Below are 48243 nucleotides of genomic sequence, written 5' to 3'. Positions count from 1 at the left end.
CCCCGTTGGGAATGCTGACGGTGTTGAAGACGGTGCTGGGGTCCTTCACCGCCAGGGCGGAACCTGTGCTGAGCTGGCCGGCGGACTCCCCTTCGTCGGGGATGAACGCGTCGACGTAGACGAGCGACTTCACGTTGGTGACGCCGACCGCGGCATTGCTGATGACCATGCCGCCGTAGGAGTGGCCGACCAGCACGATCGGACCGGTGATCGTCTCCAGGAACGCGTGCAGGTTGGCCGAGTCGGTCGCCACACCGCGCAGAGTGTCAGGCACGACATCCACCGTGTAGCCCTCGTCCTGCAACCGTGCGGTCACACCCGCCCAACTCGACCCGTCCGCCCACGCACCATGCACAAGGACAACCGTCGGCTTGTCGCCCGGCACCGGCGATGCCCCTGCGGACGGTGCCGCGGCGGCGAGGCCGACGGCACCGGCAACCGCTGCCGAGGCGACCGCGATCTTTGCCTTGGTGTTCATTTTCCTCTTTCAGTTGATATTTTCGGATTGCTACAGCGTGATGAGCACTGCGCTTTCAGAGACCGCGATCCTTCAGCCATTGCAGGCTGAGGGAGGCCACGTCCGGCCACCCCTTGTCGATCGTGAGGGAATGGCCGCGATCGGCGAACTCCTCGACATCGGTTACCGCCGAGGAGTGGCGGTACTGCTTGAGGGTCGCTTTGGTGATCTTCTCCGGCACCGTGTGGTCCTGGCCGCCCATGATCAGAAGCAGCGGCCCGCGTTCCTCGTTGCCGGTGTCGACCTTGAGGGGCGAATGGGGGGCGAAGTTCATCACCGAGGCTTCGAACAGGGGCTTGGCCGGTCCCGGGATGCTCCAGAGCTCGTGAAGTTCGTCGGATTCCTCCGGCGGCAGCGCGTTGCCGAAGGCGTAGCGGAACTGCTCGGCGGTGAGGCTCACCGCCTTGTTGAGGTTCGCCGGGTTCTTCAGTGCGGGAAATGCGCTGCGCAGTGCGGCAATAGGGACAGGAAGTACGCCCTTGATCTGAGCCGCGTCGATCGCGACCGCCGCCCTGGCCAGGTTCATGCCGAGAAGCTTCTCCGCCACCGTTCCGCCGAACGAGTGTCCTACCAGAATCGGCTTGGTGTCGAGCTTCTCGATGATTTGCCGATAGTGCTCGACAACATCATCGAAGCCTTTGCCTGCCTGATTTTCCGGCGTCGCCCGCGTCTCGTCGACGCTTTCGGCGTCCCCGGGCCAGCCCGGCGCAACGGGTGCGTACCCGGCGTCCTCGAACATGGTCATCCAGGGCGCCCACGACGAGGCGTGGACCCACAGCCCGTGGATGAACACGACGGGAGCTCGCGAACTCTCCATGATTTTTTTCATCTTCTTTCGTTGCTTATCGGTTTCGTGCCCTGACCCGGCGCACCGTCCATAAAGTCAGGGCTTCACTAATGGGTGCCGGCCTCTGTCGGTGGAACCACCTGATCGACAAGGCCCGTGGCCACGTCGTACACCAGTCCGGTGACGAAGTAACGGCTGCGCTTGATCTCGTGAAGTGCCACACCGACGTCGACCTGTACCGATTTGAAAGGATCGTCGACCGACTTATCGCGGAGATCCTCCGGGGCGATTTCGAAATACTTGGCCAGGAGGTTCGGATAGGCGGAAAGATCGGTCATCCCGCAGTCTGTGTGGTGAAGAACGACGAGGTTCCAGTCACCGGGCGACTGTCCTGTGCTGTTGGCTTCTCCGACCTTTTTCAGCATGGCCAGAGAACTCAGGGTTGCCGGTGTGATGCGGCCCCCGACGTTTCGGATGACCGCGGCCTCACCTTGCTCCAAACCCAGGATGCAGGCGGGGTCGACCCGCGGATCAACGCAGCCGATGACCATGAGGTTGCCGGACGGGTTGATCCCCAGGTCGGCCCTGAAACGGTCGGTGGCAAAGGAAGTGTTCCGTTCTATCAGCTCACTTATGGATGTCACGACGTCCCCTCTGGTTGAACGACAAGGTCCCGCACCACTTCGCCCCAGCCGTTTGACGGCCGAGCCCGAATTCACGGGGCCACAACTGTCTCCACCTTGCCGGTGCTGACGTCGTACACGAGTCCGGAGACGCGGACTCCTGTCAAGTCCGTGTTCGAGCGGAGCTTTTCGACGTCCTTTGTGACGGCAGCGTGCGGATCGCTCACGTACTCTTCAGCCAGGTCCGTTTGGTCAACCCCGAAGTATTCAGAGAGCGCCTCGGGCGCGCCCTCCAGCTTCGTGATTCCACACTGCGTGTGATGGAGAACGATGAATTCCCACCCTGGGCCGATGTCACCGCCGAACGCCTGGGTCACTTTCCGGAGCATGGCCAGCTCGCCCATCACGCCCGGCGTGACGCGGCCCCCGACATTACGGATTGTCGCGACTTCACCGAGGTCTGTTCCGAGCACGGCCTCCGGGTCGACGCGTGGGTCGACACAGCCGATGACAATGGTCTTCAACGAAGGCATCAGCCGCAGTCCGGGCGCGAAGCTGGAGGCGGCGAAATCTGCGTTTCGTTCTGTCAGGGCTTCCACTACGTTCATTTTTGCTCCCAGTCAATTTTCTTCGGATGTCGGGCGACTGATCTTCAGTTCGCTTCCACTCCTGTGTCCTGCGGCGAATCGGGCGGTTGCGGCGACTATCGCCAGGATGATCGCTGTCGCAATACCGAGTGCGATCCACGAGACCACCTTCCAGCCGGAAAATCCTGCGTACTGACACCAGCGGATCGCGTAGTTCGCGGAGACAGCTACGGGAAACGAGAATGTCCAGAACTCGAGCCCAAAAGCCAGCTTGAAATATCTGGGCAGGATAAATACCTGAACCATGAGCATGGTCAGGAAAATCCCCAGGAAGGCCGTTTGCAGTACCCCGACGTGCCCCTGAAAGGCCGCAAACGTCGCGATTCCACCCGTAGCCGGAGGGGCCAGCAGGACGGAGAGTGCGGGAATCGTGGGCGTGGGCAGCGGCCCGGCTGTGATCAACCGCGCGGTGACAACGCCGCCGATGACAACCCAGAAGAAGAGGCCGGCACCTAGGGCGGCCCGTGCCGCGGTGGGCACTCCCACGACTGACAGCCCGATGCTGGCGATGAAGGGGCCGGCGACCAGGGGGAGGAAGAAGCCGGGGTGCAGTTGGGCGAAGTTGGTCTGCCCTGTCAGCCAGTGGGCGAAGAGTTGACCAGCCACCACTGCCAGTGCGAACACCAGAGCCCAGCACACCGCTCGTGCGGCATCGATGGACACGTAGCGAGCGAAGTGTGTGACGAGCAGGATTCCCACGACAGGCAGGAAGGCAGCCGTCGCCCCTTCGACCGGGTGCTCTCGATCAGCTCGGAATGCTCCCCGCTGCTTGAAACGCTCTCCGATGTAAAGGATCGCCAGAGCTATCCAGCCCAGGCCACTGAGGGAGAACAGGAGATCCTCGACCCATTCAGGGGCGTTCAGAGCTGCCGCCGCCGCTGTCCACGCTCCACCCAGTCCGGCCAAACCCAGGGGGACAGCAAAATAATTCAGACTAATCCGATAGTCAGACTGAGTTCTTGGTGTCTCGCTCATAATACCCGACCAAAATGGAATCTCTGAAAGTGACTCAACGCAGCCTGCCTTGGCGGACCGAACTAGCGGTGCAAGTGACAGGGAGGTGGCGTCGTGTCGCACGGCACTGACCGGCGCGGGTACCGCGCACGGGTTAACGGCTGACGTCCCTGCTCGGCCGACTCAAGGAAGTAGCCAGTGAAAACCTCGGCTCGGGCCGACACGCCGAGCCACCGCCCACCGGCCTCTCGCCGCGCATGGTCTCCATGGCGCGCGTCACGGAACACGCTCCCACCTCCTTCGGTTCGGTGTCCGATGATCAACGTCGAGATCATTGTTTCCACCGCCTGGGCTGTGAGGAAATCCCCGCCGCGCCGTCGTGCACGCCACGCACAGAACGATGCACAATTTGAGCATTGGCAAGCTGGATCAAAAAAGGCCATGTGCGTGGAGTCGACGCCACTCGCGTGGCGTCATGCCGTAGGAACGTCTGAAGGCTCGGCTGAAGCTGGACATGTCCGTGAAGCCCCACCGCCTGGCAATGGATTCGATGGTGTCCGCCTGCGCGCTCGGCCGACTGAGGTCCGTCCGGCAAGCCTCCAGACGATGGGTTCGAATCCAGTCCGCCAGCGATACATCGCCGGCGGCCAGTACCTTGTAGAGGTGGCGCACCGAGATATGGTGATGCGCCGCCACGCTGCTGGCGCTTAGCCCAGGGTCGCCCAGTTCGTTACGCAGATGCTCCATAACTCTCCACAGAAGCGTCTCGTGAAGGCGCTCTTCCCTTGGCTTCCGCTGGCCGGCATGTGTCGTGATCACTGCGCGAAGGAGGTCGATGCTGGGTTGCGCAACGGCATCGGCGCCGCGTCCCTCAAACGTAGCGTGCCCGGCAGCCAGGCGTCGCAGGTGCCTCGACGTCAATTCGGAGATGGGATCACCGGGTGCAAGACGCACCGAGGAACTTGCGGCAATCATGTCGTGAGTCAGCGCAAGCCTGGCCAATGGAATCCGCAGAAAGTGCTGTTTTATCCCGGCTTCGTCCGCGACTGTATAAGGCGCAGAGGAATCGAAAATCACGAGATCACCAGGTCGTACTGCTTGCTGCCGGTCACGCTGAACCACCGTGCAGCTACCTCGGACTTGTAGACCCAGAAAAATGCCAGGCTCCATCTCGTCTGCGAAAAGCCGCACTGTTCTCTCCACAGTCTTGGCATTGGAGTGCACGGTCGCCACCGTGAGCGCTCCTAGTTGGGAAGTGACACCACTCGCCTGAACTTCCGTCCGACTGGCGAACGTGATGTTCACTCGGCCCGTCATGTTCGCGATGATGCTGTGGGCCGCATCGCTGCGGTCGACCGACGCGACCTGACGAACATCCCATTCTCGTGCCATGACTCCTGTGCCCTTTGTCACGTAGGGGTGGTGGTAAAGTGGATCGGGAGAGGATTACTATTGTTTTCTAGACGCTCGCGGCTGCGAACAACTGAAGATTGCCGCGGACAAAGTCGCCCACTGACGTCGGCTGAATGCGACCAATCGACTCGACCGAGTCGCTCACTCCTTTGAATCGGCCTTCCCGGTAGTCCCGGACTACGTTGGTCAGATGCTGAATCAAGTGCGGGGATCGCCCTTGTGATTCCAGAGCGTGTGCAAAATCTGCGTCGCTCATGGGCGAGTAGGTGATTACACGTCCCAGCGCGTCGGACATGATTTCAGCGATCTCGGTGTGGTCCAGTTCGACGGGGCCGGTCAACGTGTACGTCTTCCCCCCGTAGCCCTGTGGGTTCTCAAGTATGGCTGCCACCACGTGGGCGATATCGATGGCGGCTATCGGTGCGTGACGCCCGTTGCCCATCGGTAGCCGCAGTACTCCCTGATCGGCCACCGAGCGTGGCTCGATGGTCAACCATTCTGCGAAGAGAGTCGGGCGTAGATGCGTGACTGGCACCGGCGACCAGTCCAGGACTCTCTCGGAAATCCAGTGATCGCGCATCGCGTTGCTCACCGCGTCGCGTCGCGCAGGCATCTGCGACATGTTCACCACGCCCTCGACGCCTGCTTCGGCTGCGGCCAAGGCGAACAAGGAAGTCGCCTGGACCAAGCCCATTTCGACGGGGTACACGAAGTAGGCAGACCGGACACCGCTCAACGCCGCGCCCGTCGACTGGAGGTCCTGCAGATCGCCGACGAGCACTTCCGCACCGGCATTGGCGAGGTCACGAGAGCGTGCGTCCTCTGTGTGGACGAGGGCGCGCACGTGATGCCCTCTCTCCAGCAGGAGCTGCGCTGTCGGGCGCCCGCTCTGACCAGTGGCGCCTGTAATCAAGATCGGACCGCTGGCTGGCATGGCGTCCCCCTGGCGGGCGAGGCTGTGTTTCCCCGAGCTTGGGCGCGAAGAGATGCAAAAGGCTGTGCGGACGGTTTGATTTTCAGGACGTGACCGACGTTACCCCGCAACGGTTTGATCGGCAAACCGAAGCGCGGTAGCGTCGAGGCATGGTGCGTAGTGGGACAACTCCGGGACGACCGTGCTCCGTGGCAGCCACTCTTGAACTGGTGGGTGACCGTTGGTCCTTGCTCGCGCTGCGCGAGATCCTCTTCGGGAATCACAGATTCACCCAGATCGCGCGCAACACCGGGGCTCCACGCGACAGGTTGGCGGCTCGACTCAAGTCTTTGGTGGACGACGGCCTCCTGGAGAAGCGGGAGTACCAGGTCTCTCGCTCCGAGTACCACTTCACCGAGGCTGGCCGGGAGCTCTTCAAGGTCCTGCTCGCGCTCATGACGTGGGGCGACAAGTGGGCCGTCGATGATCCGCCCCTGGTCCTTGAGCACCACGGGCATCAGGTCGTTCCGGTCACCCTGTGCGATGTGTGTCGGCAGGAGATCAAGGCCGAGGACCTTCATCTGGTGTCGTGCGCACCGGGCTGGTCGATGAGTGGGCCTGAGCAGGTGGAGGCCAGCCCGGCGGAGCAGGCACTGTGAGCGGATGGACCCTGAGGGTTCCAGCAGGGTCCGACTAATTACTCGGCCGCGGAAGTGTCGCTCTGCTCCTGGGAGCGTGCGCCGTGGCTCGCGGTGAACTTGTCGCACTAACGGTGGTCGGGCCCCCGTCCACCTGGTCGGCGCCATCTTGTCCGCCTGGGGCACGCTGATTCCTGAGTGCGTTTCAGCGCGCCTGTCGGGCTACGTGTGTTCCGGTGGGCTGCGGCCCGACCGTCAACACTCCGGGTCGGAGGGAAAACCGACGTGGCATTCGGCGGGGACGAATTCGATGCTCGCCTTCGAGACCTGTGCCCCGCATCCGTCGCATGTCAGCCTGACAGCGACGTCGTGACCGCATGAGTGCCTTGCCTGTACCGATGGCGTGCCCGCGACCCACTTGACGCCCCACTGGAACAGGCCGAGAAGCGTTGGGTGAAGGTCCCTGCCGGCCGCGGTGAGGTGGTACTCGAACCGCGGCGGATGTTCGCTGTACTGGCGACGCTCAACAACCCCGGCCGCCTCGAGCTTGCGCAGCCGCTCAGCGAGGATGTCCCGCGACGCGCCCGTGTTGGCGACGATCTGGCCGAAGCGATGAACTCCGTAGGTCATCTCCCGTATCGCCAGTAGTGACCACCGCTCGCCCAGCACTTCCAGAGCGGATGCGATCGGACACGGGCGCTGTGGTGCCTGCTGACTGGCCATGTTCAGGTCCTCTCCGTACTCCCGAGCAGTGTCCATGCACGCAGCGTACGCGGTTTGACTTTCAAACTGTCCCTGCTACCTTCGAGTAAGTCGCACTTCACAACTCACTAGGAGCAGCGCATGGAGACCAACGCGGAACGAGCGTCCGCCTCAGGTGACGGGACCGTGTCGGTCGGCGACGAGGGCGATCCACAGGCTGGAGGCACCGGCGAGGCAGCACACGCCCGATGGGTACTGATCCTCGGTAGCCTCGGTGCCTTCATGGTCTTTCTCGACACCACGATCGTGAACGTGGCCTTCGAGACCATCAGCCGCAGCTTCCACACCACGACCGGCCACCTCGCCTGGGTGCTCAACGCCTACAGCCTGGTGTTCGCCGCCATGCTCATTCCCGCCGGCCGAGTCGCTGATCGCTACGGCCGGAAGCGGATCTTCACCGTAGGTATCGCGGGCTTCGCCCTGATGAGTGCACTCTGCGGGCTCGCCCCGAACGCGTCGATGCTGATCGGCGCCCGTGCACTCCAGGCAGTCTTCGCGGCGCTTGTCGTACCGTCCTCGCTCGCGCTTGTTCTTCACGAGTTCCACGCAGCCCGCAGGCACGTCGCCATCGGGGTCTGGGGAGCCATGGCCGCCGCGGCCGCCGCCGTGGGTCCCACCGGCGGTGCTCTCCTGACTCAATACGCGTCCTGGCGCTGGATCTTCCTGGTCAACGTTCCGATCGCGGTGATCATCCTCGCCTTCGGAAAGCAGTTTCTCCGCGAGTCGCGTGACCCCCAAGCCTCCGGTGTTCCGGACCCGCTGGGTACCGTCCTCGTCGCGCTCGTGCCGGCGCTCCTGAGCTACTCAATCATCGAAGGCCCCACCCGTGGGTGGTCCGACCCGTGGGTCGTGGCCGGCTTCATAGGCGCGACTCTCGCGTTCCCGGCCTTCCTGTGGCGCACGCTGAAGACCGCCCGTCCCGTCATGGACCTCGCCCTCTTCAAAGAGCGCCAGTTCCGGGACATCAACATCGCGACACTGCTGTTCTCCACCGCTTTCTTCGGGCTGCTATTGGCCAACCTCATCTTCCTCCAGTCCGTTTGGCACTACTCGGTCCTGCGTGCCGCGCTCGCCAGTGCCGCCGGCCCCGTCGTGGTCACGATCATCGCCCGCTCCACGACGAAACTCGCCTCCGTCATCGGGCACCGCATCGTCCTCCTGGCCGGAGCTGCCACATGGACTGCGGGCTGCCTCGGCTTCGCCTTGTCCGTGCAGGCCTCGCCGAACTGGACCACACACTGGCTTCCCTGGACTCTGCTCACCGGACTGGGCATCGGACTGACCTTGCCCGTTCAGTCGGCGGCCGCAGTCGAGAAACTCCCTCCCGCGCAGTTCGCCATCGGCTCGGCAATCAACGCCAGCTTCCGGCAACTCGGCGCAGTGCTGGGGATCAGCATCTTCGTCGCCATCCTGGGAAGCCCGAGCCGGGCGACGATAGTCGGTACCTTCCATCACATCTGGTGGGTCTTCGCCCTCCTCGGTCTCGCCGCAGGCATCGTCCAGGCCGTCCCCCGGCTGAAGGCCGAGGCGATACCCCAGAACAGTTGAGAGCGCGGGCGCCGGACAAGCACGGTGACCGCCGTGAGCTCTCCGCGACGCCGGGCAGGCCCTCGGGCGCAACCTCCCGTGTGGTCCGAGCAATTGATGAAGATAGTCGGGACGGCGTGACGATCTGCGGAACCCCAAAGTCGCGATCTCGTCGGCGATGGCAATGGCAGCGTGAGCAAACGGAGAAGGCACCGAAAGTGATGTACTCAGTGCTGATCTATCAAGATGCGTCCACAGGCGCAGAGGTCGACTGGATCAACGTGGGAAGGGACTATCGCGACTACGTCGCAGCGCTTACGGAAGCAGGGGTGCTGCGGTCGGGATACCAGTTGGCATCACCTGAGACGGCAACCACCGTTGCCGTACGCAACGGTGAGCGAACAGTCACGCATTCAGGTGGGTCGGACAACCCCGACCAGCTCGGCGGATTCTTTGTGCTGGAATGCGTCGATCTGGCCGAAGCCGTGGAATGGGCCGCACGCTGCCCCGGGGCGAACCACGGCAAGGTCGTCATCCGTGCAGTTGTCCCCAACGCAATGGACCGTCCCATCGATGTCGGCGTCTGAGGCGGTGGACCGGCCCAACGGCTCGTGACACTCGCCGCATCCCGCAGCAATCAGTCTGGTGATCAAACCTGCTGGTGCGGGTGGCGATACCTATTGAAGGGAAACTAAGCGTGACCGTCGTAAAGGCTGCTGCTGTTCAGATCAGCCCCGTGCTCTACAGTCGAGCAGGCACGGTGGAAAAGGTTGTCCAGAAGATTCGCGACCTCGCGACGCAGGGCGTCCAGTACGCTGTTTTTCCTGAGACCGTCGTCCCCTACTACCCATACTTCTCCTTCCTGCAGGCTCCTTACGCCATGGGCAAGGAGCCTCTGAGGCTGCTCGAGGAATCGGTGACGGTCCCTTCGCCGGAAACAGACGCCATCGCGCAGGCCGCGCGCGAAGCTCACATGGTTGTCTCGATCGGCGTCAATGAGCGCGACGGCGGCACCATTTACAACACTCAGTTGCTGTTCGACGCAGACGGCACCCTGATCCAGCGCCGCCGCAAAATAACGCCGACATACCACGAGCGGCTCGTATGGGGTCAAGGTGATGCCTCTGGGCTGCGCGCGGTGGACAGCGCGGTCGGCCGCATCGGGCAGCTCGCCTGCTGGGAGCACTACCAACCGCTGGCCCGCTACGCTCTCATAGCAGACGGCGAGCAAATCCACGCTGCTATGTACCCCGGTGCCTTCGGTGGCCCTCTCTTCGCCGAGCAGATCCAGGTGAATATTCGTCAGCATGCCCTGGAGTCGGCGTGCTTCGTCGTATGCGCCACCGCCTGGCTCGACGATGACCAGGTGGGACGCATCGCCGCGGACACCCGTGGCCCGTCACTCACCGGTGGGTTCTTCACCGCCATCGTCGACCCCGAGGGGCGCGTCATGGGGGACCCCCTGACTTCCGGCGAGGGCGAGGTCATCGTGGACCTGGACTTCGGCCTGATCGACCAGCGGAAGCGGCTGATGGATGCGCGGGGTCACTACAGCCGACCGGAGCTTCTGAGCCTGCAGATCGACCGCACGCCCGCAGCCCACATCCACGACCGAGCGGCTGAAACAGCAGTTGACGTCTTTCGCGCGAAGGAGAGCGACATCGAAGCGGACTGAAGGTCGCCGCGTTCCGGCAGGACGATCCGCGTGAGGCAGTGATGGCGACGTCCGATACCTGGCCGGCCTCCGCGGCTCAGGTTGCGTGAGACAGCCTGAGCCGCTGAGGACGCTATCGACGCTTCAACGAATGGCGCGCGGCACTCACGATCACGTCAGCCACTGCCTGGGGGTGGGAGATGAGGGACACGTGGGACGAGTTGATCTCGGTGACGTGAGCATGGGCTGTACGGGCCATGGCCCGTTGTTCGGCGGCGGGGATGATTCGGTCCTGCCGTCCGATCAGGGCCCAGGATGGAATGGTCTTCCAGGCGGGAGCACCGGACGGCTCGTTGAGGGCGGACGCAGTGACAGGGCGCTGGGTGGCGATGAGCTGATTTTGCTTCAGGAACGGAACGTCCTGAGCGAAGGCCGTGCGGACCAGCTTGGGCTTGAGGTACAGATCGGCGTCTCCGGCGGGGGCGCCCGGGTAGGGGACCAGGTTGAAGACGGTGGTGGGGTCCGATACGGCCAGCGCTGAACCAGGCTTGGCACCGGTGATCTCAACGACTGTCTGGCCCTGCGCAGGGATGTAGGCGTCGTCGTAGACAAGTGCCTTGACGTTGCGGTTGCCCAACGCGGCATTGGTGATCACCATGCCGCCGTAGGAGTGCCCGACCAGAACGAGGGGGCCCTTGAGGGTGCTGAGGTAATCCGCCAGGTAGGCGGCGTCACTGCTGACTCCACGCAACGGGTCGGGCGGGGCCACGACCGAGTAGCCCATGTGCTCCAGGCGGGTGATGACCCCGTCCCAGCTGGACCCGTCCGCCCAGGCGCCGTGCACCAGAACAATGGTGGGCTTATGGTCCATGTGGTCGGACTTGGTTGCTGCTGTGGCGGGACAGGCCGACGCTGATGCGGACGAGGGCAACACCGCTGCGGTAGCCGCAACGACTGCTGCGGCGGCGAGCATACGGATGGTGAGCCGATGACGCCCGGCGCGGGTGGCGTGGATCATGGCGACCTTTCGTTTTGAGTTAGCGGGGACCGTTGCTGCGGGCGGAAGGACGCCGCCCGCAGTTCACGAACTCGGTGGCCTTACAGCCCCATGTCGGGGACCACTCGCGACATGCAGGTGATATCGCGGGCTGTTGGAGTGCGCCGGGGAATCACCGGCTGAAACGAGTTCAACTGCTGAGTCAGGTCTTGGGCCCGAACCACGAGGCTGAGGCCGACATCTGTGCCGCCAGCGGCCGTATGGAGCACACGAGCGGCAGTTCGGCTTGGCCGATAGGTTCTGTGCGTTGGCCCAGGCATGCCCGAGGGTGGTTGCGCCCTGTCGGCGTGCGCCGACGGATGACTCCATTCGGGGGTTCCAGCTCAGGCGAAGTGGGTCTTGTACGGCGGGCCGTCGCCGCTGGTCTCGAGTCCACGTATCCACTGCCGCGTTGCACGCACGTCGAGGCCCTTCCACGCGAGCGGAGTGTCCCTGCCTGATTGGTGAGAGGATCGCATTAAATCATCTCAAAGTAGACGCATCTGACAACGACAGGCGGCGATCTGCATCGGCCTGCGCCCGGTGATCGTGTCCGTTGCGGCCCCTGGACTTTGACGCCATTCAGGTCAACCACCACCGGCATGGCTGGCCTGGGGGTCGCGGGACTCTGGTGACACCCCTTCGGCACGGCAAGGTGTCTGAGTGAACGAATCGGAGGTGTGGTCAACCTGTGGTCAACCTGGGCGCCATGTGCCTGTGTTGACGCTCAATTTCGCAGGTCAAACACACTCCGCCAGCGCGTGCCTGACTGGTCTTGAAAGCCGTTGTGCCCGCGCACCGTTGTTTCGTCCGGGGATCTGCCCAACGTGATCGGCATACCCCGCCACGTTCCGTCCCCGCACTGGACCGCCCCGCCTACGGATTGGCCACAAGCGAACGCTCGGCGATGATCCCAAGCCGCTCCTCGAACCGCTTCGCGGCGTGCGGCGTGAGGGTGGCGAGCAGCACCATGCCGGAAAGGATCACGTCGCACACCTCGGCCTCCGCGTCCTCCCACGTGTGGCTCTTGCCCTTCCGCGGGTTCGCGCCGAGCGCGCCCATCGTGGCCTGGGCCGCTTCACCGATCTCCTCCTGGAGCTTGAGGAGCCGCATCACCGGTGCCATTTCCAGCGCGAGCCCGTCATTGTCGTCGAGCCACTGCTTCAGCCGTTCGACTGTTTCCCAAGTGCTGTCGTCCGTCATGGGGTTGCTCCTTGCGTCGGTAGTTGCTTCGGGACCTTAGCCGCCCCGAAGACCCGTCCTGCTATCAACGCGGCGACGGCATCTGGTGCCGACGTGCCCGTGTCGATCGTCAGGACGGGGACGTTCATGGACCACAGCATCTCCACGGCCTCCGCATAGAGGGCGGTCTCGCGGTCCGGGGCGCTGGGGTCTCGGTTGAACCGGTGCGTCGCGCCGCGCTCGGCGACTCGGCCGGCGATCGTCCGCGGGTCCGCGGTCAGTACAACGGCGAGGTCGGGCATGCGGATACCGGCGTTGAGGTCCAAGAGGTACTGCTTCGGCACCCCGTCGAGGCGCTGCAGGACGAGCGTTGAGGCGACGTACCGGTCACACACAACGGTGACGCCGGCCTCCAGCCGGGGCACGATCTCCTGGGCGACGTGCTGATGCCGGTCGGCGACGACCAGGCACGCCAGCGTCGGGCCGTTGAAGTCATCGGCGTTCTCCCGGATGAACTGGCCCAGCCGGGAGCGGGATGGCTCCGTGGTCGCGTGGACGTGCTCCCCGCGCTCCTGGAGGAGCGCCACGAGGGCGGCCGTCGTGGAGGACTTCCCAACTCCGCCGGGGCCGTCGATGGTGACGAACCGGCCGGGTCGGGGGCCCGTCATGCCGCCACCCCCGCACCCCGCTGGTGCTGTTCCCGGGCGATCCGGGCCAGGGCGGTCCGTAGCTCGGGGAGCGGTGTCCCGGCGAACTGGATGCCCACGGAGAACGCGAACTCGTCGCGCTGCCGCATCGCCTCATCCGCACCCTGGGCGGTCAGGTCCACGTCGGCGTACCGGCTCATCGCGTCAGGTTCGTGTCCCTCGGCGACGAGGGTGTTCCAGATCGGGGAGCCCGGGTAAGGGCGGAACTCGAACGCCGACGCCCGGAACCCGCCGGGGAGCCGGTCGGAGAGGTCCCAGAGCTTGTGGACGTGCGCGAGGGTGGCCGCCAAGTCCTCGGGCTCCTCGCCGGGGTAGCCGAGGATGAAGTACCCCTTCACGCTCACCCCGCGGGTCATAAGCCGTTCCGCGACGGAGAGCGTCATGTCGGCGGTGATCCGTTTGTCCATGGCGGCGAGGACCCGGTCGCTACCTGACTCGATCCCGAGCGCGACCTCCCGCATGCCGGCCGACACGAGGGTGTCGAGCATGGAGTCCGGCTCGCGGTGGAGGACGTTGATCCGGCCGGTGGCGTCCCACACCCACCGCTCCCCGACCCGGTCGGCGGTGAACGCGTCCATCATCGGGTGGATGATCCGGCGGGCGCCGAGGAAGAGGTCATCCACGAACCGGAGGGCGGTCACGCCGTGCTCGGCGGCGACCTGGTGCATCTCGGTGAGGATGTTGTCCGCGGTCCTGGTCCTGATCGTCACGTCCGGGTTCACGGAGGCGGCGGCGCCGCAGAACGTGCACTCGTACGGGCAGCCGCGGGCGCCGACCATGTTGGCCTCGCGGCGGCCGTCCCCGGCGAGGTAGGGGTCTTGCGGGAGGTACCGGCGGTCCACGAACGGCAGGCCGTTGATGTCTGGGCTCAGCCACTCCCGGCGCCGGGCCGAGTCCAGCTCGATGCCCTCGGCCGTGGTGCCGAGGAGGCGGTCTCGCCAGCGGACGCCGGGGAGTTGGGATCGCCGGCCGAGTCCGCCGAGGAGGGCGGTGACGCGGGTCTCTGCCTCGCCGATGACCAGGGCGGCCAGGCGGCTCATCCGCGGATCGTTGAGGACCGTGTCCGGGGTGGCCTTCGCGTGGTGCCCGCCGACCATCAGATCGATGCCGTGGTCCAGGCCCGCCGCGATCCGCGCGGCCATGTCGTAGGTGGGGGCGAGGAGGTTCATGCCGACCCAGCGGGGCCTGGCGGCGTTCGCGATCTGGATCGTGGTGTCCACGCCCAAGCCGTGCGCTTCGGCGTCCAGCACGGCGACGTTGTACCCGGCCTGCGCGGCGTAGGTGGCGATGTACCCCATGCCGATGACGGGGAGCGTGTAGTCGGTCAGCCGCGGGCGCAACGCGTAGTCACGTAGCGGGGTGTTGACGAGGAGCAGGTCCAGGGCGCGTGTCGGATCGGCCCCGGCGATGACGTCAGGGAGTAACGGCAGGCGGTCGGGCATGAATCCCCCAGGCGAGTGTGTGGGTGGTCAGGGCGTGGAGCGTGTGCCGGTCAGGCGCCCACCGGCCCCACTGGGCCTCGAACGCCTTCGGGTCATCGGTGTGCGGGGTGGACGGCGCGGCCTTCGCGGCCCAGGTGCGCACAGCGAGGTCGCCGTGCGGATAGACGGAGTAGTCCCCGGTGAAGTCCGCCGCGGCGCACGCCGCGGTCCACGGGCCGATCCCGGAGACCTCCTGAAGTGCTTTCACGAGGTCGTCGGCCGACAGCTCCGCCCACAGGTCGCGGTGCTCGAGGTAGGCGGTCGCCGCGGCCGGGAGTGCCCTGCGGTGGAGGAGCGCGCCGACGGCGCGGAACTCCTCGTCACCTAGGGCCAGCACGACGTCAGGTCCGGGGACGGTGTGCATGGTCCCGGCCGGGGTCGTGAAAGCCGGGCCGTAGGCGCTCGCCCACTGGTGATAGAGGGCCTTCGCCTGCTCTGCGCGGATGATCCGCCGCAAGAGGCCGCTCGTGATGGCTTCCCAGAGAGTCGGGCTCGGCATCCGGTGCACCGTGCCGAGGGCGGCCAGCGCGGTCGTGAGGCCACCGGGCGCCCGCTGAGGGAGGTCTGTGGCCGAGGTGGTGCGCACCGCCGGGGCGGTCTCCCCGGGGCCGTCCAGGAGCGTCAGGGCGACGGCGGCGCCGTCCCATGCGGCGTACCAGGTCCCGGACTCGGCGGCCGCCAGGCGGCCGGTTGTGCCGTCAGGCTGCACCGTCCACGCCGGGTGGTCGGTGAGCAGGGTGGTGGTCATCGTGGTGCCTTCCCTCAGTGGTGCGCGGCCGGGTCCGGCCGGGCGTACACGGAAGTCTGGCCGCTCGCAGGCGCCTTCGTGGCGGGACACCGCGATCACCACCGCACGGGGTACGGGGCCGGGCGGGCCGGGGCCGGTATCACCTGGAACACCCGCAGGGGCCGCCCGTTGGTCACCAGGACGGGGGCGTGCCCGTGGAACTCCACCACCCGGCTACTGGCCGCGGCCTGGCGCATGTTGATGATGCGGTAGGCCCGGCCGTCCACGTAGGCCCACTGGCCGAGCTGGAGCGCGGACGGCGGCTGCGGCTCCGGGTTAGTGAGCTGGGAACCGTCCGGCAGCACGCGCCACGGGCGCGATGTGGGCGTTGTGGACATCGGGTGTTCTCCTCCAGGCGGGTGGGTGGTCGTGGAGTGGCCCCGGCTCCTCCAGCCCGCGGGGGGCTCGGGAGGCCGGAGGGGCCGGGGGCCGTTGCGGTCCGCGAGGCGCGGCGCCCTCGTGCGGTGAGCGCCTTTCCTCTTGGGCGCGCCCCGCAGACCTCATCCCCGGGGGCCGGCCACCGGCCCGGCCCTCCGGGGGTAACCCGCGTCCGTGTCGGGCCGGACGCGGGAGCCTCATGCGTGTACCGGGAGCTGATCCGCATACGCGGCGACCAGCTCCTCCAGGCGTCGTATGCACCCCTGGCACGCCTGGAACGGGCCGGAGCCGATGACGGTCTGCACCGGCCCGAGCCACAGCACCAACACCTCGGGCGCTTCGCAGCGCCAGCACGTGCCGATGACCCACTGCCGGACATCCATGCCAGTCCCCTCCCTGGGGTGATCAGTTGTGCGTGACGCCGAGCGCCAGCGCACCGAGGAGCGCGACGACGGCCATGACGGTGAGCAGTTGCTCTGTGCGCTGGTTCACCGGGCCACCCGCCGAACCGTGTGGAGGGGCCGTGCCCCTCCGCCGACGGTGTCCCGGAAGCAGGACGGGCACGCGTAGGTGTCCCGGCCCGGCCCACTGAGGGACTGGAACGAGTCGATGAGGACGCCGCAGCGGATGGGCGCGGCGCAGTACCGGCACACCGTCACCGGTCCGAGCGCGACCGCTTCCCCCAACGGCCCGAGAATGAACTCCACCGCGTCGCGGAGGAGGGCGGCGTGCGTGAACCACCGGCCGGACGTCGGCTGACGCACCCAGGCAACACCGTTATGCCCGATCGAGCCGGGGACCAGGACCATGTCCCCGGGGCCGTGCCGCATGACCCCGACCGGGGTCAGATCCGGCCAGTCACCCGCCCCGCCCGGGGCTACGGGCCAGAGCCAGTGGGTGAGGCCCGGGTCCGTCCACACCGGCCCGCTGAGCCCGCCGAGAATCGCCAGGACAATCGGCGCCCACTCGGCCGGCAGCGACACTGCGGCCCAGACGTCGTCCACGGTCACCAGACCGACGCGCTCATGATCCGGCCAGTACGGGGGCGACGGTGCCGTCACGGGAGCCTCACCACCTCGGCCCACACGCGTTTCCCCCACGAGAGCCGGTCAACGTCCCACCGGTCGGCGAGGCCGGCGACCATGCGCAGCCCGCGGCCGTTCTCATCCTCCGGCCCGGCGGCGCGCAGGGCGGGGAGGTGGTGGGGGTCCATGTCGATGACGGCCAGGCGCATGCGCGATGCCGAGACGCGGGAGATCGTGACGCGGATGGACACGCCTCGGGTGGCATGCTCCGCGGCGTTGGACACCAGTTCGTTCAGGATCAGCCCGGCGTCGGCGGTCAGCTCCTCCGGCATGCTCCAGACGGTGAGGACCGCGGTGGCCACCCGCCGGGCGAGCGCGGCGGACGCGGCCTCGCGCGGCAGGGTCCGCGTGTAGACCGACGCCCCGTCACGCAGTAGCGGGGCGAGGCTCATCCCCTCGTCAAGCACGGCGCGCACCTCCGTCACTGACCTGCCTCGCCGCCCTGGCCTGCGCGGAACGCGCGTCGGTCAGGAACCGCGTCAGGGCCGTGGTGCCGACGAGAGCCCCGGGGCGGCGCAGCGGCACGAGCCAGTAGGCGTGGAGCCCTTCGGGCTCGATGCGCTCGGGAGATGGCACCCCGAGGTACGTGCCTCCGCCCAGGGCCTCCGCGCCGCCGTCGTCCTTCCAGCGGCGCGTGGCGGCCGGGGAGATCAGTGCGTAGAGATGGCGGCTCCGCGGGTGCGCCAGGACGGGGCCGCCGCCAAGCTCACGCCGCATGTAGTCCCCAACGTCCGGCCACTCCGCGGTTCCGGCCGCGGCGTGGAGGAGGTCCACATCCAGACGCACGGCGCCGAAGAGATCACCGCAGGGCATCAGCGCCACCTGACCGGCCGCCCAGTGCTCCCGGGTGCGGGCCGGGCTGGTGACCGCGGTCAGGAGCCACCGCACGGCCGCATCCCGCTGGTCCGGTGGTGGGCTCGGCCGGGTCACCGGTTGCCCGCCTCAGTACGGCACGCGAACCAAAGGTGCCGGCCGACGTCGTTGCCGTGTAAGAGCGGCACCTCCACGTCCGTCCGCTCGAACCACGGAGGCGTGTCCCACGCCAGGCTGCGGGTGGGGGGAAGGGCGATCCACGCGTCAGGACCGGTGCGGACATCGACGCAGTGCTCCACGCCCTCCACGGCGTCATGACCGGTACCCAGGAGCACGAGGAGAACGGCGCGATCCCCGCTCGGGTTGACGATGCACGGCACGGGTGCCAGGCGCTCCAACTCCAGGATGGCGCGCATAGCGAACTCGTGGCGCATGACCAGCGCGTCGAACCCCACGGTGGGCGCGATGAGCGCGGCGCCGGGCTCGGCTTCCAGCTGGTCCAGTAACTCCCCCGCCGAGCGGGGGTAGGTGAGGGGGCCGGGCCGGGGGTGTGCGCCGGGCGTCGCACAGCCGGCCCGCTGGCACGTGCAGCCGAGGCCCGGCCGGGTTGAGTGGCCGAGCGTGAGCGGCCACTCCAGGGCGCCCAGGTACGCGCTCGCCGCCCGGGAAGCGGTGCTGGCGCTCAGGGGCACCTCGGCGCCGGCAAAAGCTGAATCAACTACCCCGCGTGCGTTACCCACTTGGGTACCGTTGTGCATGGCGACTCCTAGCCGTCGTCACGCCCCGGATGTGCAGCGACGACTGCCTCCGGGGCCTTGACTGCCAGGGTGGAATTCCGGCGAGCAGCACGCGTCCACACACCGGGTATCCCCATGATGGGTACGCACCCGCTGCGTCAGGGACGCACGCTTAGGCATGCAGGAAGAGACGCGATGATCCAGCCACCCACAGCGCTACCACCGGAACTCCTCAACGCCGAGGACCTCCGGGCCGCGTTGCTCGCCCACGACTTCGGGACCGTGTTCCGGGCCGCCCGGGAGAGGGCCGGAATCAGCTACTCGAAGATCGCCGCCGAGTGCGACATCAAGCCCGAACGAGTGGGCACCCTGGCACGCGGCCACGGCCGCATCACGACCTTCGAGAAGATCGTGCAGATCACGGACGCCTTACGCGTTCCCGGTCACATGGTCGGTCTCGCTCCCCGACCGTGGGAGGCCCACCGTGCTCCTGCCGGATCACCGAGCATGCAGAACGGACCGAACGTGCACCGCCGTACCGTCCTCCAGGCGGCCACCGCCACCGGCCTGGCCGCCGCCATCCCAACCCTCCAGCACGAGGAGCCCTCTCCGAAGCGCATCACCGAGACGTACGTCGGACGGCTCCGTGAACGCACCGCGCGACTGCGCCGCCTGGACGACATCCTCGGCGGCGGTGACACCTACCGCGTCTACACCGGCGAGGTCCAGGCCACGAAGGCCCTCCTGCGCGGCGGCTCCTTCACTGACAGCTCCCGCCGCCAGCTCACATCACTCCTGGCGGAGCAGGCCCAGCAGGCCGGTTGGGCCGCCTTCGACGGCGGCCGGGCCCGTGAGGCCGCCTCCCTCTACGAGGAGAGCCGGGCATTCGCGCGGGAGGCCGAGGACGGCGACCTCTACGGCAATAGCCTGGCGTTCCTCGCGTACGGGGCGCTCGCTCATGACCGGCGTACCGCCGTGCGGTTTGCGCAGGAGTCCTGCACGACGATCACCGCGGCGACCCCGGCGACCGTCCGCGCCCTCCTCTACGAACGCCTCGCGTGGGCCTGCGCGGTCGACGGGCAGCCGGCCGGAACGGACGCCGCGCTCCAGGCTGCCAGCCAGGCGCTTGACGAGGCCCCCGACGGGGAGCCGCAACCCGGCTGGTCCTCATGGGTGGATCACACGGAGCTGGACATCATGACCGGGCGGTGCTGGACGACGCTCCAGCGCCCGCTCCGGTCCGTGCCCGTCCTCTACGCCGCGCTGTCCCGGTTCCCCGATGAGCACGCCCGCGACAAAGCCCTCTACTTCTCGTGGCTCGCCGAGGCGTACATCGCGGCCGGTGAAGTGGAGCAGGCCGCGGTGACGACCGGGCGCGCCCTGGAGCTGGCGAGCGGCCTCGCATCCGTCCGGCCGCGGCAGCGTATCAACGCCGTCCTGGACTACCTCCGCCCGCACACGGCCGTGCCCGAGGTCCGTGACGTGCTGGAGCTGTCCGGGGCCTAACGCTCCCCGGACACGGAGTCCGAGATCCAGGTGAGGCAGCGCTCAGCGCCCGCCACGATCGGGACGGCGCACAGCTCCGGGTTGTCCCAAGGGTGATGCTCCAGGAGGTACGCCTCCAGCTCCGCATACCGCTCCCCCGTCGTCTTGAGCAGGAGCTGCCACTCCTCGCCGGTGCCGTACTCCCCGAGGTGCCAGAACACCGATGTGACGGGGCCGACGATCTGCGCCCCGGCGGCCAGCCGCTTCTGCACTGCCGGCCCCGCCAGCGCGACAGCCTGCTCCCTAGTCTCCGTGGCGGTCGAAACCTGCACGTACTCATTCGTCATGCCAGGAGCCTACGAGCGACGGTGACCGCCTGTCAGGACCGCGCCATACCGTGGAGAGGACATGCCCGCCACCCCGGCCTCCCGGTCGTGGCGCCGCCCTGCCCGTGGGATGCGACGCGCACGGCATGCGCGGGTGGCAGCAGCTCGGGAGCACTGGTCAGCGCTCCGGCTACACCGTGATGGAGGCAGCCGACCCTTGGTCCGTGCTGACGGAAGCCGGCTGGAGCGTCGAATTCACCACCGTGCAGGGCGGTCCCCCGCCGGAGGACGGCTTCGACCAGGCCCCCATGCCCCTGGTTCCGGCGTTCCGCGCGGACGAGGGGGTGCAGCACAAGCTGGAGCACGCGCCGAAGCCCGAGGACGTCGACCCCGACTCCTTCGACCTGGTTTTCTACGTGGGCGGCCACGGCGCCATGTGGGACTTCCCCCGGAACGCCGACCTCGAACGGATCGGCGCGCGTGTCTACGAGAACGGCGGCATCGTGGCCGCGGTCTGCCACGGGCCGGCGGTCTTCGTGAATCTCAGGCTGTCGGACGGAACTCCGCTGGTGGCAGGGAAGAACATGACCGGCTTCAGCAACCTCGAAGAGCGCACCATCCACCGCGAGACCATCGTTCCCTTCCTCCTGCAGACCACCCTGGAGGGTCTGGGAGCCCACTACTCGTCAGCCGGGTTCATGGAGCCGCACGTCGTCTCCGATGACCGGCTCGTCACGGGCCAGAACCCGGTGAGCGCTCTGGGGGTGGCCAGGGCGGCGGTGAGCCACTACGAGAACCCCCGCTGATCCTGGCGCCGTACCCGAGTCCGGTGTGCGCGCAGGAGACTTGTTCGGCAGGTTGTCGAGGCCCGGTCACGCTGCCTGCCGAGCCGGGCTCCCGTGGCACGTGAGCCGCTCGCCCCGCGGCCACCTTCCGACGGACGACGGTTCGGCGCCGGGGCGGACGGGGGCAGACGGTGTCCGCGGAAGACGCTCACACATGTGCTCCGCCTCTCGGGGTCCGCGTTGACGGCCCAGGCCCTCGCGGATCTCCCCGACTGCGGCAGCGCCTCAGAGAGCCACCAGTCGGGACTATGGCGGAACGTCAGCAGCAGGCCCGCGGACCGTACATCCGCACCCGACCCGTGTGCGGTACTGCAAGCGCTCGCCCGCAGGACGTACGCCGTTGGCCGCCAGGAGGCGTGGGTCCACAAAGCGGACGACCGGCAGGCCGGCCAGGAGAGGCTGGGACAGGGGCGCTAGAAGGTCAACCGGAGCGTGTGCGGCAGGACCCAGCACACGAGGACCAGGATGCCGACTGTTCCCACGACAAGAACCACCGCGCGGCAGTTCAGGCCGATGTCCACCGCGGGTTTCGGATCTTCCGGTAGATGAGAGCCGTGAGGATCGTCCGGCCATCCCTGTACTCGGGCCATACTCCGATCGTGCCACCTGTCGTCCGACACGCTGTGCGCTGCGTGCCGGTGGGTGCAGGCGCCGCTCATCGGTCGCGGCACCCTTGGCTGCGCATCGATTCCTTCGTCCGGCGACACTGCCACGAGACCTCGCTGACCCCGGCCGCCATCGCCCGCCGCCCATCACGTCTCTCCCGGTCACCTTCACCGCCCGTTCGCTCCTCACGGTCTCGGGGTCTCGGGGTTGCGCGGTCGCGACCTGGATCCGCGACCGGCACCTGGGATTCCCGCTGGTCCGGTTGTCGGGGGCGCGGCCGGGGCTGCCGCCTCTCGCGCGCGGCAAAACCCCGCCCCCACCCCTCAGAAGCGCGTGATCGACCTCGTGAGCCGACAGCCCACCGTGAGGCCAGCGCCGACCGGCACGACGCCTCAAGCCCGGACCCGCACCCCCCGCAGGACAAGACGCCCTGTCAGTAGACCTCCATGCCGTACCAGCTGAGGGCTTCGTTCACAGGCTGGTAGAAGGAGAAGCAGTTGTCGGTGGACGCGGTGCCGGACAGCAGCCCGAGCGCGGCAGTGTCGTCGTACAGTGGGCCGCCGCTGTCGCCTTCGGTACGACAGATACCGTCGACTTCGTCGAGGCCGAACACCTTTCCAGCGGGATAGTCCGCGGTCCAGGCGTTCTGCACCACTGTGCCGCATCCATAATGACTGTAGGCCCCGAACGAACACACGTACTCGCCGATTTTGGCGTCGCGGGAGTAGGTGATGTCCTGAACGCCACCAGTAATTCCGTCGTTGACGTTTCCGACGTAGCTGACCGATCCTCTGCTGTTCACCAGGCCGAAGTCGTTTCCGGGGAAGAAGCCGCCCGTGGTGTCGCCCAGGTAATTGCCTGAGGAGTTGTACCACGCCGAGGCCCCGTCATTCGTGGCATCGACGGTGCAGTGTCCTGCGGTGAGGAATCCCTTGACGCTGGGGTCGGTCTTCTTCTCCACGCTGAATCCGTAGGTGCAGCCCCATCCGCCCGATGTGATGAAGTCGCCGCCGTTGATGACGGTGGCCGCCGTCTGGAGCTTGCCCGGGTCCCGCTGGAGATGGACCGCGTTGCCGTACCGGGCGATGGCCCGGCTCAGTGCCTGATAGTCGGCTTCGCTGACGGTCTGGTCGGCGTGCACCTCAATCCGGCCTGCCTGCGCGTCGATCCCCCAGTTGGTGCCGGGAGTGTTCAGGGTCGAGTTCAGCGTTTGCTGAATCGACACCAGATGGGCGGAATCGTACCGGGTTGCCGCCTGGGCCTGTCCCCCCGGGCCGATCAGCAGCGCGCCCAGCACCAGTGCGGTCCCCGTCAGTGATCTGGCGGCGACCCTGATTCTTGTCCGCATCCCCATTGTGCGCGTATCCTCCCCATTGTCCGGGCAGCCGAGATTTCGGCCGCCCGAAGGAGATCACGCTGGATTGAACTCACGGCACAGGAAGCATGAATTCCGTGTTCGCGGCCGCCCGTGGTTGCCGAACCCTGCGCCACTTTCCTGCTTTGGCGGACCGTCATACCGGGTACCGTCCCACCTCCACTCCCGACTTCACCCGGGCCGCCGGCCCTCGCGGGGTTTGGTGTCTTCGCCGCTCGGGGGAGTGTGCCGGGCTGGTGGGTCGTCAGCGGGGTGGTGCGCGAGGTGCGTACCGTTGGTACGGCGCGGTGATTCTCGTCATCGGGCGGCCGGTCACCTCGGTGGCGGCGGCGATGTCTGACAAATCCGTTGTCGATCACTGAGCGTTTTCAGCGTTGCCTCTCCAGGGTGAGGACAGCTTTGGTGATGACGGTCATGCGGTTGGGGCTGATCCGGCATCTGCGGAAGGTCTGCCAGGACTTCAGCCGTGCCATGCCGCGTTCGACTGGTGCTCTCGCCGCGGCCAGGGCCCGGTTGACGGTGCGCTGGGTGAGGGTGAGTTCACCACCCGGTGGCCGTTTGAGTCCGGTCGCAACCCAGGGGCCGGCACCTTGGTAGGCGCGGTCGGCGAGGATCGGGACGCCCTGGCGTTCGCAGATCCGGATGATGCGGTGGGTGCGGGCTGCGGTCAGGTCGTGGGTGCGGCCCGGCAGCGCGGGTGAGATCCACACGAGGACGGCCGTACTTTCGCCGCCGTACGTGTCCGCGACCGCCTCCGCAACAGCGTGATCCTCCGTCGTCACCCGCCACGTCGGTTGAACAACCGGCTTCCCCGAGCGATGAACGTCATGGGCCACCCGAATTCTCGCCGACGGACCTGCTCACGGCACGCTCCCGGCGGGCGGTTCGGCCAGCTCGACCCGGGCCAGGGCGTGGACGCCGGGCGCCCGGTCCGGTGTCGCTCCGTAAGACACGTCCACGAAGACCACCCCGCAGACGCGGCATGCGTGACCCCGAGTCGGTCGTCGGTCACCGTGCGATGCGACGGTGGAAAGGCGCTGGCGGAGGCGCTCCCGGCTGCCGGCATCATCAGTGCTGAGTTCACAAGGCCCGGAATGTCACGCACACTTTTCCAGGCTGTCCGCCGCTCGTCCGTCAAGGCGGCGAAAGTGTGGCCGGTGGGCCTCAGGGGACATCGGACGCCACGAGAGGAGCCGCCCGCGCGCGCGTGGGATCAGCGTGGGCGCTTGCCGGTCAGGTGCTCCCATCGTTCGCAGGAGGCCTGCACTTCCTTGCGCGCCGCATCGAGCCGGGTGTCACGGCTCTGGCGTTCCTCGACTTCGGCGATGCGAGCGTGCGCCTCGTCCTGGGCGCTGGTGTCATCGCGTACCTGCGCGAGCTCTTCCTCCGCCTGCTGGAGATCCGCGGCCGTGCGGATGCGGAAGGCGTTCTCGTCGGCCACCGCGTTCTCCAGCCGCACGACGAACTGGCGGACGCTCTCCTCGTCGTACTCGGTGCGCAGGTACTTCTTGACGTGGCTCCGACCGTTCGGCTTCGTCAGGTACAGGAAGTGCTGGTGTTGTGCATGGTCGAGGCGGACGGTCAGGCCTGCCAGCGGAATCTCCACGGTGCCGGCCAGGACGCTGTGTTCGTGGATCGTCACCTCGCCGAGCGTGGCGATCGTGCCCCCGCGCCCGGGCCGGCGCAGTGCGGAGATCCTCCGGTCGATGGCACGCACCCGGTCCTTGTGGAGTCGTCGCTCGCGATCCAGTTGCGACTGGGCGGCGTCGCGTTCCTTCTTCAACTCCCGCTCCAACGTGCGCGCATGCCGGCGAGCGGCGTCGAGATCGTCACGCGCCTCGGAGTGTTCGGGGCTGAAAGCGTAGGCCCAGCCGCCCGGATACCGGAAGCGACGCCATCCGACGTACGCAGCCGCTGCCACGACAACCACGACCAGCAGGCGAACCACATCACTCAACGTCCCTCCCCGGCAGTCCCTCGACAGGAGGTCTAGCGTGCCGCGGCTGTGTGCGGAAGTCCCTTGCGGCAACCGGCCCCTTGGCACGGCGCCCGTACGGCTCAGGGGTGATCCCGGCCCGGCACGGAGGTGGCGTGCGGGATCCGCTTCCGGGACGCGTTGGCGTGGGGATCCCGGCGGGTGCTCCGTGTGGGCGTCAGGTCACGGCGGCTGTCCATGGGAACGGGCCGTCCGGGGCCACGGCCTGGCCCTGGTCAGAGCCTCACCGGCTTGTCTCCTCCGCAAGAGATCACTGCGCAGCAGGCCGGACTGCTCGCGGGCCGCAGGACGTCGGGCACCGCCCGCCAGTCCGCGCGGGCACGATCCGGGCCGACGCGTCAGCGAACACCACCGCGGCGTCAATACCGTCGGCGCGGATGCGTCCGGCTCGACGCGTCATGGCCGACCCGTGCCGGCACGCGGTGGCGCTCGTCTGCCCTCACTTGCCGCTGTAGACGGGGAAAACGCTGTGCTCGCCGTAGTCCACGTCGCGCAGGTCCCGCAGGACGTCCATGTCATCGCCGGAGATCTCGAAGTCGACCTCGGCGTTGGACCGCATGTGTTCGGGGTTCGCCGTCTTGGGCAGCGATACGGCGTCCAGCTGCAGGGTGTAGCGGATGCACAGCTGGGGGACTGACACGCCGTACTTCTCTGCCATCGCCTGGACTTCGGCGTTCTTCAGGATCGCGCCGTGGGCGATGGGCGAGTACGCCTCGACGAGGATCTGCTTGCTCGCGCAGTAGGCCAGGAGCTCCGAGGGGGTGTTGCCGGCGTGCACGAGCAGCTGGTTGACGTGCGGGACGACGGTCGCGCCCTGAAGGATGTTGTCCAGGTCCTGCTGCTGGAAGTTGGAGACGCCGATGGATCGGATCTTGCCGGCCTGGTGGGCTTCTTCGAGGGCACGCCAGGCTTCGCGGTTGCCCTCGGCGTAGTCGCCGCCGCCGAAGTCGTCCCACGGCTGCGGGCTGTGGATCAGCATCAGGTCGATACGGTCCAGGCCCAGCTTCGCGAGAGAGCCGTCGATCGCGTCGACCGCCTGGTCGTAGTCCTTGATCTCCGCGGCGAGTTTGGTCGAGACGAACAGCTCGTCGCGGGGAACTCCCGATGTGCGCACACCCTCGCCGACGCCGCGTTCGTTGCCGTACGCCTGAGCGGTGTCGATGTTGCGGTAGCCGATCTCCGCGGCTGCGCGGACCGCGGCGGCTGCCTTGTCGTCGTCGATGAACCAGGTGCCGAGCCCCAGCTTGGGGATCTCGACGCCGTTGGACAACGTGTAGGTCTCGTCCAGGATGGTCATGCGTTCGCTCCGTTCTTCGCCAGCTCGCCGTACACCTCGTCGGTGACGGGCTCGAGCCATTCGTTGCTGACGCCCTCGCCGGGGGTGATGAAGGCGACGTGAGAGAACCACGAGTCGGCCTTCGCGCCGTGCCAGTGCTTGGTGCCGGCCGGGACACGGACCACCGTTCCCGGCTCCATGCTCACGGGATCCTCGCCCTCGGCCTGGAACCAGCCGCTGCCCGCCGTGCACAGCAGAATCTGGTCCCCGCCGCCGGCGGTGCCGTGGTGGATGTGCCAGTTGTTGCGGCAGCCCGGCTCGAAGGAGACGTTGCTGACGGGAACACTCCCCGGGGCGAGCGGGGCCAGGTAGCTCTGGCCGGTGAAGTACTGCGCGTAGGCGTCGTTCTTTTCCCCGAGGGGGAAGATCTGATCAAATCCGTTGGCAGTCATGTCGTTCTTTCCCTCTGGTTCAGCACGCCCACCGGCTGTGCTGGGTGTCGTTGCGCTGCACGCGCCGGTGGTCAGGCGGAGCGCTCGTCGGCGATCTTCTTCAGCTGGGTGATCGCGGTCATGGCGTTGGGCCAGCCGGCGTAGAAGGCCAGGTGCGTGATGGCCTCCGACAGTTCCTCGACACTCAGCCCGTTCTCCAGGGCCCTGCCCAGGTGGTAGGGCAGTTGCTCGGTGCGGTACAGCGCCGCCAGCACGCTGACCGTGATCAGGCTCCGGTCACGGGGCGACAGCTCGGGCCGCTCCCACACGTCTGCGAACAGCACCTCATTGGTGACCTCGACCAGCTTCGGCGCGATGCCGGCCAGCTCCTGGGGCGCGGACTGCTTCGCCATTGAATGACTCCCTGCGACGATACGGGCACGAATAGCCGTTGATGGTCATCGACGTGGTCTGCACTTCACGGTCGGTCACCGCCGGCCCGACGGCATCTTCAGCACCACCGCCCTTCGGTGGTCCGCGGGCCGCATGCACGGCCAATATCGAGAAAACCGCAGCTCACAGCCCCGGGAAAGGCACTGCTGTTCCAGGTACTGACAGGACCCCCCACCGCTGCTCCGCCCCGCCTAGCCTGGACGGCATGGACACCGCCCACGAGATCCGCGAGTTCCTGGCCACCCGCCGCGCGAAGATCACTCCGCGGCTGGCCGGCCTGCCCGCCTTCGGCGGTGGAAACCGCAGAGTGCCCGGGCTGCGCCGTGAGGAAGTCGCCCTCCTGGCCGGGGTCAGCATCGACTACTACGCCCGCCTGGAGCGCGGCCGGCTCGCCGGTGCATCCGAAGAAGTCCTCGACGCCCTCTGCCGCGCCCTCCAGCTCGACGACGCCGAACGCTCCCACCTGCACGACCTCGCCGCCGCTCAGCGTCAGCGCCCGGCCCGCCGCGCCACCCGCCGGGCCAAGGCCGCCGTCCCCGCCAGCCTCATGCACGTCCTGGACTCCATGACCGGGTCACCGGCGTTCGTCCGCAACGGCCGACTCGACATCCTCGCCATCAACGACCTCGGCCGCGCCCTGTACGCCCCCCTGTTCACCGCGACGGCCCCCGCCCCCGCCCCGGTGAACATCGCCCGCTTCCAATTCCTCGACCCCACCAGCCGCAACTTCTTCCCCGACTGGAACGCTTCGGTCAACACCACCGTCTCCCTGCTGCGCACCGAAGCCGGACGCGCGCCGGGAGACAGCGAACTCACCGGCCTGATCGGCGAACTCGTCACCCGCAGCGACGAGTTCCGCGCAGCATGGGCCAAGCACAACGTGCGCCTGCACCACACCGGACGCAAGCCCTTCCGCCACCCGGCCGTCGGAGAGATCACCCTCGACTTCGACGCCATGCAACTGCCGGGCCACCCCGGACTGACCCTCACCGCCTACAGCGCCGAACCCGGCACCCCCGACCACGACACCCTCATGCTGCTCGCCTCCTGGGCCGCCACCGACCAGGAACGAGTCGACACCGGATCCTGACCGCCCTGCCCGCTCCACGCCGAGCCGACGGTCACGGGCCGACGGGTGTCGGCCCAGTCGGAGAGCAACTGCACCCGTCGCGCCGATTCACTGCCCGGATCCGGAGTCAGGACCGACAGCGTCAGGTCCGGCCGACCCGGCAGCGTCGCGTCTCGAACGGCACACTCAAACGGCCGCTGCGGGATGCTCGTACTCCTTCACCCCGCTCCAGTGCAGCCGTACCTCGTGGTCACGCCAGCAGGGGGCAAAAGGCTCGCTGGCCGCCGACAACTCCGCGATCAGGTCGTGCATCGCCCGATCCTCGGGCATCATCCCGGCACCCGTCCGCAGCAGTGCCGCGGTGTTGCGGATCGATTGCTCCCAGTCGTAGAAGAACGACCGCGCCGCCGGGCCAAGGAACTTGAACCGTGCGATGTTCACCGGCCGAGTCGACGGCCTCTCGACAGCGGGGCGTACAGGGCGTAACCGGGATGATTCGCCGCTACCAGGTCCAGGCGCCTGCTCCAGGCGAACGCGGGCACCGCGCCGATCGCGTCCAAGATCCGCGGCACGCCCTCCGGCACCGGCTCCCAAAACTGCACGCTCGCGCCCAAGATCCGGACCATCCCCGGGCCAGCTACGCCGTCCGGCAGCCCACGGCCAACATCGCCGCCCTCCATGCCCTCCGCGGAGGCGAGGGGCTGGCTGCGCCGGCCGCCCCCACCGGAACCGTATTGCGCACCATCACGATCCTCGGCGTCGACCCCGTCATCGACTGCCGCGAGACCCTCCACCAAGCCCTCACCGACTGACCGGCCCCCCGATCACACGTGGTCCGGTGACGAACCGGCGAAGCCCTGGAACAAGCGCCGGGCCGGAGCTACATTCGCGAGTTCTGGCACGTCTCGGCAGCCGACCGCTACGACGCGCTGATGCGCCAGGAACCGCACGCGCGCTACAGACCGATCGAACTGCCCCAGCGCGCCGGCGAACCGGTCCACTTCTCCGCCACCCGCTCCAATCCGAAGACGCACGAGCGCGGCCACCGCTCCATGACAGATCCCGGCCCCACGACCGCAACAGACGGAAAGCACCGATGGGAGGCACGCATGCCTGACGACACCCAGCACACGATCCCAGCTGTCCCGAGCCCATTGGCCGGAGACGCAACGCCCGAGCACCACATGCACCTGCTCGGGCGGTACTACCGCCAAGTGGAAGCCGGTCGCAAGACGATCGAGGTGCGGGCAGCCACCCCGCACAAGCGCGACATCGGCGTCGGCGACACAGTCGTCTTCCATGACCAGGACACCGGGCGAGAACTCGACGTCATCGTGCAGCGGATCAGCCCCTACCCCTCCTTCGAAGACCTGCTCCGCTCGGAGGACACCGCGCGCATCGACCCGGACGGAACGCCCGGAGAGCAGCTCGCCAACCTCCGCGGAATCTACCCGCCGGCCAAGGAAGCCCTCGGCGTACTCGCCCTCGCCTTCGACCACCGCCCCGCCCGGCCCGGCCACCCCATGCCGATGACGGGCGAGGAGTACGCGCAGACCATCCCCCACCACACGGTGTACGGCTGCCTCTACATTCGCGACGAGCACGACCGGCCGATCCAGCTCCGCTCGGTCTACGGCTCGCGAGGCTGGCAGTTCCCAGGCGGCAACCTCGACGCCCAGGGCGAGGACCCGCTGAAGACCGCGCAGCGCGAGGCGATCGAGGAGACCGGCCTCGAACTCGGAGTAGAGGATCCGAAGCTGCTCCTGACGCACTTCATGCACGCCGGACCCCGGCTGCCGCTGAACAAGTTGGGCCTCATCTTCGACGGAGGCCAACTGACCGCCGAGCAGCTCAGCCGAATCCGCCTCGACCCCGCGGAACACGACATGTGGGCCATCCACGATCTCCGGACCTGGCAGGAGCTGATGGCGCCACACGTCTTCTCCCGCCTCGATGCCGTGGAACGCGCCCGCCAGGGTCAGGGCCCCACCTATCTCGTAACCGGCCTCTGACGCCCACCCACGCCACGTCACACCCGACCGTGCGATCGCAAGACGGAGGCCCCAGTGCCTGATGACACCGAGCCGGCGTTTGCTCCGACCACCGCCATGAGAACAGGCGGTGCACGCTGCGAGCACCACCTGCGCATGCTGCCGAGGTACTACCGGCAGGTGGAGGCTGGCCGTAAGACGATCGACGTGAGGGTGGCCGGCCCGCGCGAGCGTGCCATCGCCACCGGTGACGCGGTCGTCTTCCAGGACCCGGACACCGACCGGGAACTCGATGTCGTCGTGCAGCGGACCACCCGCTATGCCTCGTTCCAGGCTCTGCTCGACGACCAGGACCTGGTGCGCGTCGACCCGCAGGCCAAACGAGAGGAACTGCTCACCGCCCTACGGGACGCGTATTCGCGGGCCGAGGAAGCCCTCGGTGTCCTCGCCATCGAGTTCGACCACCGGCCGGCTCGCCCCGGGCCGGCCCCTGCCCCTCACCCCGCAGCAAGTCCTGCAGAGCGTCCCGCACCACACGGTGTTCGCCTGCCTGTACCTGCGCGACGAACACGACCACCCCCTGCTCCTCCGCCCGTCCTACGGCCCACGGCACTGGCAGGTGCCCGGCGGTATGGCCGAAGCCGGAGAAGACCCCCTGACCACCGCACGGCGCGAAACCGCCGAGGAGACCGGACTCGACCTCGGGCACGGTGATCCACGCCTGCTCATCGTCCCCTACCTGCACCCCGACGCCGCCTGGCCGCTGGGCAAGATCGGCTTCTTCTTTGACGGCGGCCGGCTCACCCGCCACCCACTCGACCGCATCCGCCTCGACCCCACCGAGCACGAACTGTGGGCCCTGCACGGCCTCGACACCTGGCAGAACCTGATGAGCCCCGACCGCTTCGCACGCCTTCACGCCCTCGAACATGCCCGGCTCAGCGATGGGCCCGGCCTCGCCGTCGCCGGCCCCTGCCCCCTTCACCCCCAGCGGCCCGCGACCTCGAGGAAGAACGCCGGACGCACCACCCCGAACTACTGTTCTTCCCAACCTGGGGAGCGCTGCAGGACTAAGACGGTGTCGGGGTGCGGCTGGTCCCCCGTGTGCCCCCGCCCGCGGCTCGCCCTAGGACGGATCTAGGACGCGCGGCGGACCCGTGCTCCTAGCGTCGGCGTGGAGTTCCGGACCGTTCCCGCGCCCGCCGGGCGGGAACACGCGGCGCCGGGAGCCGGCTCGTCCCGGTTCCGGATCCGGCGCCTGACTGACGGGGGACGTCGTTGATCTTTCGTATCCTGGGGCCGCTGCTGGTCGAGGACGGCCAGGGGACGCGGACGCTCGCCGCGCCCAAGCAGCGGGTCATCCTCGCGTCGCTGCTGTTACGGCCGAACCAGGTCGTGCCCGTCGCGGACCTGCTGGACCGCGTGTGGGGGAAGCACCACCCGGCGAGCGCGACCGCGACGCTGTACAACCACGTCGCCCGGCTGCGGCGCTCCCTCGGCGACGAGGCCGGTGCCCGGGTGCTGACCCGCGCTCCGGGGTACCTCGTGGAGATCCGGGACGACCGGGAGCTGGATCTGGGCCGGTTCCACGCGCTGCGGGCCACCGCGGCGAACGCGGCGCAGGACGGCGACCACGACCGGGCGGCCGACCTGCTGCGCCAGGCCCTCGGGCTCTGGCGCGGGAACGCCCTCAGCGACGTGCCCGCCGGCGCGACGCACAGCCCCGACACCGAGCAGCTCGACGAACTGCGGCTGGCGGTCCGGCAGCAGTGCGTCGAGTACGACCTGGAGTGCGGGGCCGCCGAGTCCCTGCTCCCCGAGCTGCGGCACCTGCTCGCCGCGCACCCCTTCCGGGAGGACCTGTACGGCCAGCTGATGCGCGCGCTCTACCGGTCGGGGCGGCAGGCCGAGGCGCTGGACGTGTTCCGCACGGCGCGCGCCACGCTCCTCGACGAGCTGGGCGTCGAGCCCGGTCCCGCGCTCCAGCGGCTCCACGCGAGCGTGCTCCGGCAGGACCCGGTCCTGGTGTGCGAGCAGCCGGGCCGGCTCCGGCCCCCGCCCTCCCCCGCGAGCGCCGAACCCGCGTGCCCGCCGGTCCAGCTCCCGCCCGGGGTGCCCGACTTCACCGGCCGCCGGGAGGAGGTCGCGGCCGTGATCGCCGCGCTGACCGCGGACGGCGGCGACGGCCCGCGGGTCGCCGCGGTGTCGGGGCCGGCCGGGGTCGGCACGACCGAACTCGCGCTGCGGACGGCCTGGCGGCTGCGCGGGACCTTCACCGACGGCGTGCTCTTCGCGGACCTGCGAGGTCAGCAGTGCGGGCCGGCGGACCCCGCCGACGTCCTGGCCGCCTTCGCCCGCGCGCTGGGCGCGGCGGAGGACACGATCCCCGCCGGGCAGGAGCCCCGCGCGGCCCTCTACCGCGGCCTCACGGCGCGGAGACGGCTGCTGGTGGTGCTGGACGGCGCCGCCGGCAGCTCGCAGGTGCGCCCGCTGCTTCCCGGCCCCGGCAGCGCCGCCCTGGTCACCGGCCGGCGACGGCTCACGGGCCTGGCCGGGGCCCGCCTGTTCGACGTCGGCCCGCTCCCGCAGGCCGACGCCGCCGAGCTGTTCGGGAAGGTCTCCGGCCGCGGGCACGACGAGCCGGACGCCGTCGCGGCCATCACGGCCCGCTGCGGCCGCCTGCCGCTGGCGCTGCGCATCGCCGGAGCCAGGCTCGCGGCCCGACCCGCCTGGAGCGCAAGGGAGTTGGCCGACCGGCTCGCCGACCGCCGGCACCGGATGGACGAGCTGCGGACCGAGGACCTGGACGTCCGGGCCGGTCTCGTGCCCGGCTACACGGCGCTGCCCGGGCCGCACGCCCGGGCCTTCCGGCTGCTGGCGCTCGCGGACGCGCCGACGCTCCCGCTGCCCGTCGCCGCCGCGATGCTCGACCTGCCGCGGCGCGGCGCCGAGCGGATCCTCGAAGAACTGGTCGACGCGCACCTGCTGACCTCGCCCCGGCAGGGTTCCTACGGCTTCCACGACCTGGTGAGGCTGTTCGGCGAGGAACGGTCCGCCGCATCCGAGACGGCGCAGGAGCGGCTGGCCGCCGTCCGCCGCGGAGCCGGCGCCGCCCTGGCGCGCGTCGACCAGCTCGACCCCCGTGGACGGCAGGCGGTTCGCGGCGCGGGACGCTCCCCGGGGAACTCCGGTCACGACGGCCCCGCGTGGCTGCGGCCGGCACCCGAGGAGGTCGAGAACCTGTGCGCGTGGATCCGGCAGCTCTTCGCGACCGACGGGATGCCGGTCTCCCCCGCCCCGCTCGACACCGCGACCCCCGCCCCCCTCGACACCGCGACCCCCGCCCCGCTCGACACCGCGGCCCCGGGGCGGACTTCGGCGGCCGTGCGGCGGCTCCGGCTCGACTCCGAGCGCGCGGTGGGGAACCGGGCCGTCGCCGGGTGACCTGCGGCGGGGAGCCCGTTCGGCCCCTGCGCACCTCTTTCCGCATTACCCTGGTGGACGTCCTCGCGACGTTCGCAGACCCGACCCTCCAGGGGGACCACGTGACCGCTCACGGGCAGATCGCCGAGCCGCCGGATCTGGACCAGTTGCAGCGGCGGGCCGTCGCGTCCCGTCTCCCGGACCGCGACGAGGGCATCGTCGTCTGCGAGAACCTGGTGCGCATCTACCAGGCCGAAGGCGTCGAGGTGCAGGCCCTGCAGGGGCTCGACCTGGCCGTGTCGCAGGGCGAGATGATCGCGCTGGTCGGCGCGTCCGGCTCCGGCAAGTCCACCCTGCTGGGCATACTCTCCGGCCAGGACGTGCCCACGGCCGGTTCCGCGGAGGTGGCCGGGCACGACCTGCTGGCGATGAAGCGCCGCGACCGCCTCGACTACCGCCGCAGCACCGTGGGCTTCGTCTGGCAGCAGACCGCCCGCAACCTGCTGCCCTACCTCTCGGCGGCGGAGAACGTCATGCTCCCCATGACGTACACCGGGGTCCGCCGGTCCCAACGCCGGGCCCGCGCGGAGGAGTTGCTCGACCTGTTCGGTGTCGGCCACTGCCGGAACCGGCACCCCGACGAGCTGTCCGGCGGCGAGCAGCAGCGGGTCGCCATCGCCGTGGCCGTCGCCAACGAGCCCCAGGTGGTGTTCGCGGACGAGCCCACCGGCGAACTCGACACCGCCACGAGTGACGAGATCTTCGCCGTGCTGCGCCAGGCGAACGAGGACCTGGGCGTCACCGTGATCGTCGTCACCCACGACGCGCTGGTGTCCGAGCAGGTCCAGCGCACGGTACGGATCCGCAACGGCCGGACGACGACGGAGGTGCTGCGCCGGATCGCGACGGACGAGGACGGCGTCGAGGCCCGCGCCGCCGAGGAGTACGCGGTACTGGACCGCAACGGACGGCTCCAGTTGCCGAGGGAGTTCACCGAGCACCTGCACATGCGCAAGCGGGTGCGGCTGGCGCTGGAGGCCGACCACGTGGGCGTGTGGCCGGACGCGTCGGCGCCGCAGGCCGGCCCCGACGCGGAGGCCGGCACGTCACCGGAGGCGCCGCGCGAGGCATCACCCGGGGCATCACCCGGGGCGTAGGTCCTCCGCCGGGCGGCGCCGGCGTGCGAGGGCCGTCTCCGTGACCGCCGCGGTCAGGACCAGCGCGACCACGGAGGCGACCAGTGCCACGGTCAGTGAACCGTCGGCCCGCAGGGCGGGTTGGGCGGGACCGCCGGTGAACTGCCGCAGGTCCAGGGCCTGTTCCATCAGCCGTGGTTCCAGCAGTCCGAGCGCGGTGCCACCCACCGCGGAGGCGACGGCCAGCGGGAGCAGTTGCAGGACGTGCATCGCTCGCGCTTCCCTTCCGCCCAGCCCGAGCGCCCGCAGGAACGAGGTGGTGCGGCGCCGCTCGTGCGCGGTGAGGATCAGTTCCAGGGCGACGGCGAGCAGACCGGCCAGGGCGGCCAGCGCCGAACTGGTGGCGTAGACCGTCACGAGTCCCCGGGTCAGGCCGTCGTGGCGCAGCGTGTTCAGCGTCGCCGAGCGGTCACGGAACCGCGCCTGCGGCCCGAGGACCCTGGCCGCCGCCGACCGGAGCGCGGCCTCGCCGGCGGCGGAACCCTCGTCGTGGAGGAGCAGGACGGTGCTTCCGGAGGACTGCTGCGCCATCAGGTACTCGGCGGAGGCGGTGGTGATCAGCAGCGGTGTCCCGGCGGGGATCCGTGCCGAGAGCGGCCCGAGGAGCGGGTCGCGCAGTTCCGCCGCGGTGAGGGTGCCGCGCGGCTCCAGGGTGAGGTGCGCGCGGGGCTGCCCGTCGGCCTGGACGGTGGCGGTGAACCCGCCGGTGCGCTCCTGCGCCCGCAGGCCGGCCGACACGACGGCCGGCAGCGGAGCGCCGCCGGACGGCCGCGACGGCGGCGCGCCGGCCAGCGCGGACCGCAGGACGCCGGCGAGCGGCGACTCCGGTGCGACGGCGGCCAGTTGCCGGGGGTCCACGGTCACCACGGCGACCGGGGAGATCACCGCGCCGTCGGCCTGTCCCACCAGGGTGAGGTTGTGCAGGTTCTGGACGGCCATGCGTATCCCGGCCGTGCCCGTCAGCACGCCCGGTGCGGGTACCGTGTTCCCCTCGGTGGTCGCGCCGGCGTCGGCGCCGACGCTCCAGGCGGCGCCGCCGGAAAGGCCCAGGTCGACGGTGCGCTGCACCAGTCCGCCGAACACGGCCGTGCCGAGCGTCAGGACCATGACGAAGAGCGCCATGCCCGTCGCCGGGGCGTCGTGGGCGGCGCGGGCCACTCCGACGAAGCCGGCCGTTCCGCGACGGCGGCCGGTCCACCGCCGCACGAGTCCCAGGACCGGCGGGTGCAGGCGCAGCAGGACCAGCACCGCGACGACGGCCAGCAGCGCCGGTACCGCGCCCAGCACCGGGTCCGGTCCCTGCGACCGAAGTGCGGCCACGCCCGCGGCGCCGGCGACCAGCACCGTGCACTCCATGACCAGGCGACGGCCGCCGACGCGGATCCGGCGCGGCCGTCCACGCCGCCGGGGCCGGGACCGCTCGCGCACCGCCACCCAGGTCATCAGCGACACCGTCAGCGCCACGGCGCAGGCCGCGGCGAGCGCGATGAGCGGCTGCGGGGTCCCGGAGCTCCCGGTGGGAGCGGCGTACCGGCCGGCGGCGTAGCCGAGCAGCCCGGCGGCCGCCACCACCGGCCATGCCACGGCGCTGCGCAGCAGCACCAGCCGCGCCGTCGACGCGCCCCGCGCGCGCTGCAGCCGCAGGTGGTCCTCCCTGCGCCGCAGCAGCAGCCGCACCGCGACGGCGGTGGTGGCCAGCACGACGGCGGCCAGCGAGTCGACGGCGAACCAGGCGAGCGCCCTGGCCTGGTCGTCCTGTGCCGCGAAGTCGTCCAGCAGCGGGGTGAGGGCGTCGATCACCCGGAGGGAGCCGGTGGCCTGGCGGCCGACGTGGCAGCTGATGTCACCGGTGATCTGGTCGACTCCCTGGCACAGGGCCACGTTCAGGTCCGGACCGTACTGGGACAGGGCGCCGCTCAGCGCGCGGGCCTGGTCGACGGCGCGCGGGCCCAGGTCCGCACGCAGTTGCCAGGTCACCAGCGGGCCGGACACCCCGGCCCGGGCCAGCAGATCGGCGGCGTCGGTGCCGACCAGGCCGCGTGCGACGAGCACCGTCCCGGTGGCCCGGGCCGCTGGATGGCGCGACGGCTGGACCAGCGTCGACTGGCCGCTCCAGAAGCCGTCGGCACCGGGGGTCGGGACGAACACCCCGCTCACCTGGAGCACCGCCCGGGGAGGGGCCTGCTGGACGCCGGGCGTCGGGGTGAACCCGACGTCGAGCCGGCGGCCGGCGCCGACGCCCAGTGCTCGTGCCGTGCTCTGGGACAGGGCGATCTGCGGCGGCGTGCCCACGGGGGTGTGCTCGGCCGGCGCGTGGCCGCCGACGTAGCGCAGGCGGCCCTGCGCGTCCGGCAGATGACTGAGGGTCAGTTCGGTGCTGCTGACCGTGCCGTCCGGCGGCCGCGGTGCGGTGACGGACGCCGGGCTGTAGTCGTAGCCGCCGCCGGGGGCGAAGGTGAGGTGGCGCGCCGCGGGGCCGCCGAGCCGGTCGTGGAGCGCGCGGCCGTCGCCGAGCAGCCTGGCCATGTCCAGGCGGGGTGGATCAGAGGCGAGGACTTCCGGTGTGGCGCTGAGGGTGACCACCGGGGCCTGGGCCTGGGCGGCGGCGATGCGCTGCTTCAGCGCCCGGTCCTCCTGGCGGCCCGCGGCGGCCGGGGCCCAGGCGCACAGTGCGGTCAGGGTGGCGACCAGCACGGCCAGGCAGGCCAGCAGCGGGAGATCGCCCCTGATCTCCCTGCGGATCAGGCGCAACGTCATCGCCGCGCCGGTTGCCGGTGTTCGTGTCACGGTCCGCCGCTTCCCGGGGTTCCCCGTCGCCCGCCTCATCCGTCCTCCCCCGCACGCAGCACGCGGACGAGGTCCACGCGGGCCAGCACCCGCGCCAGCGCGAGCACGACGGCGCTGATGGCGAGGGCCGTCACCACGGCGGTGACCATGACGGTGCGCCAGGGAGTGACGAGCGGGAGCGGCGGATAGGGGGCCTGTCCGGTGTCGTCCACGGTGACCAGCGGCAGCACGGCCGACGCGAGGGCCATCCCCATCAACGCCCCCGGGAGCACCGCGAACAGTGCCAGGCCCAGTTGCTCCGCGCTCAGCAGCGCGGACAGCTTTCCGGGGCGGACCCCGATCGCCCTCAGCAGGGCGAACTCCCTTCTGCGCTGCCGCGTGGAGATCACCGCGTGGACGGTGAAGGTGATGACGGCGAACGCGGGGGCCAGGTACCTCACCATGCGCAGCACCCGGCGCAGTCCGCTGCGGAAGGGGTCGGCCTCCAGTGCCGCGGCGGTGCGCGCCGCGGTGGTCACGCCGCCCAGGGCGGGGACCGTCTCGGCGGCCGCCGCGGTGCGGGCGCTGTCGGTGCTGCTGATCCACCAGAAGGCGGGATCCCGTGGGAGGCCGCCGGCGAACGTCAGGGCCGAGGCGAGCGCGCGCTGGTCGGCGATCATCACTCCCTGGCCGCGCCCGAGCCCCGGCGGCGGGACGACCCGGCCGACGATCCTGGCGGGCACCGGACTGCCGAGGCCCAGGTCCAGCGTGGTGGTGTCGCCCACCACGAGGTGGCCCGCGCGCAGGGTCCGGGCGTCGGCGCGCACCGCGAGCGGAGCCGGGTGGCCGCCGGGCCCGGCGACGAGCCGCACGTCGCCGCCCGGGGCGGTTGCGACGGCTCCCATGTCCGCCGCGTCAGCCGGCGACTCCGGATTCCTGAGGCCGGTGCTGATCGCGGCCCTGAACACGTCGGAGCCCTCCGTACGCACCGAGCACACCCCCGGCTTGCCGTACTCGTAACTGCGCGAGGTGTCCCCCCGGCAGGCCAGCGCCACGGCTTCCGCGGCGTTCTCGGTCCGGTCGCTCCAGACCTGGCCGGCGGGCGGGCCCGCGGCCCAGCTGTCCGTGGTGGCGCGAGAGCCGATCCGGATCAGTTCCAGGTCCAGCAGAGCCGGCCGGACGCCGGGCTGCGGCAGGACGTCGACGGCCGTCACCGTCAGCGGGTAGGCACGCGGGTGGCCACCGCCCTCGGCCACGCCGAGCGGGACGGCGACGGTGTGCCTGGCTCCGTCGGCGGCGGGCAGCGCGGCGGACACGGTGCTGTCCAGACCTGCCGCGTCCTGCACGGTCAGCGCCAGCCGCGGGGCCGCGGTGCCTCCGTCGCTGCGCAGCCGCTCGTCGAGCAGGATCGCGGTCGGACGCCCGGGGAGAGCGATGCCGGCGGACCGCGCGGCCATGCGGGGCGCGGGGCCGCCGAGGGTTCCGACCAGGACCTCGGTGGCCCCGCCGGGTATGTTCGCCGTGGTCTGGGTCACCGGCGCCACGGCCGTCACCGCGGGCAGCGCGCGGTAGGCGGCGCTCAGTACGGCGGCGGGGTAGCCGTCGTCGGCTGCGGGCGCGATCCTGACGTCGGCCCCGACCGTGCTCGCGGCCTGCTCGGACGCGAGTCCGCCCAGGCAGGCGAGGGCGGTGGTGGCGAAGGCGCTGACGGAGACGGCCAGGCACATCAGCACCACCGGGCCGGCGTTGCGCGCGGCCCGCCGGCTCAGCTGCCACCCGGCCAGGGCGAGGATCAGGCCGCGGCCGCGGCGGGCGAACAGGTCGAGCAGCCGGGAGGTCAGCGGCAGCAGCCGCAGCAGGAGCAGGGCGACGGCGCCGCTCGCCAGTGCCGGCACCACGACCAGCACCGGGTCCACCGCCGTGCCGCCGAGCCCGCCGCCGATCAGGGACCGGTGCCGCCGCAGTTCGGCGTACCCCAGGACCGCGACGGCCAGCAGTGCGAGGTCGGCGCCCAGCCGCTGGGCCGCGGCGGCCCGCGCGCCGCGGACCGGCCGCATCCCCGGGGTGGGCAGCACCGGCAGCAGCACCGCCCCGGCGTGCACCAGCAGGGTCACGCCCACCGCCGCCCACGCTCCGGTGCCGCGGGGGCCGGGGTGCAGGAACCCGGCCAGGTACGGTGCCGCCACGGCGGCCGGGATGCCGGTGACCGCCCACTCGGCCGCGGCGCCGCGCAGCAGGCGCAGCGTGCCGGAGCCCCTGGCCTGCTGGAGTGCGAGCTCGCCGCGCCGGTGCACCGTCACCTGACGGGCCGCTACGACCAGGGTGGCCAGGGCGAGGGCCGCCACCATCACCATCGGCAGGTACAGCGCGGACCTGGCGGCCACGGCCGGGACCGCCAACGCGTCGATCGCGCCCGGGAGTCCGGAGGACACCGCCATGTCCTGGAGTGACGACGGCCGTCCGCGGTAGACCGACACGTCGGTCCGGCTGCCGGTGAAGGCGCGGACCCGGTCGCGCAGCCCCGCCAGCGCCCCCGCGTGGAGACGGGAGTAGTCGGGTTGCAGGCTCCAGTGGACGGTCAGGTGCCCGTTCAGAGCAGCGCTGCCGTTCAGGGCCGCCGCCGACACGACCAGCAGCTTCTGGCTCGCGCTCCCGCCGTCGGTGGCGTCCCCCGCCATGGCGGGCCAGAATCCGGCGGGGCCCGCGGTGCGGAACACACCCGTGACGCGCAGGGTCATCGTACGGCCGAAGGCGTCCTGCAGCCGGAGGCGGGATCCCGGTGCCAGGCCCAGTCGCTGGGCCAGCGGCTGGGGCACGGCCGTGTCCACCGGAGTGGTGGATCCGGTGGCGACGCGGACGTCGGGCAGCGAAGTGAACGCGCCCGCCGGCGGGTCGGCCGTCCCGGCGGGCCAGTGACCGGCGACCAGCCGGCCGAAGCCGGCCGCGCCCTGCACGGCGATCGGATGCAGTCCGCTGCCGCCGGGCTCGCGCGGCGCGCTCGCCGCCCCGTCCACGCCCGTGACCGACACCGCCGAAGCGCCCAGCAGGCCCAGGTACGTCCGTTCGGGGACACCGGCGAAGACCCGGGCCGCTGCGGCCCGGACGTCCCGGTCGGCGGCCCCCATCCCTTCGGCCCGGTACGAGGCGTTGACCGCCACCTGCGCGCCCGGGTCGGCGGCCAGCCTCCTGACCGTGCCGGACTGGACCGAGCCGCCCGCCAGCGTCGCGAGCGCGGCCAGCGCCGTCGCACACAGCAGGACGGTCGCGGCGACGGCGGCGAGCACCAGGCCGTGCCGGGTCGAGCGCCTGGCGGCGGCGGGAAGGCGCCGGCGGCGCCGGTGCGGGACACCGGGGCGCCGCGGCGCCTCGGGAGAAGCCGTAGTGACCACATGTACCCCCGTGCTGTCGACCATGTGACGGTTACGGCGTTGGCAGTCCTATCAGGCATCGACGAGGCGGGACAAGGCGAGGTGATCTTCCGCGGCCGCACACGTGTCGCCGGTACGGGGCGCTCCCGCCCGACACCCACGTGTGAACGACACGAGGCCGGCGGCCCTCGTGGTTCAGTCCGACCGCGCCGGATCCGCCTTCGCGGCCGCGACCGCCACCCAACGGACCGGCCGGATCACACGGTCCGGGCGCCTTTCGCCGAGCCCTGCGGCCCGGTAGGCGGGGAACGGGTCGCCGCGACCGACGTCATCCCGGGTCGCCGCCGCCGTGGTGTCGGGCGCCACCCCGGAGGAGCGCGCCAACGCCCATCTGGCGCTGGGGCGCGTCCTGGACACGGGCGAGCGCACGGGGGCCGACGCGGCCTGTGGCACACCGCGAAGGCGCTCACGGGGCCGGACGAGCACGTCGCCTCGCTGCTCGAGAGGGCGGCCGCGCAGGCGCATCACCGGGCGACGGGCACGGCGCGATGCGGCTGCTGACGCGGGCCGCCGAGCTGAGCGCGACCGACGCCGAGCGCATCCGCCGGCTCTCCCAGGCCGCGTACGCGGGGGGTTCGGCTCGCTGGAATGGGCGGCGGACTACGAACTGGCGCTGGTGGCCGCGGTGACCGGCGACGGGGCGACGGCGGCCCGGCTGACCGAGGGCATCGCCCGGTGGGCGCTGCCGCGCCGGGCGCAGTCGGTGGCGGCGTATGCCCACCACGTCGAGCTCATGACCGCGGTCGGCCAGGGCGACTTCGAGGTGGCCTTCCACCACGCGAACGCGATCAGCCCGGCCGGTGAGTTCGCGCCGTACGCCTGGCTCGCACCGACCGTGAGCCTGGATCTCGTGGAGTCCGCCGTGCGCACGGGGCGCCACGGGGACGCCGCCGTGGCGCACGTGGCCGCCATGGAGGAGGCCCGGCTGCCGGCCATGTCGCCGCGCCTGGCGATGCTGTTCCACGCCGCATCGGCGCTGGTCGCCGAAGGCCCCAAGGCCCCGGCGCACTTCACGCACGCGCTGGCGGTCCCGGGCGCCGACGGCTACCGGTTCGACGTCGCCCGCGTGCGTCTGCTGTACGGCTCCCACTTCAGGCGCCACCAGGCGGTGGCCGAGTCGCGCAGCCACCTGCGCCTGGCGCTCGCGGCGTTCGAGGCGCTGGACGCCGCACCGTGGACCGCGCGTGCCCGTGCGGAGCTGAGCGCGACGGCGCAGACGCGGGCCACCGCCCGTGCGCGGACGCCGCGGGCGCTCACGCCCCAGGAGCAGCAGATCGCGGAGCTGGCCGCCTCCGGCCTGACCAACAAGAAGATCGCCGAGAAGATGGCGATCTCCCACCGCACGGTGGGCAACCACCTGTACCAGATCTACCCGAAGCTCGGCGTCGCCTCGCGCGGCGGCCTCCGGGACGCCCTGCGCGCCCAGCCCGGCGGCTGACCCCTCCGCCTGCCGGCCGGCCGGGGCATCTACGGAGAGGTCGGCGTGACGAGCACCGAGGCCGGCACTGCTGGGTAGCCTGAGCGGTCAACCGGCGACGGTGGTCAGGTTGCCGGGCACGTAGGATCCACCCTGGTTGTTGAGGATCACGCCGAGCCGGTTGGTCGCGTTGATCATGGCGACGAGGGAGACGAGAGCGATCGCCTGCTCCTCGTCGTAGTGATTGCGCACCCGGGCCCAGGTCTCGTCAGTGACCCCTGCATGTCCGTCGATGATGCGGGTGCCCTCCTCGGCGAGGGCCAGAGCGGCCCGTTCGGCGTCGGTGAACACGGTGGAATGCCGCCAGGCGGCGACGAGGCTGAGCCGGGCCGCGTCCTCGCCGGCCGCGGCGGCGTCCTTGCTGTGGATGTCGACGCAGAAGCCGCACCCGTTGATCTGGCTGGCTCGCAGCTGCACCAACTCCTGGGTGGATTTGGGCAGCGGCGACTGCTGGATGACCTGGCTGACGGCGTAGATCCGCTTCCCGACCTTCGCGCCGAGCTCGGTGTCGAACAGGTTCATACGGGTTTCCATCGGGGCTTCCTCACTCATGGAATCGTGTGGCTGATGCCCATGAGGCGCCGGTCGCCGCGCTCCTGTGACACGGGGCGGATGTGACGTGGGCCACGGCATACGGCTGTCACAGAACCGGGGTCAGCGGCGTCGCCTGTAGGACACACGCCACGCGGAGCGCGACAGAAGTCGGGGAGTGACGATGATGGACAGGGATGCCGGTATCGATGCGGCCACGGCCACGGCTACGGCTACGGCTACGGCTAGCTTCGTCGGCCACCGCAAACTGCTGTTCACGGTGGCCTACGAGATGCTGGGCTCGGCGGCCGACGCCGAGGACGTCCTCCAGGAGACGTGGCTGCGCTGGTCGGGCGTCGAGCACGCCGCAGTCCGCGACCCGCGCGCCTTCCTGGTCCGCATCACCACCCGCCAGTCCCTGACCCGCCTTCGCACACTCCGCCGCCGCAAGGAGTCCTACGTCGGCCCGTGGCTGCCCGAGCCGCTGCTCATCGCGCCCGACGCGGCCGAGGACGTCGAGCTCGCGGACAGCGTCTCCATGGCGATGCTCCTCGTACTGGAGACCCTCGCGCCGACCGAGCGTGCCGTGTTCGTGCTGCGGGACGTCTTCGGCGTGGACTACGACGAGATCGCGCAGGCCGTCGACAAGACCCCGCCCGCCGTCCGCCAGATCGCGCACCGCGCCCGCGCTCGCGTCGCGGCGCGCCGCCCTCGCGAGACGGTCTCCCCGTCCCAGACCCGCGACGCACTCGCCGCCTTCCAACAGGCTGTGGAAACGGGTGACTTGACGGCACTCCTCAACATGATCGCCCCGGACGTCGTCCTCCTGACGGATGGCGGCGGAGTCGTCCGGGCCGCCGTGGAACCGGTGGTGGGCGCGGCCGACGTGACCGAGGCCCTGGCCAGGCTCAGCGGCGCCCCGCTGCAACCGACCCTGGCCAACGGCCACCCGGCCCTGATCATCCGCCGCGACGGCCGGATCGACACGATGGTGGCCCTCCGTCTGGACGCCGGCCTCATCACCGGCCTCTACGCCGTCCGCAATCCGGAGAAGCTGTCACGCATGAAACGCGAGACGGCGATAGGCCGCTGACGGCGGGACCGCCGCCTGGGTCGGCGCCGCATCGGCACGGCGTCGCGGCCCGAATCGGCGGACTTCGCCCGGCGAAGCCCGAGCCCGGCAAGGGGAGTTAGGGCCTGTCCTGTCGATCTCCGCCGTCCAGCGGTCACCGTCCGATGAAGCTCACCGTTTCCGTCATGTCCGCCCGCCCGGTGCGCAGTCGCGGCACGCCCTCCTTCTCGAACCCCACGGAGACGCCGCAGAACAGCACGAGTCCGTCCTCGGCTCCGACCGCGCGGCTGACGGTCTCCCGGTACACGGTCCACATCACCTGGGGGCAGCTGTGCAGCCCCTCGGCCCTCAACAACAGCATGACGGTCTGCAGGTACATCCCCACGTCAGCCCACTGTCCGGGCCCCATCGTCCGGTCGAGGTAGCAGAACAGGACAGCCGGCGCCCCGAACGCCGCCGCGTTCAAGGTGGCGATCTTCGTGGGCCGGTCCGGGTCGGCGCGCTCGATCCCCAGCGATGCGTACCGCTGGGCGGCGGCAGCGGCGAAGCGGTCCCGGTACGGCGAGGCGAGCCCGTCCGGGTACATCGGATACTCCCGCACATCACCCGGGTCCCCCGCCAACGCCCTGGCTGTCGCTGTCCGCTTGAGTTCGGCCAAGGGCTCACCGGTCACGACGTACAGATGCCATGGCTGGAGGTTCCCGCTGGACGGAGCCCGCGTCGCCGCGGTCAGCACTCGTTCCAGTGCCGTCCTGGGCACGGGCTCATCGCTGAACGCCCGCACGGCCCGGCGACTGTCCACGGCCTCATACACATCCACGTCTCCGCGTCCCCTCATCGGCTACGTCGTTGACGGCGCCAGCACCTGGGCCGCGGGCCACACCCTCGACCCGCGAACTGCTCGGCTGGGAGCCGACCACCCCACCCTGCCCGCCGACCTCGACGCGGGCTTCCACTTCCATCGCTGAACCGCCGGGAGGCTGGTACTCCAGCCATAGGTCGTGATCTTGGCTAGGCGATCATGCCGTCGGCTCGGGCCTGCCAGAGCAGTGTCCGTGCTTCGGGGGTGTCGAGCTTCGACAGGCCGACGGCTGCCCGGCTCGGTAACGACTCGTCAGGACCGTTGAGTTGCGCAGCCAGAATCGGCAGGGCAGCGGGAGACCGGGCTGCTGCGATGAGTTCGAGCAGCCAGCAACGCAGCCCGTGGTCGTCCTGCTCGTGTTCGAACTGCTGGATCAGCTCGTCGAGGTGCTCGGCGGCGTGCGGGAGCAGTTGGTGGAAGCCGTCCTCCTGCTGCTGCGGATCGCGTTTTCGCATCAACCGCATGGCCTCACGGAACTCCCGGGTCATGGCGGTCAGGTTACTGAGCGGCGCGGCGGCCCGCCGCCGCAGCTGACCTGGTGTCGCATTCCAGCGGCCCGGCAGGTCGGCTCCAGGATGAGCCAGCGCGGCCTCGAGCCCGGCCGTGCCCGTGAGCTGACCGACGCGTCGATCGACGTCATCCAGCGGTTGTTCCGCCGCGAAGGGCCGTTCGACCTCACCGGCGGACCCTGGCGCGGCACCGGGCTCGACATCGGCATCGACTGGGTGGCGGGCGCGCCGCCCATCGCCCTGTCGGTGTCGGGGTCGCCGGAGTCGGCGCGGGCCGCCGGGGCGCGCGGACTGGACCTGCTCACGGCCCACTTCGCCGGGCCGGCGGTGCTCGGCCGCCTGGGAGCCGCACTCGTCGAGGGGCAGGAGTCGGCCGGCAGGCCCGCCGGCCGTGACGGGCTGCGGGTCAGCCGCGTGCTGTTCGTCGGCGACACCGACCGGCAGGCCCGGGACGCGCTGCGCGCGTCGTACGAGGCCGTGATCGCCTGGGAGATCCGGCACACCCCCTGGCAGCAGGCCGACCGGGTGCCGCCGGGCGGTTCGCTGGAGGACATCACCTACGACTACCTGGTCGACTCCGGCCAGATCCTCGTCGGTTCCGCGGGCACCGTGCGTCAGATGATCGAGTCGCTGTACGCGGAAGTCGGCGGCTTCGGGGTCCTGCTGGCGCACGCCGGACGGGACTACGCGACCCACGAGGAGATCCGGCGGTCGATGACCCTGCTGGCCACCGACGTGATGCCGAAGCTCGCCCACGTGGGAGCCGTCGGAGGCGACACCCCCCCCTCCGACGGTGACGAGCGGCGCCCGCACGCGGCGCACCGGCCCTGGGCCGCCCGGCGGAGTGAGGCGCGCCCTCCGACTCGCGCGTCCCGTCCCGGCCGTCGGGCCCGCGCGCCTGTGCGCCCGCGCGCCCGTGCGGCTCAGCCGAAGCGGCCCCCCACGTAGTCGGCGGTGCGGGTGTCGGTGGGCGAGTGGAACATCCGCTCCGTGGAGCCGTGTTCCACGATCAGGCCGGGCGTGCCCTGTTCCGCCAGGAAGAACGCGCACTGGTCGGAGACCCGCGCGGCCTGCTGCATGTTGTGGGTGACGATCACGATCGTGACCTCGTGGGCGAGTTCGCGGATCGTCTCCTCGATGCGCCGCGTGGACGTGGGGTCCAGCGCCGAGCACGGCTCGTCCATCAGCAGCACCTTGGGACGGATGGCCACGGAGCGGGCGATGCACAGCCTCTGCTGCTGGCCGCCGGACAGGGCGCCGCCGGGCTGCCGCAGCCGGTCGCGGACCTCGCGCCACAGCCCGGCCTTGGTCAGGCACTCCTCGACCAGCGCGTCCCGGTCCGAGGCGGACATCCGCAGCCCGGTGAGTCTCAGGCCGGCGGTGACGTTGTCGTAGATGGACATCGCGGGAAACGGGTTGGGCTTCTGGAAGACCATGCCGATCTGCCGGCGGGCCTCGGTGAGCCGCCGGCCCGGGGCGTAGACGTCCTCTCCGTCCAGCAGGACCTCTCCGGCCAGGGCCGCGCCGGGGACCAGCTCGTGCATGCGGTTGAGGATGCGCAGGAACGTCGACTTGCCGCAGCCGGACGGGCCGATCAGCGCCGTCACCCGGCCCGCGGGCATCGCCAGCGACACCCGGTCCAGCACCTTGCGGTCGCCGAACCAGGCGGAGATCCGCCGGGCGTCGAGGCTCGCGCCCTGGACGGCTGATCCTCCGTCGGGGCCGGAGCTGGGGCCGGGGGCAGGGGCGTACGGCGGCAGCGGCATGGTGGCCTCGGCCCCGGTCGGGAACTCCGTCACGGTACCCGCGGCACCGGGACCGGCGGGCCCGGCGACGGCGGCCTCGACGGCGCCGGTCCCGTTGTCACTGCTCTGTCGGTTCACTGGGTCCTCACATCGAGTTGGGAAGCAGCAGGGCCACGTCGTCCGCGACGAGGAGGCCGAGGAGGGCGAGCAGGGGGACGCCCACCACCCAGGTGTGCGGCCGTCCCCAGCGCAGGTGCGCCCAGGTGAGGGCGGCGGCCGCGAGGACCAGCGCCTGGCCCCACAGCACCAGCGGCAGCCAGCCGTCGCCCTGGACGGCCATCGGCTTCTCGTCGGCCGGCAGCGCGCCGCTCGCGACGGCGGGTGCCGAGGCGGGCTGGGCGGTGGAGACGAGGTCCGCGTCGACCCGCAGGATGCCGCGCGGCATGAAGGGCGTGCCGTCGGCCGTGATGAGGGTGAGCCGGCCGGCGCCCGCGGCGAGCGGCGAAGGCTGCGGATCGCCGCCGCGGCGCACACCGAGCACCCGGTAACGGGCGGTCCCCTGGCCGGTGGTCACCGTGAAGGTCTGACCCGCCCGCAGTTCGTGCAGGCGCCGGAACGGTCCGCCGTACGTGGCCTGGCGGCCCATGATCACGCTGACCCCGGCCTGCCCGGGCAGCGGCGTGTCCCGGCGGTGGCCGGGACCGCGGGCCAGGATCCGGGACGTGGTGCCCTCGTGGACG

Annotated in this window: 48 protein-coding genes and 2 pseudogenes (1 of these 50 cut by a window edge); 15 read left to right on the top strand and 35 right to left on the bottom strand. The window is 70.1% G+C overall.

All coding sequences use genetic code 11. From position 1 onward, the window contains the following. The 7 genes from BMW99_RS27320 to BMW99_RS27290 form a co-directional block, all read right to left on the bottom strand. On the bottom strand, positions 1 to 478 hold a 478-nt coding region (locus BMW99_RS27320; RefSeq protein ID WP_143080571.1), incomplete at its 3' end, for an alpha/beta fold hydrolase. A gap of 55 nt (positions 479 to 533) precedes the next feature. Next, complete coding sequence (locus tag BMW99_RS27315) at positions 534 to 1346, bottom strand: alpha/beta hydrolase (RefSeq protein ID WP_245791642.1); 813 nt, start codon at positions 1344 to 1346, stop codon at positions 534 to 536. A 65-nt stretch (positions 1347 to 1411) separates the two neighbouring features. After that, positions 1412 to 1948 (bottom strand): carbonic anhydrase, encoded by a 537-nt coding sequence (locus BMW99_RS27310; protein WP_069462280.1) that lies wholly within the window; start codon positions 1946 to 1948, stop codon positions 1412 to 1414. Between the two features lie 71 nt (positions 1949 to 2019). Beyond that, on the bottom strand, positions 2020 to 2535 hold the full coding sequence (locus BMW99_RS27305; protein WP_069462279.1) for a carbonic anhydrase: 516 nt from the start codon (positions 2533 to 2535) through the stop codon (positions 2020 to 2022). Between the two features lie 12 nt (positions 2536 to 2547). Further along, positions 2548 to 3549, bottom strand: coding sequence for an SLAC1 family transporter (locus tag BMW99_RS27300; RefSeq protein ID WP_069462278.1), 1002 nt, complete (start codon positions 3547 to 3549; stop codon positions 2548 to 2550). 408 nt (positions 3550 to 3957) lie between these two features. Next, complete coding sequence (locus tag BMW99_RS27295; protein ID WP_075017719.1) at positions 3958 to 4920, bottom strand: helix-turn-helix domain-containing protein; 963 nt, start codon at positions 4918 to 4920, stop codon at positions 3958 to 3960. A gap of 67 nt (positions 4921 to 4987) precedes the next feature. Next, a complete protein-coding gene (locus BMW99_RS27290; RefSeq protein WP_069462276.1) occupies positions 4988 to 5875 on the bottom strand; it encodes an NmrA family NAD(P)-binding protein in 888 nt (295 codons plus the stop codon). 188 nt (positions 5876 to 6063) lie between these two features. Between BMW99_RS27290 and BMW99_RS27285 the strand changes: the two genes are divergently transcribed. After that, positions 6064 to 6513: a winged helix-turn-helix transcriptional regulator gene (locus BMW99_RS27285; RefSeq protein ID WP_322899524.1), complete on the top strand. Its 450-nt coding sequence runs from the start codon at positions 6064 to 6066 to the stop codon at positions 6511 to 6513. A gap of 234 nt (positions 6514 to 6747) precedes the next feature. Here the strand turns inward: BMW99_RS27285 and BMW99_RS27280 are convergent, their stop codons facing one another. Then, a complete protein-coding gene (locus BMW99_RS27280) occupies positions 6748 to 7215 on the bottom strand; it encodes a winged helix-turn-helix transcriptional regulator (protein ID WP_079138217.1) in 468 nt (155 codons plus the stop codon). 120 nt (positions 7216 to 7335) lie between these two features. On the opposite strand from BMW99_RS27280, the gene BMW99_RS27275 reads away from it, so the two are divergent. The 3 genes from BMW99_RS27275 (at position 7336) to BMW99_RS27265 (ending at position 10456) form a co-directional block, all read left to right on the top strand. Further along, entirely contained in the window at positions 7336 to 8802 is a 1467-nt protein-coding gene (locus BMW99_RS27275; RefSeq protein WP_079138214.1) for an MFS transporter, read from the top strand. Positions 8803 to 9011: 209 nt separating this feature from the next. Then, on the top strand, positions 9012 to 9368 hold the full coding sequence (locus BMW99_RS27270; protein ID WP_177226112.1) for a YciI family protein: 357 nt from the start codon (positions 9012 to 9014) through the stop codon (positions 9366 to 9368). A 110-nt stretch (positions 9369 to 9478) separates the two neighbouring features. After that, positions 9479 to 10456: a nitrilase-related carbon-nitrogen hydrolase gene (locus BMW99_RS27265; protein ID WP_069462273.1), complete on the top strand. Its 978-nt coding sequence runs from the start codon at positions 9479 to 9481 to the stop codon at positions 10454 to 10456. Positions 10457 to 10568: 112 nt separating this feature from the next. Here the strand turns inward: BMW99_RS27265 and BMW99_RS27260 are convergent, their stop codons facing one another. The 11 genes from BMW99_RS27260 to BMW99_RS27210 all read right to left on the bottom strand — a co-directional run bounded on the left by BMW99_RS27260 (position 10569) and on the right by BMW99_RS27210 (position 18644). Next, on the bottom strand, positions 10569 to 11453 hold the full coding sequence (locus BMW99_RS27260) for an alpha/beta fold hydrolase (RefSeq protein WP_075017717.1): 885 nt from the start codon (positions 11451 to 11453) through the stop codon (positions 10569 to 10571). An 894-nt stretch (positions 11454 to 12347) separates the two neighbouring features. Continuing rightward, positions 12348 to 12674 carry a MazG-like family protein gene (locus tag BMW99_RS27255; RefSeq protein ID WP_069462272.1) on the bottom strand — a complete coding sequence of 109 codons (327 nt, stop codon included), beginning with the start codon at positions 12672 to 12674 and terminating at the stop codon, positions 12348 to 12350. Beyond that, entirely contained in the window at positions 12671 to 13321 is a 651-nt protein-coding gene (gene tmk / locus BMW99_RS27250; RefSeq protein WP_069462271.1) for a dTMP kinase, read from the bottom strand. The genes BMW99_RS27255 and tmk overlap by 4 nt, the downstream gene beginning before the upstream one ends. Then, entirely contained in the window at positions 13318 to 14802 is a 1485-nt protein-coding gene (locus BMW99_RS27245; protein WP_069462270.1) for a B12-binding domain-containing radical SAM protein, read from the bottom strand. The genes tmk and BMW99_RS27245 overlap by 4 nt, the downstream gene beginning before the upstream one ends. Next, entirely contained in the window at positions 14774 to 15589 is an 816-nt protein-coding gene (locus BMW99_RS27240; protein ID WP_069462269.1) for a DNA glycosylase family protein, read from the bottom strand. The genes BMW99_RS27245 and BMW99_RS27240 overlap by 29 nt, the downstream gene beginning before the upstream one ends. Before the next feature lie 95 nt (positions 15590 to 15684). Continuing rightward, positions 15685 to 15966, bottom strand: a complete 282-nt coding sequence (locus tag BMW99_RS27235) for a hypothetical protein (protein WP_069462268.1) — start codon at positions 15964 to 15966, stop codon at positions 15685 to 15687. Between the two features lie 237 nt (positions 15967 to 16203). Further along, positions 16204 to 16389: a hypothetical protein gene (locus BMW99_RS27230; protein WP_069462910.1), complete on the bottom strand. Its 186-nt coding sequence runs from the start codon at positions 16387 to 16389 to the stop codon at positions 16204 to 16206. Between the two features lie 105 nt (positions 16390 to 16494). Continuing rightward, the gene (locus BMW99_RS27225) at positions 16495 to 17067 is read right to left on the bottom strand and encodes a hypothetical protein (RefSeq protein ID WP_141726070.1); all 573 of its coding nucleotides are present in this window, start codon (positions 17065 to 17067) and stop codon (positions 16495 to 16497) included. Further along, positions 17064 to 17498 carry an ATP-binding protein gene (locus BMW99_RS27220; protein WP_245791641.1) on the bottom strand — a complete coding sequence of 145 codons (435 nt, stop codon included), beginning with the start codon at positions 17496 to 17498 and terminating at the stop codon, positions 17064 to 17066. Before BMW99_RS27220 ends, BMW99_RS27225 begins: the two co-directional genes overlap by 4 nt. Next, the gene (locus BMW99_RS40310) at positions 17491 to 17979 is read right to left on the bottom strand and encodes a hypothetical protein (protein WP_069462908.1); all 489 of its coding nucleotides are present in this window, start codon (positions 17977 to 17979) and stop codon (positions 17491 to 17493) included. The genes BMW99_RS27220 and BMW99_RS40310 overlap by 8 nt, the downstream gene beginning before the upstream one ends. A gap of 38 nt (positions 17980 to 18017) precedes the next feature. Continuing rightward, entirely contained in the window at positions 18018 to 18644 is a 627-nt protein-coding gene (locus tag BMW99_RS27210; protein WP_141726069.1) for a hypothetical protein, read from the bottom strand. A gap of 192 nt (positions 18645 to 18836) precedes the next feature. On the opposite strand from BMW99_RS27210, the gene BMW99_RS27205 reads away from it, so the two are divergent. Further along, on the top strand, positions 18837 to 20147 hold the full coding sequence (locus BMW99_RS27205; protein ID WP_069462906.1) for a helix-turn-helix domain-containing protein: 1311 nt from the start codon (positions 18837 to 18839) through the stop codon (positions 20145 to 20147). Here the strand turns inward: BMW99_RS27205 and cutA are convergent. Next, positions 20144 to 20473 carry a divalent-cation tolerance protein CutA gene (gene cutA / locus BMW99_RS27200; protein ID WP_176735448.1) on the bottom strand — a complete coding sequence of 110 codons (330 nt, stop codon included), beginning with the start codon at positions 20471 to 20473 and terminating at the stop codon, positions 20144 to 20146. The two genes, BMW99_RS27205 and cutA, sit on opposite strands and share 4 nt — an antisense overlap. A gap of 125 nt (positions 20474 to 20598) precedes the next feature. Here cutA and BMW99_RS27195 point away from each other — a divergent pair, with 125 nt between their 5' ends. Next, the gene (locus tag BMW99_RS27195) at positions 20599 to 21258 is read left to right on the top strand and encodes a type 1 glutamine amidotransferase domain-containing protein (RefSeq protein ID WP_069462911.1); all 660 of its coding nucleotides are present in this window, start codon (positions 20599 to 20601) and stop codon (positions 21256 to 21258) included. A 1078-nt stretch (positions 21259 to 22336) separates the two neighbouring features. On the opposite strand, the gene BMW99_RS27185 is transcribed toward BMW99_RS27195, so the two are convergent. The 6 genes and pseudogenes from BMW99_RS27185 to BMW99_RS27160 form a co-directional block, all read right to left on the bottom strand. After that, positions 22337 to 23200: a S1 family peptidase gene (locus BMW99_RS27185; RefSeq protein WP_069462904.1), complete on the bottom strand. Its 864-nt coding sequence runs from the start codon at positions 23198 to 23200 to the stop codon at positions 22337 to 22339. Between the two features lie 446 nt (positions 23201 to 23646). Beyond that, positions 23647 to 24000: pseudogene (locus BMW99_RS27180) on the bottom strand (transposase family protein); the annotation flags it as partial. A 491-nt stretch (positions 24001 to 24491) separates the two neighbouring features. After that, entirely contained in the window at positions 24492 to 25235 is a 744-nt protein-coding gene (locus BMW99_RS27175) for a hypothetical protein (RefSeq protein WP_141726068.1), read from the bottom strand. Positions 25236 to 25713: 478 nt separating this feature from the next. Next, positions 25714 to 26571 (bottom strand): aldo/keto reductase, encoded by an 858-nt coding sequence (locus BMW99_RS27170; RefSeq protein WP_069462902.1) that lies wholly within the window; start codon positions 26569 to 26571, stop codon positions 25714 to 25716. Continuing rightward, on the bottom strand, positions 26568 to 27002 hold the full coding sequence (locus tag BMW99_RS27165; RefSeq protein ID WP_069462901.1) for a cupin domain-containing protein: 435 nt from the start codon (positions 27000 to 27002) through the stop codon (positions 26568 to 26570). Before BMW99_RS27165 ends, BMW99_RS27170 begins: the two co-directional genes overlap by 4 nt. Before the next feature lie 71 nt (positions 27003 to 27073). Continuing rightward, entirely contained in the window at positions 27074 to 27394 is a 321-nt protein-coding gene (locus tag BMW99_RS27160) for a carboxymuconolactone decarboxylase family protein (protein ID WP_069462900.1), read from the bottom strand. 245 nt (positions 27395 to 27639) lie between these two features. Between BMW99_RS27160 and BMW99_RS27155 the strand changes: the two genes are divergently transcribed. After that, positions 27640 to 28524, top strand: a complete 885-nt coding sequence (locus BMW99_RS27155) for a helix-turn-helix transcriptional regulator (protein WP_075017715.1) — start codon at positions 27640 to 27642, stop codon at positions 28522 to 28524. Positions 28525 to 28689: 165 nt separating this feature from the next. On the opposite strand, the gene BMW99_RS42720 is transcribed toward BMW99_RS27155, so the two are convergent. Both BMW99_RS42720 and BMW99_RS43165 read right to left on the bottom strand, forming a co-directional pair. Then, positions 28690 to 29031 carry an MmyB family transcriptional regulator gene (locus tag BMW99_RS42720; RefSeq protein WP_456049153.1) on the bottom strand — a complete coding sequence of 114 codons (342 nt, stop codon included), beginning with the start codon at positions 29029 to 29031 and terminating at the stop codon, positions 28690 to 28692. Further along, complete coding sequence (locus BMW99_RS43165) at positions 28941 to 29129, bottom strand: MmyB family transcriptional regulator (RefSeq protein ID WP_407640325.1); 189 nt, start codon at positions 29127 to 29129, stop codon at positions 28941 to 28943. The genes BMW99_RS42720 and BMW99_RS43165 overlap by 91 nt, the downstream gene beginning before the upstream one ends. Positions 29130 to 29612: 483 nt before the next feature. Here BMW99_RS43165 and BMW99_RS27140 point away from each other — a divergent pair, with 483 nt between their 5' ends. The 5 genes and pseudogenes from BMW99_RS27140 (at position 29613) to BMW99_RS27125 (ending at position 35074) form a co-directional block, all read left to right on the top strand. Next, positions 29613 to 30515 (top strand): NUDIX domain-containing protein, encoded by a 903-nt coding sequence (locus BMW99_RS27140; RefSeq protein WP_069465592.1) that lies wholly within the window; start codon positions 29613 to 29615, stop codon positions 30513 to 30515. 96 nt (positions 30516 to 30611) lie between these two features. Then, positions 30612 to 30896, top strand: a pseudogene (locus tag BMW99_RS42940) (hypothetical protein); the annotation flags it as partial. A gap of 37 nt (positions 30897 to 30933) precedes the next feature. Continuing rightward, positions 30934 to 31635 carry an NUDIX domain-containing protein gene (locus BMW99_RS43160; protein ID WP_069465593.1) on the top strand — a complete coding sequence of 234 codons (702 nt, stop codon included), beginning with the start codon at positions 30934 to 30936 and terminating at the stop codon, positions 31633 to 31635. Between the two features lie 137 nt (positions 31636 to 31772). Then, positions 31773 to 33938 carry an AfsR/SARP family transcriptional regulator gene (locus tag BMW99_RS27130; RefSeq protein WP_075017714.1) on the top strand — a complete coding sequence of 722 codons (2166 nt, stop codon included), beginning with the start codon at positions 31773 to 31775 and terminating at the stop codon, positions 33936 to 33938. Between the two features lie 101 nt (positions 33939 to 34039). Then, positions 34040 to 35074 carry an ABC transporter ATP-binding protein gene (locus BMW99_RS27125; protein WP_407640324.1) on the top strand — a complete coding sequence of 345 codons (1035 nt, stop codon included), beginning with the start codon at positions 34040 to 34042 and terminating at the stop codon, positions 35072 to 35074. Here the strand turns inward: BMW99_RS27125 and BMW99_RS27120 are convergent. Beyond that, positions 35060 to 37900 (bottom strand): FtsX-like permease family protein, encoded by a 2841-nt coding sequence (locus BMW99_RS27120; RefSeq protein ID WP_245791639.1) that lies wholly within the window; start codon positions 37898 to 37900, stop codon positions 35060 to 35062. The genes BMW99_RS27125 and BMW99_RS27120 overlap by 15 nt on opposite strands. A gap of 35 nt (positions 37901 to 37935) precedes the next feature. Further along, positions 37936 to 41292: an ABC transporter permease gene (locus BMW99_RS27115; RefSeq protein ID WP_245791638.1), complete on the bottom strand. Its 3357-nt coding sequence runs from the start codon at positions 41290 to 41292 to the stop codon at positions 37936 to 37938. A 631-nt stretch (positions 41293 to 41923) separates the two neighbouring features. On the opposite strand from BMW99_RS27115, the gene BMW99_RS27105 reads away from it, so the two are divergent. Further along, positions 41924 to 42745: a helix-turn-helix transcriptional regulator gene (locus BMW99_RS27105; RefSeq protein WP_069465509.1), complete on the top strand. Its 822-nt coding sequence runs from the start codon at positions 41924 to 41926 to the stop codon at positions 42743 to 42745. Between the two features lie 87 nt (positions 42746 to 42832). Here the strand turns inward: BMW99_RS27105 and BMW99_RS27100 are convergent, their stop codons facing one another. Beyond that, the gene (locus tag BMW99_RS27100; protein ID WP_069465508.1) at positions 42833 to 43318 is read right to left on the bottom strand and encodes a carboxymuconolactone decarboxylase family protein; all 486 of its coding nucleotides are present in this window, start codon (positions 43316 to 43318) and stop codon (positions 42833 to 42835) included. Positions 43319 to 43499: 181 nt separating this feature from the next. On the opposite strand from BMW99_RS27100, the gene BMW99_RS27095 reads away from it, so the two are divergent. Further along, complete coding sequence (locus BMW99_RS27095) at positions 43500 to 44408, top strand: RNA polymerase sigma-70 factor (RefSeq protein WP_069465507.1); 909 nt, start codon at positions 43500 to 43502, stop codon at positions 44406 to 44408. Positions 44409 to 44541: 133 nt separating this feature from the next. Here BMW99_RS27095 and BMW99_RS27090 read toward each other — a convergent pair whose 3' ends face one another. Further along, on the bottom strand, positions 44542 to 45207 hold the full coding sequence (locus BMW99_RS27090) for a nitroreductase (RefSeq protein ID WP_069465506.1): 666 nt from the start codon (positions 45205 to 45207) through the stop codon (positions 44542 to 44544). Positions 45208 to 45398: 191 nt separating this feature from the next. Continuing rightward, the gene (locus BMW99_RS27085; RefSeq protein WP_069465505.1) at positions 45399 to 45737 is read right to left on the bottom strand and encodes a HEAT repeat domain-containing protein; all 339 of its coding nucleotides are present in this window, start codon (positions 45735 to 45737) and stop codon (positions 45399 to 45401) included. Between the two features lie 87 nt (positions 45738 to 45824). On the opposite strand from BMW99_RS27085, the gene BMW99_RS27080 reads away from it, so the two are divergent. Then, complete coding sequence (locus BMW99_RS27080; protein WP_069465504.1) at positions 45825 to 46706, top strand: LLM class flavin-dependent oxidoreductase; 882 nt, start codon at positions 45825 to 45827, stop codon at positions 46704 to 46706. On the opposite strand, the gene BMW99_RS27075 is transcribed toward BMW99_RS27080, so the two are convergent. Both BMW99_RS27075 and BMW99_RS27070 read right to left on the bottom strand, forming a co-directional pair. Further along, a complete protein-coding gene (locus tag BMW99_RS27075; protein ID WP_245791637.1) occupies positions 46682 to 47641 on the bottom strand; it encodes a phosphate ABC transporter ATP-binding protein in 960 nt (319 codons plus the stop codon). The genes BMW99_RS27080 and BMW99_RS27075 overlap by 25 nt on opposite strands. Positions 47642 to 47648: 7 nt before the next feature. Next, on the bottom strand, positions 47649 to 48243 hold the 3' portion of the coding sequence (locus BMW99_RS27070) for a sortase (RefSeq protein ID WP_079176192.1). It continues 389 nt past the right edge of the window; only the last 595 of its 984 coding nucleotides appear in the window; its start codon lies off the right edge, out of view; it ends in the stop codon at positions 47649 to 47651.

It is taken from the genome of Actinacidiphila rubida (genome assembly GCF_900110255.1).
Taxonomy (GTDB): domain Bacteria; phylum Actinomycetota; class Actinomycetes; order Streptomycetales; family Streptomycetaceae; genus Actinacidiphila; species Actinacidiphila rubida.
This window is presented reverse-complemented; position numbering and strand designations above follow the sequence as displayed.

Excerpts from the sequence above, each read along its gene's own strand:
- BMW99_RS27315 (WP_245791642.1), bottom strand. The coding sequence starts at position 1,346 with ATGAAAAAAATCATGGAGAGTTCGCGAGCTCCCGTCGTGTTCATCCAC.
- BMW99_RS27305 (WP_069462279.1), bottom strand. The coding sequence starts at position 2,535 with ATGAACGTAGTGGAAGCCCTGACAGAACGAAACGCAGATTTCGCCGCC.
- BMW99_RS27300 (WP_069462278.1), bottom strand. The coding sequence starts at position 3,549 with ATGAGCGAGACACCAAGAACTCAGTCTGACTATCGGATTAGTCTGAAT.
- BMW99_RS27295 (WP_075017719.1), bottom strand. The coding sequence starts at position 4,920 with ATGGCACGAGAATGGGATGTTCGTCAGGTCGCGTCGGTCGACCGCAGC.
- BMW99_RS27290 (WP_069462276.1), bottom strand. The coding sequence starts at position 5,875 with ATGCCAGCCAGCGGTCCGATCTTGATTACAGGCGCCACTGGTCAGAGC.
- BMW99_RS27280 (WP_079138217.1), bottom strand. The coding sequence starts at position 7,215 with ATGGCCAGTCAGCAGGCACCACAGCGCCCGTGTCCGATCGCATCCGCT.
- BMW99_RS27275 (WP_079138214.1), top strand. The coding sequence starts at position 7,336 with ATGGAGACCAACGCGGAACGAGCGTCCGCCTCAGGTGACGGGACCGTG.
- BMW99_RS27260 (WP_075017717.1), bottom strand. The coding sequence starts at position 11,453 with ATGATCCACGCCACCCGCGCCGGGCGTCATCGGCTCACCATCCGTATG.
- BMW99_RS27255 (WP_069462272.1), bottom strand. The coding sequence starts at position 12,674 with ATGACGGACGACAGCACTTGGGAAACAGTCGAACGGCTGAAGCAGTGG.
- tmk (WP_069462271.1), bottom strand. The coding sequence starts at position 13,321 with ATGACGGGCCCCCGACCCGGCCGGTTCGTCACCATCGACGGCCCCGGC.
- BMW99_RS27245 (WP_069462270.1), bottom strand. The coding sequence starts at position 14,802 with ATGCCCGACCGCCTGCCGTTACTCCCTGACGTCATCGCCGGGGCCGAT.
- BMW99_RS27240 (WP_069462269.1), bottom strand. The coding sequence starts at position 15,589 with ATGACCACCACCCTGCTCACCGACCACCCGGCGTGGACGGTGCAGCCT.
- BMW99_RS27235 (WP_069462268.1), bottom strand. The coding sequence starts at position 15,966 with ATGTCCACAACGCCCACATCGCGCCCGTGGCGCGTGCTGCCGGACGGT.
- BMW99_RS27230 (WP_069462910.1), bottom strand. The coding sequence starts at position 16,389 with ATGGATGTCCGGCAGTGGGTCATCGGCACGTGCTGGCGCTGCGAAGCG.
- BMW99_RS27205 (WP_069462906.1), top strand. The coding sequence starts at position 18,837 with ATGATCCAGCCACCCACAGCGCTACCACCGGAACTCCTCAACGCCGAG.
- cutA (WP_176735448.1), bottom strand. The coding sequence starts at position 20,473 with ATGACGAATGAGTACGTGCAGGTTTCGACCGCCACGGAGACTAGGGAG.
- BMW99_RS27195 (WP_069462911.1), top strand. The coding sequence starts at position 20,599 with ATGCGCGGGTGGCAGCAGCTCGGGAGCACTGGTCAGCGCTCCGGCTAC.
- BMW99_RS27170 (WP_069462902.1), bottom strand. The coding sequence starts at position 26,571 with ATGACCATCCTGGACGAGACCTACACGTTGTCCAACGGCGTCGAGATC.
- BMW99_RS27165 (WP_069462901.1), bottom strand. The coding sequence starts at position 27,002 with ATGACTGCCAACGGATTTGATCAGATCTTCCCCCTCGGGGAAAAGAAC.
- BMW99_RS27160 (WP_069462900.1), bottom strand. The coding sequence starts at position 27,394 with ATGGCGAAGCAGTCCGCGCCCCAGGAGCTGGCCGGCATCGCGCCGAAG.
- BMW99_RS27155 (WP_075017715.1), top strand. The coding sequence starts at position 27,640 with ATGGACACCGCCCACGAGATCCGCGAGTTCCTGGCCACCCGCCGCGCG.
- BMW99_RS43165 (WP_407640325.1), bottom strand. The coding sequence starts at position 29,129 with ATGGTCCGGATCTTGGGCGCGAGCGTGCAGTTTTGGGAGCCGGTGCCG.
- BMW99_RS27140 (WP_069465592.1), top strand. The coding sequence starts at position 29,613 with ATGCCTGACGACACCCAGCACACGATCCCAGCTGTCCCGAGCCCATTG.
- BMW99_RS27115 (WP_245791638.1), bottom strand. The coding sequence starts at position 41,292 with ATGGTCGACAGCACGGGGGTACATGTGGTCACTACGGCTTCTCCCGAG.
- BMW99_RS27100 (WP_069465508.1), bottom strand. The coding sequence starts at position 43,318 with ATGGAAACCCGTATGAACCTGTTCGACACCGAGCTCGGCGCGAAGGTC.
- BMW99_RS27095 (WP_069465507.1), top strand. The coding sequence starts at position 43,500 with ATGATGGACAGGGATGCCGGTATCGATGCGGCCACGGCCACGGCTACG.
- BMW99_RS27085 (WP_069465505.1), bottom strand. The coding sequence starts at position 45,737 with ATGACCCGGGAGTTCCGTGAGGCCATGCGGTTGATGCGAAAACGCGAT.
- BMW99_RS27080 (WP_069465504.1), top strand. The coding sequence starts at position 45,825 with ATGAGCCAGCGCGGCCTCGAGCCCGGCCGTGCCCGTGAGCTGACCGAC.